The following is a 47185-nucleotide window of genomic DNA, read 5'->3' on the forward strand; positions in this document are numbered from 1 at the left end:
CCGAGGTGATCTTCACGACCACGCGGTCCGACAGCACCTTCGTGCCGCCGGTCACCGCGGAGCGGTCGCCACCGGACTCGCGGATCACGGGCGCGGACTCGCCGGTGATCGCCGACTCGTCCACCGACGCGACACCTTCGACGACGTCGCCGTCACCGGGGATGACCTGGCCGGCCTCCACGATCACGTGGTCGCCGAGACGCAGCTGCGTAGCGGAGACCTCCTCCTCGCGCACCCCCGTCATGCCCGGCGTCCAGTCGCCGACGACGCGGCGCGCCATCGTGTCCGTGCGGGTCTTGCGGAGGGTGTCGGCCTGGGCCTTGCCACGGCCCTCGGCAACGGCCTCGGCCAGGTTGGCGAAGACGACCGTCAGCCAGAGCCAGACGGTGATCACCCAGGCGAACACCGACGGCTTCTCGATCGCCGAGAGCGTGGTCAGCAGCGAGCCGACCTCGACCACGAACATGACCGGGTTCTTGAACATGACGCGCGGGTCGAGCTTCTTGACCGCGTCCGGGAAGGACTTCAGCAGCTGCTTCGGGGCCAGCAGGCCGCCGCCGATTCTGGGCTCGGCAGGGAGCTCGATCTGCGGGGTCTCCGGCGCCTCGGCCGGAGAGTTGAGCGTGGGAGTGGACATCAGTGCAGGCCCTCCGCGAGCGGCCCGAGTGCCAGGGCCGGGAAGTAGGTGAGCCCGACGACGATGAGGATCACGCCGGAGAGCATTCCGACGAAGAGCGGGCTGTGGGTCTTGAGGGTGCCGGTGGACTCCGGCGTGTGCTGCTGCTTGGCCAGCGAACCGGCCAGCGCCAGCACGAACACCATCGGCAGGAACCGGCCGAACAGCATCGCCAGGCCCAGCGCCTCCTGCCAGTGGGTACTGGTCACGGTCAGGCCCGCGAAGGCCGAACCGTTGTTGTTGGCCGCGGAGGTGAAGGCGTAGAGCACCTCGGAGAAGCCGTGAGGGCCGGTGTTGGCCATGCCGCCGCCGTGACCGGCGCTGAGCGACATCGCCAGACCGGTGCCGCAGAGCACGATCGCCGGGGTGGCGAGGATGTACAGGGAGGCGAACTTCATCTCCCGCGCACCGAGCTTCTTGCCCAGGTACTCGGGCGTGCGACCCACCATCAGACCCGCGACGAAGACCGTGACGATGGCCAGGATCAGGATGCCGTACAGGCCCGATCCGGTACCGCCCGGAGCGATCTCGCCGAACATCATGTTCAGGATCGCGGTGCCGCCGCCCAGCGGCGTGAACGAGTCGTGCATCGAGTTGACCGCACCGGTGGACGTCAGCGTCGTGGAGGCCGCGAACAACGACGAGGCGGGGATGCCGAACCGGACTTCCTTGCCCTCCATCGCGGCGCCGGCGATCTTCGCGGCGACACCGGAGTGCTGGTGCTCGAAGAAGGTGATCAGCGCGGCCGAGGCCATCCAGTACAGGCCCATGACCGAGACGATCGCGTAGCCTTGCTTCTGCGACTTCACCAGGGTGCCGAAGGTGCGGCACAGCGCGAACGAGATCACCAGCAGGAGGTAGATCTCCAGCAGGTTGGTGAAGGCGTTCGGATTCTCGAACGGGTGAGCGGAGTTGGCGTTGTAGAAGCCGCCGCCGTTGGTGCCCAGCTCCTTGATCGCCTCCTGCGAGGCCACCGGGCCGCCCGGGATCGACTGGGTCGAGCCGGAGAGCGTGTGCACGATCTGCGCGGCGTGCAGGTTCTCCACCGCACCGCCCGCGACCAGCACCAGCGCGAAGACGACCGAGATCGGCAGCAGCACCCGCAGCGTGATGCGGGTCAGGTCGACCCAGAAGTTGCCGAGGGTGTCGGCCTTGTGGCGGATGAAGCCGCGGATCAGCGCGGTGACCACCGCGATGCCGACGGCCGCGGACAGGAAGTTCTGCACCGCCAGACCCGCCATCTGCACCAGGTGGCCCATCGTCGCCTCACCCGAGTACGACTGCCAGTTGGTGTTGGTGACGAACGAGGCCGCGGTGTTCCACGCCATCGCCGGCGAGACCGCCGGGAAGCCTAGCGAGAGCCACAGGTGGCCCTGCAGTCTCTGGAGGGCGTAGAGGACGAGCACCGATATGAAAGAGAAGGCGAGGACGGACCGCAGATATGCGGACCAGGTTTGCTCCGCGTCGCCGTCGACGCCGATCAGCTGGTAGATGCCCCGCTCGACACGCAGGTGCTTGCGCGTGGAGAGCACGTGGGCCATGTAGTCGCCCAGCGGGCGGTAGGACAGGGCCAGCATCAGGACCAGGGCAAGGGCCTGCAGGAAGCCCGCGAGGGTTGCGTTCACTAGAACTTCTCCGGACGGATCAGAGCCGCGACGAGGTATCCGACCAGGAGGACCGAGACGATCAGCCCGATGATGTTGTCAGCGCTCACAGCCGCTCCACCCCCTTGACGATCAGGGCGAGGACCGCGAACACGACGATCGTCACCCCCACAAAGAACAGGTCCTGCACGGGAATCGCACCCCAGAACGAGAGCTCCGACCCGCCCCGGGAGAGACCGGGTGGGTGCCGCCGACGGCAGCAGAGAACAGGAAAACGCATGTGGGGAGCAGGTCAGAGCGTCCTTAACGCCTCGTATGCGCCCACCACGGGAACCTGAGCGCTGCCTTAGCGCAGCCGATACCGCCCCGAGACCTCCGACACCGGATCGAGACCGCCGCGCGGAACCGCCGATGCCGAGGAACACGGCCGTGACAATCCCGCCGGTGCCGCTCATCGCTCCCCTTCCGCCCATGCCGCCTGGCCTCCACTCTCTGCCCAGCGCGCGGGTCGAACCCGGGACGGCACGCCGGGGTCAGGACGACGTCAAGGACAGGGCCCCGGGCGTACAGGGTGCGTCAAGGAGCGTCGTTCCGGGTCTGTCGAGGGCGTGGAATGGACACGTGGCCCTCTGTTGGACGCCCGATGAGCAGAGCAGTCGGAAAGAAGGGTGTGCCATGGTCCAGACCTCGACGGCTCCGACCGCGACAGACAGGACCCCGCGAGTGATCGTCGGTGTTCGTGACCGCGCCGGGGACCCGGCGCTGCTGCACCGGGCGGCGGCCGAGGCGCGTCGGCGGCATGCCGTGCTGGTGCCGGTGCTCGCCTGGACTCCGGTCGGGGGCGAGGCCCTGCACCGCTCCCACCCGAGCCCCGAGCTGGAGCACGCGTGGGAGCGCAACGCCTGCGCCGAGCTCGACGAGCTGCTGACCGACACCTTCGGCCCCGAGGAGCCGGTGCGGGTCCAGCCCGTCGCAGTCTGCGCGGAGACCTTGCGGGACGCGGTCACCGCAGTCGCGGTGCGGGAAGGCGACGTGGTGTTCGCCGAGACGCCGCGCCCCTCGGTGTGGGCACGGCTCGGCCTGCGCCACCACGGATCGGAACGCCACGGCGTCGCCCGGGCCCGCTGATCAGTTCCGGCGGTCCGAGCGCTTGATCCCCCCAAAATTCTGATGGCCCGTCAAGGCAGCGTTGAGGAACCAGGATCGTCGACCACAGCCCGAGCCTCCGCAACGGCGAGGCGGGCCACCTTTTCGAGCCCGCCATCCCTCCTTCGATGGTGCCCGGCACTCCGCGAACTCCCGCGCCGGCGTCAGTCTGCACCTCGCCCTCGCCCACGGCTTCGCCGCGTGCATGGACGCCACTCTCACCCCGGAGGACACCCCGGGCGGCGGCCTCACGATGGTGCTCGGCCTGCCGGCGTGGAAGGGCTGACGACTGACGTGGCGGTCGGGATCGGTAGCCCCTCAGCGAGCCATCCGGCCGGTCTGCGCCAATGGGCCCATGGCGGCTGCGGCCGCCCGAACCCCGAACAGCTCCGCGAGCACCTGACAGCTGCCCGCAACGCAGGAGACGAGCCATTCCGGCGGGCCGGCCGCACTGGGTACGGAGGGCACCACCGGGTGGCTCGTCGCAGGGGCCGGCGCTGCGGCGTCAGCCGGGGCTCGGTACGGCGTGCGCCGGATGCCTCGCGCGGTCCGGTCTGACCTGGCAGCGCATCAGCCGTGGTGGCGGCAGTGGCGGCCGGGTGCCTTGACCACCTTGGTGATGTGGGTGGTGTGCGGGGCGTGGACCTTGACGAGCGCGGTGGTCTGCTTGACCTTCACGTCCGCCTTCGCCTTGGCGCTGTTGAGGTTCGAGTTGTGCGCACTGCTGGTGTTCTGGTTGATCACGGTGACGTTGACCGGAGGGGTCTTGCCGTGTGACCCGTCGGAGTCCGGGTCGCCCTTGACTCTGGTGGGGTCGAGCACCGTGATCGGAGCCCACAGGTCGTTGCGGTTGCTGCTGGACAACGTGGCCGCGTTGGTGACGAGCGCGGGGGCGTTGTCGGCGACATCGACGAGCAGATAGATCGGCGGGTACTGCGTGTTGGGGGCGAGCGAGCCGGGACGCGTGCAGGTCAACGTGGGCAGCGAACAGAACCATCCCGCGCCGTTGATCGCTGTGGCGGTCAGGCCCGCCGGCAGTGCGTCCGTCACCGTCAGGAAGGCGACCGGCGAGGTGAACCCGGGGCCGTAGTTGGAGACCGTGATCGTGTACAGCGCGTTGTGCTGTCCCCGGTGGAACTCACCGTCGTGCGACTTGGCGATGCTCAGCATCGGCTTGGGCACCGGAAGGCGCGGCTTGCCCTTGTCGGCGTTGATCTGCGCCGGGGCCGGCCGTGAGGCCGCGGGGGTGAGTGGGTGCAGGTGCACCGGGAGGGTGTGGGCTCCGGCCGGCTGAACGCGCCCCGAGGGCTTGAGGGCGACGGCGCCCGCGGAGGGGGCGGTCACGGCGACGACGACGGCGCTCGCCACCAACGCGGCGGCTATACCGGGACAGCGCATGTGGATCTCTCCTGATTCTCAGGCGCGGCAGTAGCCATGCACTCTGCGTGACTGTCAACCACTCCGTGTAATCGCGAGCCTAGGAGGTCCCGCCTTGTGCCGCTCGCCAAATACTCCGGGCGGGGGCGGGCGGGAGTCACGTCCGACCATCGAGCGTGCCGCCGCAGCGGCACACGCCGCCCGCGACACCTGTCCTCTCACACGTGCAACCGCCCCTGACCCGATGATCCGCTCCCTGGGACGGCCGGGTTGCGCAGCCACCAGCGGCCCAGCCGCTCCCCGGGCACGGCAGGGCGCAGGCCTGAAGGGCCTCCTCGTCGACGGTAGGCGCACCTGGGATCGGGCCAGTTCGGGGATGCGGGCCCGCAGGAGAAGGGCTCCAGATCCTTCGACCAGGGGGACTGCCCTACAGGCGCTGGGACGAGCGGATGCGCCGACCGAGGGCGGCCGCCTGCCCAGTCCCCCGGTGCTCGTCGAGATAGCGGGCCAGTTGGGCGAGTTGGACGTTCACCGCAGCGGACTGCATGCCCTGCGCATGGTCCAGGGCGGTCTCGACCGCCCGGCAGGCTTCGCTGATCTCACCCGACCGGAAGTGAGCTGTGGCAAGCAGGCAGAAGGCGAGAACCTGGTCGGTCAGCCGGTCCGGGCTGCGGGATGCGCTGGCCGTCTCGAACTCGCTTCGGGCTCGCTGCAGTTCGCCGAGCTCGAGGAGGCATCGCAGCGTGGTGTCGGCAAGTTCGGCTGCCCCGAAGTAGTCGAGCCAGGCGTCGTTGTCGGAACTGGCCTCGATCAACCCCTTGGCCGATCGCTCCAGGCTCAGCGCGGTGGCCCGGGCGTCCTGGCGGGCAGCCTGAAATCGGGCCTCGGCCGCGTGCAGGGCGGCCCTGGCCCGCCGACCGTGGCCGGCGGTGCCGAGCAGGGCCGCGCGCACCAGGTCGAAGGTATCCGGATGGTCGCCTGCCAGCGGCGCGTGTTCGGCCAGGGCAGCCAGGACGTGCGCGCCCAGCACACGGTCCTCGCCGTGGTGGGCCATGGACAGGGCCAGCAGCAGGTAGCGACGGGCCAGTCCGTGGAGACCTGCGTCGTGGGTGTAGCGGCCGACGGACAGGTGGGCGAGGGCGGCGGAGCGGAAGACGCGGCGCCCGACGGCGCCCGGGTACCGGCCGGTCAGCAGCGGCGTCAGGCTGCTTTGCAGGAACTGGACCGCGGGCAGCCGGGCCGCGAAACCGCCGGTGCGACGGGCGATCAGATCGAAGGCCTGGAAGGTGGTGCTGAAGCGGGCGAGATCGATGGGCGTCACCTCAGCGCCGGGGCCGTGGCCGACCGGCGCCGGCGCAGTGTCGGCAACCAGCCAGTGCAGGGCCGGCCCGCTGAGCGCGGCTGCCGGGATCCCGTAGCGGGTGGAGCTGTGCTGGTCCAGGTCGCTGACCCACAGGGCACGGGCCACGGCGACGAGTTCGACCGGATCGTCCAGGAACTCGGCCGTCCACGGGGAGCGTGCCGAGCCGGCGGGCCCGGCCATGCCGATATCAGCGGTCGTGACGATCCGGCCGAGCCTCAACGCGAGTGTTTCGGCGATGAGTTCGGGCGGCACGGCACGGCTCATCCGGCCGTCGCGCCACCGCTGCACGCTGGTGTGCGTGCACTTGGCGTCCCGGCCGTGTCGAGCCGCCGTGTCCCGCACCGCGCGCGCGAACTGCTTGTTGGACATGGCGGCCTGCTCGATGAGTGAGATGAGCTGCGAGTTCGGCCGCAGTGCGGGCGCCGGTGCGGCGTACATGCCACTGCTCATGCAGGGCACTTTAGGGGCCCGCGCGGGGCGTTCCATTTCGGTTGCGTTAATTCGTGCGCTCTGAGCCCTGTTATGACAAGTGGACCCCCAGTGAGCCCTATTGCCGACAAGTGAAGATCTGATTTTCTACTTCCCTGCGCCCCCTTCACAGGAACCCCGCGTGGCGTGGCGCAATCACCCGGAGTAGTCCGTCCGCGCCTCTGCGCACGGTCTCCATTCGACCAACCGACAGGAGCACTCGTGACACAGTCCCGATCTCCGCTGACAGGCACCTGCCATGGCTAGGGGACACGGCCGCGACTCCGAGTCACTTGAGACGCATCCCGCGCGCGACGACCTGGCGCTGCGCACCGCGTGCGAGGACGCCGCCATGGGCCGCTGGGACGCACCACGCGACGTGATCGCGGCCGGCGGGCGCGACTGGGACCGCAGGGTCTTCCGGCTGCAGATTCTGGCTCGCCACGGGGTACGCCTGCGCTGGGCCGAAACCTGGGCGGCTGCCGAACCCGGCAACCCGGACGCCGTGGTGATGCTCGCGCACGTCCAGGCGCTGCGCGCCATCCTGGCAGGTGAGACCCAGGACCGTGAACTCCTGGACGCAGCCTGGCAGACCTGCCTGCGGGCCGCCGACGCACTGCCGCCGGACCCCTCGCCGTGGCTGGTCCTGATGGCGCTGACCCGTACGCTGGCGCCGGACACCAAACTGATGCAGCAGTTATGGGGCGAAGCCAGCCGCCGCGACCCCTACAGCCGCGAAGGCCACCACGAACTTCTGGCTTACCTGATGCCCCGTCACCAGGGCTCCGCTGCCATGATGTTCGACTGGGCGCACGAGCGGGCCCAACTGGCCCCCCGGGGCACGCCGATCGCGGTGCTGCTCCTCGTCGCACAGGCCGAGCACTACCGTCACCGCACGCAGCAGGATCCGCAGAACCTGCGGTTGGTCATCCACTCGTGGACGGACCGCCCCGACGTCGACCTCGTGCTCGACCACTGGTGGAGCTTCCGTTCACCACGGCGCCATGCCAACTTCATCGACGACGCGCACTATCTGGCGCACGCCCTCTCCTTCGCCGGCCGGCACGCCGAAGCGGCGGAGGTCTTCGAGGAGATCGGCCCCTACATGAGCCAACTCCCCTGGGCCCTGTGCGGTGACGCGGAGCAACTGTTCCGCAGCCACCGGGAGCAGGCGATAAAGCCGGTCCGCGCAGACCGCGGCCGTTGGCGTCGATCGACCTGAACAACCAGACCGGCCTGACGATCCGGCCGGACTGAACGATCCGGCCGGACTGGTCAACTGATCGAGCGTCGACCCCGTTGACGTGCCCTCACACTCCCCCGCCCGTCCGCAGTCCCCCCGAGAGGAAGAGGCACCGTGCCCCTGGAACCCGAGTACCTGTCCGACGAGGAGCGCCTCGCGCAGCTGGGTTACACCCAGGTCCTGGCCCGGCGCATGTCAGGCTTCTCGAACTTCGCCGTCTCCTTCACCATCATCTCCATTCTTTCCGGCTGCCTGACCCTCTACGGCTTCGGCCTCACCACCGGTGGTCCGGCCATGCTGACCTGGGGCTGGGTGCTGGTCGGCGCCATGACCCTGTTCGTGGGCCTGGCGATGGCCGAGGTCTGCTCCTCGTACCCGACCTCGGCGGGACTGTACTTCTGGGCGAAGGAGATGGCACCGCCGGCTTCGGCGGCTGCATGGGCCTGGTTCACCGGATGGTTCAACGTGCTGGGCCAGGTCGCGGTGACCGCCGGTGTCGACTTCGGTGCCGCCACCTTCCTGAACGCCTACCTCGACCTCCAGTGGGGCTTCAGCACGACCGCCCAGCACACGATGGTGCTCTTCGCGTGCATCCTGCTGCTGCACGGTGCGCTGAACACCTTCGGCGTGCGGTTGGTGGCACTCCTCAACAGCGTCAGCGTCTGGTGGCACGTCGGCGGCGTGCTGGTCATCGTCGGGGCGCTGATCGTCGTTCCCTCCCACCACCAGTCGGCCGGATTCGTCTTCGGGCACTTCGTCAACGGCACCGGCTTCCACTCCGGGCTCTACGTCGGCCTGCTGAGCCTGCTCGTCGCTCAGTACACCTTCACCGGCTACGACGCATCGGCCCACATGACCGAGGAGACCAACGACGCCGCGGTGGCGGGCCCGCGCGGAATCGTCCGCTCGATCTGGCTCTCCTGGATCGCCGGATTCGTGCTGATCGTCGGCATCACCTTCGCCATCCAGAACTGGGACAGCACGCTCAACACCGCCACCGGGGTGCCGCCGGCCCAGATCTTCATAGACTCGCTCGGGCTGACCGGTGGCAAACTGCTGCTGCTGGTCGTGATCGGCGCCCAGCTGTTCTGCGGCATGGCCTCGGTCACCGCCAACTCCCGGATGATCTACGCCTTCTCGCGAGACGGAGCGCTGCCCTTCAGCCGGGTCTGGCACCAGATCAACCCCAACACGCGCACACCCACCAAGGCCGTCTGGCTGGCCGTGGGAGCCGCGCTGTCACTCGGCCTGCCCGACCTGATCAATGCCACCGCATACGCCGCGGTGACCTCGATCGCCACCATCGGCCTGTACATCGCCTACGTGATCCCGACCTTTCTGCGGCTCCGTCAAGGGAACCGATTCCAGCGCGGCCCGTGGCATCTGGGCCGGTTCAGCCGCCCGGTCGGCATCGTCGCGGTGGCCTGGGTGCTGATGATCACCGTCTTGTTCATGCTGCCCCAGGTCAACCCGATCACCGCCCGGAACTTCAACTACGCCCCAGTCGCTGTGGCCATCGTGCTCGGCTTCGCCACGCTCTGGTGGTTCGTCTCGGCCCGCACCTGGTTCCTCAACCGGAACCACCCGCACAACAGCAAGCTGACCGCGCCCGACCAGGTCGCCGCGAAGTCGCTGTCCCGGTAGTGGCTTGACCTGTAGGGATGATGACAGTCGAGGTGGATCGCCGAGCTGCACGGCCGGGGCGTCCCGGTCGTGCGGTTCGCGCCACCCCGGACCGATCGCCTCCCACCAGCCACGAGCTGGCACTCGATCAAGCTCCGCACGCCCACGACCAGTCCGACAAGCGCGTCGAGGGTTGGACCAAGGTCCCCCTCCACCCCCGAGCCGCCATGAACTTCGGAGGGGACGAGCACGAAGCAGGCGTCCCCTCCGAAGGTGTGACTCAGTCCAGCATCAGCGAGGATGCTTGATCGTTGAACAAGGCTGGCACGTCCGTGCAGTGGTCGGGCGCGACAGTGAAGGCGACGCCGTGGAAGCTGGGCTGCGAGAAGAGCGTGACCGGGGTGCCGGTGTGGTTGCAGACCGAGCTCACGAGCTTGTCGAAGCGATAGTCGGAGAGCCAACCGATGGGCTCGTCGGCGAGCAGGACCGCACCGTTCGTGGGCCGGTTGAGCCCGTAGTTCTCGTACAGGCAGACGAACCCGTCACGGCAGAGTCCGGCTCCCTGCCCGCTGGGAAAGACGTGCACGCTCGAGGGTGCGGCAGAAGCCGACTGCACGGGCGCCAGGGCGAGGGCGGCAAGCATGGCAGCGCCCAGGACGAGGCGAAGGCGACACTTCAAGGATCTCTCCTCGGATCAGTTGGGGGAGGTTCCCCCGGCTGCCTCGCATGATGAGCAGACGATTCGGGCACGCCTGGTAGGCACAAGCATTTGTACGAACAATCACTGGATCGAGACACTCGCGTACCGTCCGCCAGCCGCGGACATCGCGAGGCCCTAGGGCCGTTCGCGTCGTCGTCCTCGTCCTCGCTCTTGGCCCTCACGTTCTGGGGCGCTCATCACGGTTCCTCCCTCGTCCCCTGATCGTCGTGCCTGCTCGCCGTGGGTCGGGTGTTCTTCCTCGGCCTTCGCCGGTCTCTGTGGAGAGGCCGGTGCCGGGCAAGGACGGTTCGTCGTCTTCGCGCCGCCACTGGTGCGGGATGACACTGGCGGTATGGACGTTCCAGCCGAGCAGGGCGGTGTCGGCACATCGCCGGTGCCGTTGACGCCGATGTGGCCCGTCATCGGGTCCTTGCCCGGGGTGGACCGGGAAGCGGAGTTCGCCTTCGAGCCGCTGTGGAACGGCGCCCGGGTGCTTGTCCACCTGCCCGGCGACGGCACCCTGCTGCTCCGCGGCGGCACCTGCGGTGTCGATGTCACCGGCCTGTACCCGGAGCTGGAACACCTTCCCGAGCTGCTGCCCGACGGTCTGGAAGCGGTCCTGGACGGCGAAGTCGTCGCCCCCGACCCCGACACAGCGCGGCCGACGTCGGTCGCGCGCATCCAGGAGCGGATGAGCCTGCGCCACCCGGGCGCCATCGCCCACGCGCTGGCCGAACTTCCTATCCAGCTGGTTCTCTACGACGTCCTCTACCTCGGCAACGAGCCCACCCTGCTCCAGCCGTACACCGCACGCCGGGCACTGCTGGACGACCTCGACATCACCGGCCCCCACGTACTGGTGCCGCCGTACTGGCCGGCCATGGCCCGCGAGGCGTACGACCACAACCTCCAAGAGGGTTTCGACGGGGTCGTCGCCAAACGACTCACCAGCGTGTACAAGCCAGGCCGGCGCAGCACCGAGTGGATCCGCGTCAAGCACCTCGCCCCCACCTGGAGCCCCGGCACCTGACCGGACAGCTGCCGGACGCGCACGGCCGTGAGCATCCGTCGCCGTGGCGGACAGCCGTGTGAGACTTGCCGGTATGGAATCGAACCCGGTCCTCCCCCGAGGCTTCCATGCCGTGACGCCCCGCATGTTCGTCGACGACGTGGAGGCCGCTGTCGGGTTCCTGCGCGCGGTGTTCGACGCCACGGGCGAGGTCCAGCCGAACCGTCCGGCGCAGGTGCGCATCGGAGACTCCGTGGTCATGGTGTCGGGCGCGGACCAGCGCGAGGCCTTCCCCGCCTTCCTGTACGTCTACGTCGACGATGTCGACACCAGATACCGCCGTGCGCTCGCGACCGGCGCGGAGAGCCTGGAGGAGCCCAGCGACACCCCGTACGGCGATCGCCGCGCGATGGTCCGCGACCCGTTCGGCAACGTGTTCCAGATCGCCACGCACCAACGCTCCTGAACGGTGCCCGCGGGGCGTGCCCAGCAGGCGTTCCGGGCGCTGGCGCGCGCCGTACGCGGGAAGCACATAGGGTCGTCCCACACGAACATTCAGGCCCGACGCCGTGAGACGGCCCGCCGGCCCACCCGAGCCGTGACCTCCGGCCTCCGCGGCCGCAGAGCAGCGCCGCTGGAAGGACTGACGACCGGGCCGCCCGGCGCGTTCGCCATCCCGGCAAGGAGGTCACCGTGGCTGCTCTGACCCCCGGTTTCCGTGCCCGCAGACGGGCGCCCGGCGACCGCCTTCCCCCGGGCCAGTTCACGACCGAGGGCTTCCCGGTCCTGTCCGCCGGCCCGACCCCCGTCGTAGGAACCGACCGCTGGGAGCTCACGCTGACCACGGAGACGGGGGACCGGCGCTCCTGGACGTGGTCCCGGCTGATGGCTCTGCCGCAGGACGACCTCACCACGGACCTGCACTGCGTCACCCGCTGGTCCAAGTTCGACACCCGGTGGGGCGGGGTGAGCCTGGACGTGCTGCTCGAGGGCGTGGACACCCACGCGACGTACGCGTGGATCGAGTCCTACGGGGGCTACACCACCAACCTGCCCCTGGCAGACCTGAGAGACGGCAAGGCGTGGATCGCGCACACCTACGACGGGCGTCCCCTCCCCGCCGAACACGGAGGCCCGGCACGGCTGCTGGTCCCGCACCTGTACCTCTGGAAGTCCGCGAAGTGGATCAGCGGCATCCAGTTGCGCCTCACCGACCAGCAGGGGTTCTGGGAGTCCCTGGGCTACCACGACTACGGCGACCCATGGCGCGAGCAGCGCACCTGGGGCGACTGACCGGGAGGCGCGGATGAGCGGCTGGACGGTGGCGCGGCTGGTGGCGCGGACCAAGGAGTCGGACACGGCCCGCACGCTGCACCTGCAGGTCCCGGGGTGGCCGGGTCATCTGGCCGGCCAGCACATCGACGTCCGGCTCACCGCCGACGACGGCTACCAGGCCGTCCGCAGCTACTCCCTGTCGGCGCCGGCCGACGGCGACCAGGTCGCCATCTCCGTGCAGCCGGCCCCGTACGGCGAGGTGTCCCCCTACCTGGTCGAGGAGTTTCCGGAAGGCGCCGACATCGAGGTCCGCGGGCCGCTCGGCGGCTGGTTCGTGTGGCGCCCGGACCGCACGGAGCCGGTCCTGCTCGTGGCCGGCGGGTCGGGCGTCGCCCCGCTGGTCGCGATGCTGCGGGCTCGCCTCGCCCTGCCCGACGGACCGGCGTTCCGCCTGGTCTACTCCTTGCGCCGTCCGCAGGAGCGCTGGTTCGGCGACAGCCTGGACGCGCTCGACGGCCGCTCGGACGTCGCAGTGGACTACGCGTACACCCGCGAAGCCGCGCCCGGGGCCACCCGCCCGGTCGGCCGGGTCCGCCAGGAGGACCTGCTGATCGACGGCTTCACTCCGGCGCAGCGGCCGCTCTGCTTCGTCTGCGGCCCCACGGCGTTCGTGGAGCACTGCGCCGACATCCTCGTCGCACTCGGGCACCGGCCGGACCGGGTGCGCACCGAACGCTTCGGCTGACAGCCGGCCCGATCCAGGAGGAAGTCATGCCCGTGCAGGACGGGAACGCACTCGCCGGTCCCCTGTCGGAGGTCTTCGCCGTGGAGGTGACCAGCGCGTGGCGCCTGTGTCCCGGGTGCGGGACCGACAGCACGGTCGGCGCCCTGCGCGTCTACACCATGGGAACGGCCGCGGTCGCCCGCTGCCCCCACTGCGGGGAGATCGCCTTCCGCCTGGCGCGGCACGCCGAAACGCTCTGGCTCGACTTCGGAGGCGGCGGCGCCCTGCGCATCCCGGTCACCGGCTGACGGTCCTCCGCCTCGGCCCCGATCTGACGGGCAGACAACAGAGGTGCCAGTTCCCCAGATGCGCGGTCGGGTGACCCGGCGGACGATGAACGAAGGAGCGTATCCGGACGTGCGGGCCACCGTGAGATGTGGCTGATTCCCAAGGCCGGGAGGTGCTTCTGTGAGTCAATCCCATGTCGTGAGGACGGGAGCGCAAGCCTCGTCCACGCAGCCACCCGCGGGCACCGGGGGGCGCGACCTGTTCTGGGCCTTCGCCCCCTGGATCATCTTCGACGTGGTCGCCGGGCCCAGCACCTGGAAGCTGGCCGCCTTCGCGGCCCTGGTCGCCTCCGTCGTGCTGGCCGTCCCTGACGTACGGAAAGGGCGCGGCGCACCCAGACTTCTGGACCTGGTGGGGATCGTCTTCTTCGCTGTCATCAGCCTCCTGGCGCTCGGGCTGGACCGGGGACAGCTGCTCTGGCTGGAGACCTACGCCCAGGTCATCTCCAACGGCGTGCTGGCGGTCACCGCGCTGGGGTCACTGCTGTTCGTCCCGTTCACCGAGGCCTACGCACGCGAGTCGGCGCCGCCCGCGGTCTGGAACACACCGGCGTTCAAGCAGATCAACCGGGTGCTCACTGCGGTGTGGGGGCTGGTCTTCGCCGTGACGGCGGTCCTCGGCCTGATCGCGCTGCACGTGACGTCCGGCGCGGACTGGCTGAACTGGGTCATCCCGGCCATCCTGCTCGTCGTGGCCGTGCGCTTCAGCCGCTGGTACCCGGCCTACGTCCGTGCCCGGAACCACCCTGCGGACACGGCCCCACCGGCAGCCGACGGCCACGCCCCGCACTGACTCCGCCCGCGGACGCCGAACGCGAAGCCTTGGGCGGGCAGCGCGGCGGCGTCATTCGCCCGCGGCGTCCTCGGCCTCCCAGCGCAGCAGGTCCCCCGGCTGGCAGTCGAGCACGTCGCAGAGCGCGGCAAGGGTCGCGAACCGCACCGCCTTGGCTCGGCCGTTCTTGAGGACGGCCAGGTTGGCGGGCGTGATCCCCACGCGCTCGGCGAGCTCGCCCACGGACATCTTCCGCCTGGCCAGCATCACGTCGATGTCGACGGCGATCGGCATCAGATCACCTCGTCCAACTCGGCCTGCATCCGCGCCGCTTCGACATCACGCGCGACGGCCTGGGCGAGCAGCATCCTCAGCACGAGCACGATGAGCGCGACCCCCAGGATGGCGACGCCGACGCCGCCCATGATGAGGGTGACGCCCGGGTCGTCCCGCTGACCGGGCGCATTCAGGGCCGTGACCGCGAACCACAGGAGGGCGGCCGCGACGATCGCCCCGATCACGCCGTCCACGTACCGGAAAGCGGCGAGGGAGAAGACGGTGCCGCGGCGCACCATGGCCACGAGCCGCCACACACAGCCCAGCGCGACCTGGGCCGACACCATCCCCAGGATCGTGATCACGCGGAACCCGGTCAGCGGGACCGATGCGTCCTCCGGGTCGCTCCCGCTGGCCAACACCCACACCATCAACGCCTGCACGAAAACGGTGCCGGCGAGCACCAGCACGATCACGGCACGCAACGCACACACAGCCAGCTTGCCCATCGCCCTCATCCCATCGATTGACGGCAGGAATCTATCGATTGTCGATAGCTACGGCAAGGATGTCGGCGCTTCGGCAACCTCCGCGTGCGGACGGGCCGCCCCGGCGGCGCAGAAATCCCCTACGACAACCCCGGCGCCGGGCTTGTTCTTGAATGGTCGCTCATGTATTTTTCTGCCATGCCCCGACCTCGAGAGTTCGAGCCCGATGCCGTGCTGAACCAGGCCATGCTGCGGTTCTGGTGGCAGGGGTACCGGGCCACGTCCATCGAGGATCTCGTGAAGGCGACCGGAGTGAAGCCCGGCAGTCTCTACAGCGCGTTCCCCGGCGGCAAGCGGACGCTGTTCCTGAAGTCGCTGGAGCGGTATTCCAAACTGGTCGTTCCCCAGAAGCTCGGCGAACTCGCGGCGCCCGGCGCCTCACTGGCCGCACTGCGCGGCTACTTCGACGGGCTGGTGCACGACCTGCTCAGCCCGGAGGGCCGACAGGGGTGCCTGCTGGTGAACACCGCGATCGAGAACGCAGCCGAGGACGACGAGGCTGCCGCCGTCGTGCGCGGTCACCTGGCCCGCCTCGAGGAGTGCATGTCCACGGCCCTGCGCAACGCCCGCGACGACGGAGAGGTACGCCCCTCCGTCGACCCGGCCGGCAACGCCAAGCTGCTGGTGGCGACCTGCCAGGGGCTGATGGTCGTGGGGAAGGCCAACCCCGACGAGACGCTCCTGCGCGCCATCGTCGACAACGCCTTCGCCGCCCTCGTCTGAGTTTTCGTCCAGGGCCACCGCACCCGGTGGCCTCTTTTTCGGCGCACATAGTTGAACAATCGCTCAAGAATGGAGCCTGCTCAATGAAGGCCATCGTCATCTCCGCCTACGGCGCTCCCGAGGTGCTGCGCATCACCGATCTGCCCGACCCCGTGCCCACGCATGGCGAGGTGCTGATCCGGGTCAAGGCCTTCGGCCTCAACCACGCCGAGGCCTACATGCGCTCCGGCGCCTGGGGCGACGTCGCATCCGTGCCGGGGATCGAGTGCGCCGGAGTCATCGAGGCCGACCCTTCCGGTCAACTCGCCCCCGGGGCTCGGGTCGTGGCGATTCTCGGCGGCATGGGGCGCACCCGGAACGGCAGCTACGCCGAGCTGGTCACGGTACCGGCCACCAACGTGGCCGTCGTGAACTCACCCCTGGGATGGGCCGAGTTGGCCGCCGTGCCGGAGGTCTACGCCACGGCGTGGTTGGGACTGTTCGGCAACCTCGGCCTGCGCCCCGGCGAGCGGGTCCTGGTGCGGGGAGCGACCTCGTCCCTCGGCCAGGCCGCGCTCAACCTCGCGGTCGACCACGGCGCGAGAGTGCTCGCCAGCACCCGCAATCCGGCGCACGCGCCACTGCTGAAGGCGCTCGGTGCCGAAGACGTCCTCATCGACGGCGGTCAGCTGGCCGCCCAGGTCAACGGCGGTGGCAGCGCAGTTGACGCAGTGTTCGATCTCGTCGGCAACAACGTGCTGCGCGACTCCCTCGCCGTGGTCCGCCCCCGCGGCCGGGTCTGCCAGCTCGGCTTCCTCGGTGGCTTCGAGCCGGTCCGTGACTTCGACCCGATCGCCGATCTGCCCACCGGCGTACAGCTCAGCTTCTTCGGCAGCGCCTTCGTCGTGGGCAGCCCGGAGTTCCCCCTCAGCGACGTCCCGCTGGATGCGATTCTCGACAAGGTCGCGTCGGGAGCCTTGCCGGCAGGGCCGGCACGGACCTTCCGCTTCGACGAGATCGTCGAAGCCCACCGCGCCATGGAGGCAGGCACGGCGCTGGGCAAGATGGTCGTCAGAGTCGACTGACAGCGGGAGCGGGATCCGGCCGGACCGGCGCGGTGTCGGTTAGGGTGGACGCAGCACGTTGCGCGCTGAGCGGCGGTGGGGCCCGCCGTATCCGAACCGCGGCCCTGGCCGCCAACGGTCCCTACTTGTGACAGCTGCATCCTGCCGTGTCGGGGTGCCCGCGAGTAGGAGAGGTGCCCCCCGTGGACGGACCCGTACCCGAGACCGCGGCCGAAGGTGTCGATCCCGACCTGGATCCCCTCGCGCTCCGTCACTCCTCCTTCTCCGGGCAGCTGCCCGTGGTGGCCGTCGTAGCGGTGGGCGGGGCGGTCGGCGCCTGCGCCCGCTACGGACTGGGCCTGGCCTGGCCGGTCGCGCCGGACGCCTTCCCCTGGTCGACCCTGGTGATCAATACCTCGGGATGCGCGGTGATCGGCGTGTTCATGGTGCTGATCACCGAGGCCTGGACGGCGCACCGCCTGGTGCGTCCGTTCTTCGGCACCGGGGTGCTGGGCGGCTTCACCACGTTCTCCACCTACGCGGTCGACGTCCAGCGCCTGGTCGACGGCGGCCACACGGCGACCGGCCTGGGGTACCTGGTCGGAACGCCGGTGTCAGCGATGCTGTCGGTGTGGGCCGCCGCCGCGGCGACCCGGTGGGCGATCGGGCGGAGGACGCGATGACGAGGCTGACGGGATCGGCGCTGCGGCTGACGGTGTTCATCGGCGAGGGGGACGTGTGGCACCACAAGCCGCTGTACAGCGAGATCGTCCACCGCGCGCACGCCGCCGGGCTGGCCGGCGCGAGTGTCTTCCACGGCGTCGAGGGCTTCGGTGCCTCGTCCCGGGTGCACACCTCCCGGCTGCTCTCGCTCAGCGAGGACCTGCCGGTGGCGATCATCATCGTGGACTCGGCCGAGCGCGTCCGGGCGTTCCTGCCCCAGCTGGACGAGCTGGTGAGCGAGGGCCTGGTGATCCTCGACGACGTCGAGGTGATCCGCTACGTCGGCAGGGGCAGGTACGCCGAGGGAGCGACCGGATGAACTGGCTGATCGTGATCGCGGGAGCCCTGGTCGGGGCCCCGGCACGGTATCTGACGGATCGTGCCGTCCAGTCCCGGCACGACAGCGTCTTCCCGTGGGGCACCCTCGCCGTGAACGTCTGCGGCAGCCTCGTGCTGGGCCTGACTGCGGGAGCCGTTCACGCGGGGGCCGCGTCGACGCAGGTGCAGTTGCTGCTTGGCACCGGGTTCTGCGGGGCCCTGACCACGTACTCGACCTTCTCCTACGAGACGCTCCGCCTGGCCGAGACGGGCGCACGGTTCTTCGCCGTCGCCAACGTGGCCGGCAGCCTGGCGGCCGGCCTCGGGGCAGCCTTCCTGGGCAACGCTCTGGCCCGGGCGATGTGGCACTAGCAGCAGGCTTCCGGGGGTCAGGCGGTGGCCAGCGCGACCTCGGTCGACTTGATCAGGGCGACCACCGAGGAGCCGGCGGCGAGGCCGAGTTCGGTGACGGCGTCCTTGGTGATGGCGGCGGTGAGTTCGCCGCCCTGGACGGAGACCTTGACGGTGGCCATGGCGTTGCCGGTGGCGACGTCGGTGACCGTGCCGGGGATCTGGTTGCGGATGCTCAGCCCGGACACGGAGCCGGTCGCCAGCGAGACCTCGGTGGACTTGACGACGGCGCGGACGGCGCTGCCCTCGTGCAGGCCCAGGTCCTTGACGGCGTCCACGGTGATCGCAGCCGTGATCTCCTGACCTCCGTCCAGTCGCGCCTTGACGGTCGCCATGGCCTCACCGGTGGTGACGGAGGTGACGGTGCCGGGGATCTGGTTGCGAATGCTCAACGTCATTACGGACGACCTCGCATTTAAATAGGGTCAGCTGCTTTTTCTGGATTCATCTCCCACTCTACCGACATTCTTTTCAGCAGGAGTCGGGAACAGCATTCGCGATGGAATGACGGAGTGTCCTCCTGCATTTCGGCACTGATTCCGGCGATCGCCTGGCAGGTGCAAGGCCTCCCCCATGGCCCTCGCAGCTGCGAGGGCCACAGGTCATACGGCTGGGCTAGTGCCAGGCATGTCGGCCGTGGTGCCTGGCATATCGCGTTCTACGGTGGTCGGACGCCCACGTGCCGACTGCCAGGGAGACCATGTGAACCGCTCCACCCGCGCCTGCGTCGCTGCCGCTGCCGTCCTGGCGCTCGGCGCCTGTTCCTCCGGGGGCTCGAAGGAAACGACCGCGGCTTCGACCAGCTCGGCTTCGCCGTCCGTCAGCGGCACGGTGACGGTTTTCGCGGCAGCCTCGCTGCAGAACACCTTCACCCAGCTGGGCAAGATGTTCGAGGCCGCGCATCCCGGCACCCATGTCGTGTTCAATTTCGGCGGCAGCGACACCCTTGCGGCCAGCATCGTCAACGGGGCGCCGGCGGACGTGTTCGCCTCCGCCAGCCCCGCGACCATGAAGACCGTGACGGACAAGGGCGACGCGGCGGGCACTCCGGTCGTGTTCGCCAGCAACGAGCTGGAGATCGCCGTCGAGCCGGGCAACCCCGAGCACGTCACCACCCTGCAGAACCTGTCCAGCCCGTCGCTGAAGGTCGTGCTCTGCGCCAGGACCGTGCCCTGCGGCGCGGCGGCCCAGAAGGCTCTGGCCGCAGGCCATGTGACGGTCACCCCGGTCAGCTACGAGCAGGATGTCACCGCGGTCCTGACCAAGGTGGAGCTCAAGGAGGCCGACGCCGGGCTCGTCTACCAGACGGACGTCAAGGGCGCCGGGAACAAGGTCACCGGCGTCAACTTCCCCGAGGCCGCCTCGGCGATCAACGACTACCCCATCGCCACGCTCACCCACGCTCCCAACGCCGCCGGGGCCCAGCAGTTCGTCGCCCTCGTCGAGTCCCCCGAAGGCCAGAAGGTCCTCAGCGACGCCGGATTCAGGAAGCCCACGGCCGCGTCCTCCTCGCCGAGTCCTTCCGCGTCGTAGCCGTCCGTCGCGGAGCCCGGGAGCCGGAAGCTGCTCCCGGGCTCCGTCGTGCATGGGGACAGGAGTGGCCCTCACGGCCACGCTCCCTCACGACCGGTGCGCGTGGGTGTGCGGGCCGTGTAACGCAGGGCGCGCCCGAGGCGTGACGGCCCGGAAACCCGCTCTTCCTACGGTGATCGTCGTGGGTGCCTCCCACCGTCCGTCATGTTCCCGCGAGACGGGGTGACCGGCGTGATCGTGGGAGGGGAAGCCCGGTGGCGTTGCCGAAGTCGCAGGCCCAGGCTGTTCGGACGGTGTGCTCCTACTGCGGGGTCGGCTGCGGGATCGTGCTCGACACCGTGCGCGACCCGGCGACCGGCCTGCGGCGCGCCGTGAAGGCGTCCGGCGACAAGGCCCACCCGACGAACGCGGGACGGCTGTGCACCAAGGGCGCCACCAGCGTGGACATGATGGCCGCCTCCGGTCGCGCCCACACCGCGCTCGTGCGCACCGAGCGCGGCGCCGAGGCCGTGGAGACCGACGTCGACGCCGCCGTCACCGCCGTGGCCCGACGACTGCGCGCGATCATGGACGAACACGGGCCGGACGCGCTGGCGTTCTACGTCTCCGGGCAGATGTCCCTGGAGGCCCAGTACCTCGCCAACAAGCTGGCCAAGGGATTCGTGCGCACCAACCAGATCGAGTCCAACTCCCGCCTGTGCATGGCCAGTGCGGGCTCGGGCTACAAGCTCTCCCTCGGCGCCGACGGGCCGCCCGGCTCCTACCGGGACTTCGACCGGGCGGACACGTTCCTCGTCATCGGCGCCAACATGGCCGACTGCCACCCGATCCTGTTCCTGCGCATGATGGACCGGGTCAAAGCCGCCGGCGCCAAGCTCATCGTCGTCGACCCGCGCCGCAACGCAACCGCCGACAAGGCCGACCTCTTCCTCCAGATCAAGCCGGGCACCGACCTCGCCCTGCTCAACGGCCTGCTGCAGCTGCTGGTCGCGAACGGCCACACGGACGACGAGTTCATCGCCGAGTTCACCGACGGCTGGGACGGCATGCCCGCCTTCCTCGCCGACTACGCACCCACAAGAGTCGCGGAGATCACCGGCCTCGCCGAGGCCGACATCCGGCAGGCCGCGCAGTGGATCGGCGAGGCGGGCGAGTGGATGAGCTGCTGGACCATGGGCCTCAACCAGTCCACCCACGGCACCTGGAACACCAACGCCCTGGTCAACCTCCACCTGGCCACCGGCGCCGTCTGCCGCCCCGGCTCCGGGCCGTTCTCCCTGACCGGCCAGCCCAACGCCATGGGCGGACGCGAGATGGGCTACATGGGACCGGGGCTGCCCGGCCAGCGGTCCGTGCTCGTCGACGACGACCGCGCCTTCGTCGAGAACCTGTGGAAACTCCCTGCCGGAACGCTGCGCACCGAGGCGGGGCGCGGCACGGTGGAGATGTTCGAGCAGATGGCCGCCGGCGACATCAAGGCCTGCTGGATCATCTGCACCAACCCCGTCGCCTCCGTCGCCAACCGCAAGACCGTCATCGCCGCATTGGAAACCGCCGAACTGGTCATCACCCAGGACGTGTTCGCCGACACCGAGACCAACGCCTACGCCGACGTCGTGCTGCCCGCCACCCTCTGGGCCGAGTCCGACGGCGTCATGGTCAACTCCGAACGCAACCTCACCCTCGTCCAGGGCATCGTCGACCCGCCCGGCCAGGCCCTGCCCGACTGGCAGCTGATCGCCCGCGTCGCCTGCGAGATGGGCTTCGCCGACGCCTTCGGCTACACCTCCTCCGAGGAGGTCTTCGAGGAACTGAGGCAGGCCTGGAATCCGACGACCGGCTGGGACCTGCGCGGCGTCAGCTACGAGCGCCTGCGCGGCACGCCCGTCCAGTGGCCCGCGCCGACGGCGGAGGGCCCGGACCGCAACCCGGTCCGGTACCTCAACGACGGCGTCAGCCAGACGCTGCTCGTGCGCGAGGACGGCAGCAGGCCCCGGCTGGCCTTCCCCACCGCGAGCGGCCGCGGGCAGTTCTTCGCCCGCCCGCATCTGCCCGCGGCGGAACTGCCGGACGACGACTACCCGTTCGTGCTCAACACCGGACGCCTCCAGCACCAGTGGCACACCATGACCAAGACGGGGAAGATCAGCAAGCTCGCCAGGCTCAACCGGGGCCCCTTCGTCGAGATCCACCCCGAGGACGCCGCCCGTCTCGGCGTCGCCGACGGCGACCACCTGGAGATCGCCTCCCGCCGCGGCCGCGCCGTGCTTCCCGCCGTGGTCACCGACCGGGTCCGGCCCGGCGACTGCTTCGCACCGTTCCACTGGAACGACCTGTTCGGCGAGTACCTGAGTGTCAACGCAGTCACCAACGACGCCGTGGACCCCGTCTCCTTCCAGCCCGAGTTCAAGGTCTGCGCCGTCTCGCTCAAGCCGGTCCCCGCACCGTCCACGCCCACCGCGCCGTCGACCGCGCAGGCGACCGCACAGTCGGCCACGCCGACGCACCGGGCGGACCCGCTACCCGCCCCTCGCGGAAGCGAACAGGTCGCCGCACTGGCCGGCCTGCTGGGCGTCGCGGACCTCGCCCCACCGGCCTTCGCCCCCGCCGAGCGGCACTACCTGGCCGGATTCCTCACGGCACTGGAGTCCGCTCCCCCGCCGGGCACCCGGCTTCCCGTGCTGCCCGCCGACGCCCCGATCGCGCCCGAACGGGCAATGTGGGTCAACGGCCTGCTGGCCGGGACGTTCTCCCGAACAGCAGTCGACGCCCAGCCGTCCCCCGCCGCCCCGCCTGCGCCGACTGACGCAGTACTGCGTCCCCAGCCCGAGGTTCAGCCCGAGGTCGTCGTCCTGTGGGCCTCACAGACCGGAAACGCGGAGGAAGCCGCCGCGGCGACGGCCGCCCGCCTGGCCGAAGCGGGCTGGACGCCGCGGCTGCTCAGCATGGACGACACCAACCCGCACGCCCTCTCACCCGACGTGCCGGTGCTTCTGGTCACCAGTACCTTCGGCGACGGAGAAGCGCCGGACAACGGATCCGCCTTCTGGGACTCCCTCACGACGAGCGGCCTGCCGGGAGCCGAACGGCTGCGATTCTCCGTCCTGGCTCTCGGCGACTCCACCTACGACGACTTCTGCGGCCACGGTCGGCGGCTGGACGAACGCCTGGGCGAGCTCGGGGCCACCCGGATCGCGCAGCGCGCCGACTGCGAACCCGACGACGACGAGTCGGCGCGTCACTGGATCGACCGGGTCCTCACCGCCTTGAGCCGACCCGCGGCCACCTCGTCCGGCACCACCCCGACGGTGTCCCCGCAGCCCGGTCCGGCCGAGCCGGCTGCACCCGGGAGCTCGCCGGCGCCGACCGCCGGATCGGGCTACTCCAAGGACTCCCCGTTCGGTGCGCTGCTGGTCGGCAACCGGCTCCTCAGCCTGCCCGGATCCGCCAAGGAGGTACGGCAGTTCGCGTTCGCCACCCGCGGCGGGGCCTCGGCGACCTCGCCTACGAGGCCGGCGACGCCCTCGGCGTGCGTCCCGCCAACAGCCCCGATCTCGTCGCCGAATGGCTGGCCGTCACCGGGCTGGACCCGGAGGAGGCCGTGACCGTCCCCGACGCGGGAGAGCTACCCCTCGCCGAGGCGCTGCGCACCCGGCTCGAGATCGCCAAGATCACCCCGGACCTGCTGCGTTTCGTCGCCGAACGCGCAGGCGACCGCGAACTGCGACAACTGCTGCGTCCTGACAACAAGGACGCCCTCGCCAGGTGGAGTTGGGGCCTCCAGGCGGTGGACCTGGTGGGCGCGTTCCCCGTCCGGGCCCGGGCGACGGAATGGGCCGGGGTCCTGAGGCGCCTCCAGCCCCGGCTGTACTCGATCTCCTCCAGCCCCTTGGCGCACCCCGACGAGGTACGCCTGACCGTCTCCGTCGTCCGCTACGCGAACGACCTCGGGCGCAGCCGAAAAGGCGTCTGCTCCGCCTTCCTGGCCGACAACGCCGACGACGGACCGATCCCCGTCTTCGTCCAGCGCTCACCCCACTTCCGACCGCCCGCCGATCCCGCCACCCCCATGATCATGCTCGGTCCGGGCACGGGAGTCGCGCCGTTCGTGGGCTTCCTGGAGGACCGTCAGGCCCGCGGCCACACCGGACCGAACTGGCTCTTCTTCGGCGAGCAGCGCGAGGCGACCGACTTCTACTACCGCGAGGAGATCGCCGCCTTCCAGGCCTCCGGCCACCTCGACCGCCTCGACCTCGCCTTCTCCCGGGACCAGCGCAACAAGATCTACGTCCAGGACCGGATGCGGGAACACGGCCCGCGCCTGTGGGACTGGCTGCGAAGCGGCGCCCACTTCTACGTCTGCGGCGACGCCGGCCGGATGGCCAAGGACGTCGACGCGGCCCTGCGCGAGATCCTCACCACCCACGGCGGCCTCGCCGAGGACGAGGCCGCCGCGTATCTCAAGCAACTCGTCGCCGAAAAGCGCTACGTCCGGGACGTGTACTGAGGAACCACGCCGATCGGCGCGCGGGTCTGTTCGGTGAGGGCTCGCTGGCGATGCCACGCGGACGTAGTCTGGCAGCACGGGTGTGTCTCTCTCCCCCGCGACCGGCGGTACGTGGTCTGGATGTTCATGAGCCGAAGCCAGAACCTGCTGGAGCCGTTGCGTTACGTGTCGGCCCCCTACCAGGCTGCTGCCGCCCGCACGCTCTCACTGCCGGACACCGCGATCGAACGCGGCACCGAGACACTGCCCGAGCCGGCCGACCTCGGCCTGGCGCCGTCGGCCACGGCCCGCCGGCTGCGGGCGGCGGTGGCGGCCCTGCGCGAGGCTCCTCGCATGGCGTCCGCGCTGCATCACATGCTTGAGGACGCGATGACGCTCATGTCCGCCGAGTTCGCGAACGTCCAGATCGTGGACCCGCGTGACGGCTCCCTGGTCCTGGTCGCACAGAGCGGCTTCGGCCCCGCGTTCCTGGAGCACTTCGCCGTCGTCCGCGACCACGGCTCGGTGTGCGGTCAGGCCGCTGGGCAAGGCACCCAGACCGTCGTGGCGGACGTCCGGGCCGAGCAGTTGTTGGAGCCGCACTGGGAGGTCTTCCGTCTCGCCGGTGTCCGCGCGGTCCAGTCCACGCCCCTGGTCGACGGCGCCGGCCAGCTGATCGGCGTCGTCTCGACGCACTCGCCCTGGCCGGGAGACCCGTCCGAAGAGGACCTGCCGGTCATGCAGCTCTACGGCCGGTTCGCCGGCGACACCGTCGCCCGCCTCCTCGACGGTGCCTCCGCGCCCTAGCCGGGGCCGCTTTGCCGGAGCCCGGAACAGGTGCCGATTGCCCCGGCTCACCTGCGGGATTAGCGTGGCGGGAGAAGGGCGGTGATCGGGTGACGGGGGTCCTGGAGCAGGCCACCGCCGCAGCCGCCGGCGGGGGCTTCACGTTCGTCGGCCGCAAGCGGGAACTCGACCTGCTGCTCGCGGCGATCCGGCATCCGCCGTCCGTGGTGATGATCCAGGGCGAGGCGGGCATCGGGAAGTCCCGACTGGTCCACGAGGCACTCGCCCTGCTCGACGGCGAGGGGCTGCGGGTGCTCAGCGGATCCTGCCATCCCCTGCGCGAACCGTTCCCCTACGGCCCGGTCGTGGGCGCGCTGCGCACGGTGGAGGCATGGCTCCCCGAGCTCGACCGCATCCCGCCGACGGTCGGCGCGCTGGCTCCGCTGCTTCCGGACCTCGCGGCCCGGCTGCCGCAGCCGCCCCCGCTCCCGGACGACCCGCCCGGCCGCCGCCACCAAGTCGTCCAGGCGGTGCGCTCACTGCTGACGCTCATCGGACCCACGGTGCTGATCCTGGAGGACATGCACTGGGCCGACGACGCGACCCGCGACCTGCTCCTGCAGCTGGCCCGGGACCTCCCGGAGCAACTGGGCCTGCTGCTGACCTACCGGGCGGAGGACCTTCCTCCCGGCACCGCGGTCCTGGGCGCCGCCTACCGCCAGCCGCCCGGCACCAGCGGGACCACGATCCGCCTCGGCCCGCTGACCCGGAGCGACATCGACAGGCTCGCGGTCGCCGCTCTCGGCGCGTTCACCCCGCAGGACCTCGGCGCCACCTTGTACGAGCGCAGCGAGGGCCTGCCCCTGGTCGCCGAGGAGGACCTGCTGACCCTCTGCGAGTCCGGGCGCCATCTCGACCACGGCGACCTGGCCGCCGAGCTACGCGGGGCGGAGGTGCCGCGCGGTCTCAGCGAGGCCGTCACCGAACGCCTGGACACCCTCTCCCCGTCCGGTGCCGCCATCGTCGACGCCGCGGCGGTCCTGGCCGTCGCGGCCGAAGAGGCGCTCCTGGCGGCCGTGGCCGGGCTGGACCGCGAGCAGAGCCACGAGGGACTCACCGACGCGCTGAGGGCCTCCGTCCTGCACGAGACGGACTCCGGGGCGTACGTGTTCCGCCACACGCTCGCCCAGCAGGTCGCCTACACCCACATCTCCGGGCCGCGACGCGCGCGCCTGCACCGCCGGGCCGTCGAGGTCCTCTCGGCCACGACGCCCGCTCCGCTGGTGCAGATCGCCCACCACACCCGCGCCGCAGGAGACCGCGAAGCCTGGCTGGGGCGCGCGGAGGAGGCAGCCGACCACGCGACCGCCATGGGCGACACCGGCACCGCCTCCACCCTGCTCCGGCAGATCCTGCAGAGCCCGGGGCTCCCCGCAGAGCCGCGATCACGAGCCGCCCTGGCGCTGGCGAGGGCCGCCGCCTTCGGAGTGGACTTCGAATCCAGCGCGGCCGTCCTCCGCCGCATCCTGGCCGATCCCCAGCTGACCGGACCCACACTCGGAGAGATCCGGCTCGGCCTCGGGCTGCTCATCGTCAACCACGACGGCGACGCGACCGGCTTCAGCGAACTCGAGCGGGCCGCCGACGAACTGTCCGCCCGCCCGGAGCGGGCCGCACGGGCGATGGCGGCGCTGGCCATCAGGGAGAGGGGCCCCGGCTCCGAGCGGGCCGAGGAGTGGCTGGAACGCGCCGAGCAGCTCGTCAGCGACAGCCCGAACGAGGCGGTCCGCGCAGCTGTGCGGGCCACCCGGCTGAGCCTGATGGCCCGCGAGGGCGACCCCGCGGTCTGGCCCCTGTTGGACGCGCTGCCGCGCCGGTCCGAGGACCTGGAGGTGCTGCGCCAGACCGTCCGGGCCCTGCACAACGTGGCCGAGAGCACCATCGATCTCGGGTACGACGCCCGCGCGACCGACCTCCTGCAGGAGAGCCGCGCGCTGGCCGGGCAGGTGGGCAATCCGGGCATCGAACGCTGCTGCATGGTCGACCTGCTGTGGCTGGACGGCGCCGCAGGACGTTGGAGCGGCCTGGAGGAGCAGTTCGCCGCGCTCACGGCGGCCTACCCGGAGTTTCCCCCGAAGGCCGAGAGCGCGATGTGCCTCGCCCGGATCGCCCTGGCCGAGGGCCGCAGCGGGCTCGCCAAGGAGCTGGCCGACTCCGCGGCCGAGCACGCCCTGCGGCACTTCGAGGTGAACATCTCGCTGCGCGCCGCGGCCGTGCAGGCCGAGGTCCTGCTCCGGCAGGGTGACGCGGAGGGCGCCCGCGTGGTCGTCGAACCGGCCGTCGCCGTCCTGCGCGAGGCCGGGGCGTGGGCGCGGCCGAACTCGCTGATCACCCACGCGGTTCTCACCCTGCTCGCCTGCGGCGACCGGATCTCGGCCGAGCGGTTGGCCGACGAGTTCGAGACGAACCTGGCGGGCCGGGACTCGCCTGCGGCCCAGGCCGAGCTCCACTACGCCCGCGGCGCGCTGCTCCAGGACTCCGCTCCACTGCAGGCGGCCGAGCGCTTCCAGGCCGGTCGGCTGCTGCTGACGGAGATGGGCCGCCCGTACGAGGCGGCTCAGGCCACCGAGGCCTACGGCTGCGCTGTGGCCCGGACCGACCCGCAGGCGGCCGAAGCCCCGCTGCGCGAGGCCCTGGACGTCTACACCCGTCTCGGCGCCGGCGCCGCCGTCGCGCGGTGTGAGCGCAGGATGCAGGAACTCGGTCTGGGGCAGCCGACGCGTGGCGGAGGACGCGGCTACGGGAACGAGCTGTCACCGCGCGAGCAGCAGGTCGCCGAGCTCCTCGCGCGCGGCGCCACCAACCACGACATCGCCCAGACCCTCTTCCTGTCGCCGCGCACCGTGGAGAAGCACGTCGCCAGCGTGCTCAAGAAGCTGGGCACGACCCGGAGGAACGTCCCCACGGTCTTCCAGGTCGACACCGGGTGACAGCCCCACCCAGCGGGAATCGACCGGTTTGGGTATACGCCCATCACCCACTCCCCATAGCCGCACCCCATGGACGGACTGCACGGTCGAAGTGCGAGCCCGCGCGCACCTCTCGCGGGACCACCGAGGAGCTGAGCATGGCCCCCGTCCACCATCCCGACACCGCCATCACCGCCATCACCGCCGACACCGCGGTCACCGCGGTCACCGCGGTCACCGTTGCCGACCGGTACCCGGTGCCCCGCCCGGCCGCCACCGCGGCGCTGTGCAGCAGCGCGGCGGTCCGCGCGGCCGTTCCCGCCCTGCGGCACTTCGCCCGCAACGCCGCCCGCCGCTGGGCGGTGCCCGCGGACACCGTCGACGCAGTGTCCCTGGTGGTCACCGAACTCGTCACCAACGTGGTCCTCCACAGTGACAGCCCCCACCTCACGGTGTTGATCACCCACGACGGTGCCGAGGTCCGTGTCGAAGTGAAGGACGCCGGGACGTGGCGGACCCGCACCTCGCCGCGTCTGGTTCCCGAGGACGACGACGCGCCGTGCGGCCGGGGGCTGGACCTCGTCGCGCAGTACTCCACCTGGTGGCTCGCCTCCACCGGGCCGGTCGGCACCCGGGTCGTCGCCAGCATCCCTGTTGCGCCGCCCCCAGCCTGAACACGCGAGCCCTGGGCCCGTCCCTCGCGTCGGATTCAGGCGAGGTGCCGCAGCTTGGCCGGGTCCACGATCAGGTCGAGTGCGGCGATCCGGCCGCCGACCACGGTGAAGCCGAGGACGGACAGGGGCTCCTCCCGGGTGCCGAAGAGCAGGCCGGGGGCTCCGTTCACCAGGACCGGGTGAGCGCGGGCGATGAAGTGTGGTGCCGTGCGCAGGACATGACGGGCCACCGCGTCGGCGCCGACGCGGGTCGGGAACCCGGCAGGTCCGGCCCTGCCGAGGTCGCCGCGCAGGACGACGTCGGGGGCGAGGACGTCCAGCAGCGCCTCGAAGTCGCCCGCTCGGGCCGCGGCCAGAAAGGCGTCCACGACCCGGCGCTGGCGGGACGGATCGGCGTCGGGTCTGGGGGCGGCCTGCACCCGGTGACGGGCGCGGCTCGCCAGCTGACGGGCGGATTCGGGGCTGCGGTCCAGGATCCGGCCGATCTCGTCGAACGGCAGGGCGAAGACGTCGTGGAGCACGAAGGCCAGACGCTCGGACGGCCCCAGGCTCTCGAGGACGACCAGCAGGGCCAGTCCGACGGTGTCGGCGAGGACGGCCTGCTCCTCGGGCCCCGGCTCGGCCGTCTCGACGACCGGTTCCGGCAGCCAGGTACCGGTCTCGTGTTCGCGGCGGCGCCGGCGCGCCCGCAGCATGTCCAGGCTGATGCGCCCGACGACGGTCGTCAGCCAGTAGCCGAGGTTGTCGATGGTGCCGGCGTCGCTGCGGTCGAGGCGCAGCCAGCACTCCTGGACGGCGTCCTCGGCCTCGGCGACGGAGCCCAGCACGGTGTAGGCGACCGCCCGCAGGTGCGGCCGGGCGAGCTCGAACTGCTCCGCCAGCCGTTCCCGGTCCGTCATCGCGGCCTCCTGATGCGGTGGGTTCCCGTCCCTGCCGGTCTTCCTGTAGTAGACGTCCCGGACCCCCCGTTCGTGACAGCCGTCACGTTCGGCAGGCGCCGGACGTCTTCCTGGTCGGGGCAGAGCCAAGGAGGTCCACCATGCCAGTACGCCACATCGCCGCAGGTCCCGCGCCCGCACGACAGGGGTCCGCACCGCCCGGCGCCGAGGGACCGGCCTTGGAGGTCCGGCAGCTGACCAAGGTCTACCCGAACGGTGTCCGCGCCGTGGCCGGCGTCGACTTCACCGTGGACGGCGGCGAGGTCTTCGGACTGCTCGGGCCCAACGGCGCGGGGAAGTCCACCACCATCGGCATGCTCACCACCGCGGTCACCCCGACCTCCGGCACCGCGTACGTGGCCGGCCACGACGTCGTCACCGAGCCGCTCGCCGCACGGGCTGCCAGCAGCGTCGTCTTCCAGGACTCCGTCCTCGACCGCGCGATGACCGGCCGCCGCAACATCCGCCTGCACGCACAGCTGTGGGGCGTGCCGTCGACCTCGGCCGCCCGCCGGACCGCCGAGCTGGCCGACGCCTTCGGCCTGGACGCTCTCCTGGACCGGCCGGTGGACACCTACAGCGGCGGCGAGCGACGTCGCCTGGAGATCGCCCGCGCCCTGGTGTCCGAGCCACGGGTGCTGTTCCTGGACGAGCCCACGGTCGGCCTCGACACCCGGATCCGGTACGAGCTGCTCGACCTCATCGGCCGTCTGCGGTCCCGTTCTGCGATGACCACAGTGCTGACCACCCACTACCTCGACGAGGCGGAGCGGCTGTGCGACCGGATCGCGGTCGTGCACCAGGGCCGGATCGTCGCACTCGACAGCCCGGCGGCGCTGCTCGCCCGGCTCGGCCCCGAGGTGCTGGAACTGCGCGGCAGCCGCGACCACCAGGGCGCGCTGGCGCTGCTGCGAGCTCGCGGCCTGGCCGACGGAGCAGCGTTCTCGGTCGGCACGACGCTGACCGTCCCCCTGGCCGGATCTGCACGCGAGGCCGCCGACACCCTCGCGGCGCTCGGCGACGGCGCCTCGTCCTTCACCACCCGCCGACCCACCCTCGACGACGTCTACCTGCAGCTCACCGGCAGCAGCCTGACCGGTGACTGAGCCACGGAGCCCACCATGACCACGCTCACCCTCCCCCTGGTCCGCCCGGCCCCGACCGTCGGTCCCCGGCCCCTCGCCGCCTGGGCGGCGCTGACCCGCCGCCGGATCGCGCTCAGCGCCCACACCCCGCGCGAAGTCCTCGCGCCCCTGGTGACACCGATCCTGTTCGCCCTGGTGATCGCCCCGGCACTGGCACGGCTCATCCCGACGAGCGGCCCCGGCGGCGTCGACTACAGCTCCTACGTCATCATCGGGACGATCGGTCTGCTCATTCCGCTCAGCTGCACCTTCGCCGGCATCGGGGTGATCGTGGACCGCACGGCCGGTGCCCGTCGCGAGCTGATCGCCGCCCCCGTCCCCCGCTCCCTGATCGTGCTGGGCAACCTGGCGGTGGCCCTGCTGACCAGCCTGCTCCAGGTCGCGGCGCTCCTGCTGGCCGGGTGGGCGCGCGGCGCCCGGCTCGACGTCACCGCCGCCGGCTTCGGCTGGTTCGCCGCCGCCGTCCTGGCCTTCACGGTCTTCATGTACGGCGTGTCCGAGATCCTGGCCAACCGCATCCCCACACAGGAGGAGTACGTCGGCCTGACCCCGGTGGTCGCGATCCTCCCCTGGTTCCTCGCCGGATCCCTCTTCCCCGTCACCGCCATGCCCGCCGGACTGGCCGCCGTCGCCCGCGCCCTGCCCACCACCCATGCCCTCGCCCTGCTGCGCTACGGGCTCCTGGACCCGAACGGCCACGGCCTGCACGACATCTGGGGAGTCGGCGACACCGCCACCGCGGCCGGACTGAGCCTCCTCGTGCTCACCGCCTGGGCCACGGTGCTGACCGCCCTGTCCCTGCGTACCTTCCGCCGCAGCGCCGTCACCTGACGCCGAGCCGGCCTGGGTTCCTGGTCCTCCCTGCTGTTCGGGTGTCCGAGCGGTCAAGGTTCGCGGACGTCCCGGCGGGGCGGGCCGAAGCCGTACGCCCCCGGGGTGACAATGCGGCATGGCTGAGAAGACCGAGGCATCGAACGGCTCGTCCGTGATGACCGGTGCCGCAAGGCTTGTCCTGCTGACGCTCGCCTCGGGACAGTTCCTGATGGCGCTCGACAGCTCGGTGATGAACGTGTCCATCGCGACCGTCGCGAAGGACGTGGGCACCTCCGTGACCGGAATCCAGGGTGCGATCACGGCTTACACCCTGGTGATGGCCGTGCTCATGATCCCCGGCGGCAAGGTCGGCGCCATCATCGGCCGCAAGCGGGCCTTCATGATCGGGTGCGTGGTCTACGCCCTCGGCTCCTTCACCACCGCCATCGCGCCGAACCTGCCGGTGCTCCTGCTGGGCTGGTCGTTCCTGGAGGGCGTCGGCGCGGCGCTGATCCTGCCCGCGATCGTCGCGCTGGTCGCCGGGAACTTCGGGGAGCGGCAGCGGCCGGCCGCCTACGGGCTGGTCGCGGCCGCCGGGGCGATCGCGATCGGGCTCGGGCCGCTCATCGGCGGCATTGCGACCACGTACTTCTCGTGGCGGTGGGTGTTCGCCGGAGAGGTCGTGATGGTCGTCGGCATCCTTGCGCTCGCACGTCGGGTGGCCGACGCCCCACCTGATCGACGTCCGCGGATCGACGTCGTGGGCGCGGTGCTGTCGGCTCTGGGGCTGGGCGGCTTCGTCTACGGTGTGCTGCGGTCGGACGAGTGGGGCTGGTTCAGCCCCAAGCCGGGCAAGCCGTCCTGGTTCGGCTTCTCGCCGGTCGTCTGGCTGATGCTGGCGGGCCTCTTCGTGATCTGGCTGTTCTTCCGCTGGGAGCACCGCCTGGCCAGGCAGGGCAAGGAACCCCTGGTCGACCCCGACCTGCTGCGCAACCGGCAACTCTCGGGCGGCCTGACGATGTTCTTCTTCCAGTACCTCATCCAGATGGGTGTGTTCTTCGTCGTCCCGCTGTTCCTGTCCGTCGCGCTCGGCCTCTCCGCCCTCGAGACGGGGGTCCGCATCCTGCCCCTGTCGCTGACCCTGCTGGCGGCGGCGGTCGGCATCCCGCGCCTGCTCCCGGAGGTGTCCCCGCGGGCCGTCGTCCGGATCGGTCTGCTGGCGATGGTCGCCGGTGCCGTGACGCTGATGGCGGCCCTGGACACCAGCTCCGGAGCGGAGGTCACCACGGTGCCGCTCCTGCTCGTCGGTCTCGGCATGGGGGCGCTGGCTTCCCAGCTCGGGTCGGTGACGGTCTCCGCGGTGCCGGACGAGCTGAGCGCCGATGTCGGCGGTGTGCAGAACACCGTCACCAACCTCGGCGCCTCCATCGGCACCGCCCTCGCCGGATCCGTCATGATCGCCGTGCTCACCTCGTCCTTCCTCAGCAACGTGGAGCAGAGCCCGGCGATCCCGGCCGAGGCCAAGAGCCAGGCCACCGTCCAGCTCTCCGCCGGCGTCCCGTTCGTCTCGGACGCCCAGCTCCAGGCCGCGCTCGACAAGTCCGGCGCGAGCTCGGAGGCCTCCCAGGCCGCGCTCGACGCCAACGCCGACGCCCGGATCGACGGTCTCAAGGTGGCCCTGGCGATCCTGGCCCTCACCGGGCTCGTCGGGCTGTTCTTCGTGCAACGCATCCCCACGACGCAGCCCGGATCCGCGCACCGTCCCGACGACTGACGTCCCGCGCTACGCGTCGCCGCCGACGGCGTCGCTGATCGCGTTCAGCGCGCGGACCAGGGTGGTGTAGTCGCCTGACGCGACCGGTTTGACGAGGTACTCCTGGACGACTTCGGCGTGGACCGCGGCCGCCTGGACGAAGACCTCGCACCCCCGGGCGGTGGCCGTCACCACGGTCACTCGGCGATCCGTGGGTGACGGCCGACGACGGACCAGGCCTACCTCCTCCATGCGGTCGATCAGCCGGGTGACACCACCGCTGGTCAGGACGAGTTCGGCGCCGAGGGCACGTTGGGACAGTCCCTCGCCGGGCTTGCGGCACAGCTCGATCAGGACTTCGAACATGGTGTGGTGGATCCCGCAGCGGGCCCGAAGGGCCGCATCGATCCGCTGCTCCACGCCGCCGGCCGCCTTGACCAGCAGGCCCATCTCGCGCACCAGATCGCTCTCGGCCGCCCGTGCCGCCTCGCGGTCCGCGCCTCGCTGGGAGTCCATCTGCGCCATCCTCCGTCCAATTCCTGACCACTCACTTGCTTACTGCTCAGGTAAATCCTACGGTGAGCCGCATCTCACCCGCCACACGGTAAGGAGCGGCAGTGATGGATCTCGACCGCTGGCTGCACGAAGCGACCCTGACGGTACGTCAGTGGTCCGACGGCTTCGGCCCCTACCAGCCGCATTCCGCGCTCGACGTCGCCGACGAGGACTTCGCGCCCGCGTTCGCCGAGTTCGCCGAACGCCTGCGGGACAACTATCCGTTCTTCCACCCGCGCTACGCGGGCCAGATGCTCAAGCCACCGCACCCCGCCGCCGTGGTCGGCTACCTCACCGCGATGCTGATCAACCCCAACAACCACGCCCTGGACGGCGGCCCCGCCACCGCGGCCATGGAACGCGAGGCCGTCGCCCAACTGGCCGCCATGTTCGGCTTCGACACCCACCTCGGGCACCTCACCACCAGCGGCACCATCGCCAACCTGGAGGCCCTCTTCGTCGCCCGCGAGAGCCATCCCGGCCTCGGCGTCGCCTACAGTGCCGAAGCCCACTACACCCACGGCCGGATGTGCGGCGTCCTCGGCGTCGAGGGACACCCCGTACCCGCCGACGGATCGGGACGCATCGACCTGCAGGCCCTGGAGGCTGTGCTGGCGACCGGCCGGGTCGGCACGGTCGTGCTCACCACCGGCACCACCGGCCTGGGCGCGGTGGACCCGGTGCACGAGGCGCTCCCGCTGTGCCGGCGCTACGGAGCCCGGATCCACCTGGACGCCGCCTACGGCGGCTTCTTCACCCTGCTGGCCGGCGCCGACGGGCCGGAGGGACTCCCGCCGCAGCCCTGGCGGGCCGTCGCCCAGTGCGACTCGGTGGTGGTCGACCCGCACAAGCACGGGCTCCAGCCCTACGGCTGCGGCGCCGTGCTCTTCCGCGACCCCGACGTCGGCCGCTTCTACCTGCACGACTCCCCCTACACCTACTTCACCTCCACCGACCTGCATCTGGGCGAGATCAGCCTGGAGTGCTCCCGCGCCGGAGCGTCGGCCGCCGCGCTGTGGCTCACCTTCCGCCTGCTGCCACCCACCCTGCAGGGACTGGGCCGCGTCCTGGCCGCCGGGCGCCGCGCGGCCCTCACCTGGGCCGAACTCATCGACGGGTCCGATGCGCTGACCCTCTACCAGCAGCCCGAACTCGACATCGTCGGCTACTTCCCCGCCGTCGAACCCGCCGCCCTGTCCGCCATCGACGAGGCCTCGGCGCGCGTCCTCGCCCAGGGGATGACCGCCCCCGACCCGGTCTTCCTCAGCACCCTGCGTGCCTCCGCCGACGCCTTCGCACATCGCCACCCCGCCGTCCGCCGCGACACCGACGGCGCCCGCATCCTGCGCAGCGTCCTGATGAAGCCCGAGAGCGAACAGCACGTCCACCAGCTCCACACCCAGGTGGAGAAGCTCCTGTGACAGCGACCGCTCCCCGGCCCTGGTCGGCGCCCGCCGGGCCGCCCACAGAAACCGTTTGGCGGACCGTCGCGACCACTGCTACGTTTCCGGAGGCCGTGCGAGAGAACGAGGAGGTGGTACCCGTGAACGCAGTATCGACATGGGTGCTCCCCTCCGGGGTCACGGTCGGGCGATAGGTCGTCCGGGAGCGCCGTAGGAGTGCACTCCCGAAAGGCACGACCATGCATTTCACTTCTGAGCAGCGGCTCGACGAGGGTCTCGTCGAGCGCGCATTCACCCTCGGCGAGATCCCCGGCATCCTGTGGACGCCGGAGTCCGCCTCCGCGACCGCACCGGTGCCGTTGATCCTGCTCGGCCACCCGCCGCTCGGCCTGAGCAGGATGTACCCCCGGCTGGTGGGGCGGGCCCGGCAAGCCGCGGCGGACGGCTTCGCCGCAGCCACCATCGAGCTTCCCGGGAGCGGTGACCGGCCCCGTTGGCCCGCCGTCGAGCAGGCCCGCGCCGACCTGCGCCGGGCCATGGAGGCCGGCGAGCCGGTCGGTGACGAGATCATCGACGCCCTTGTCCTGCCGCTCGTCGACAGGGCCGTCCCGGAATGGCAGGAAGCCCTGGACGCCCTCCTGTCGCTGCCCGAGATCGGCGGCCCTGTCGGCTACTCAGGGGGAGTGATCTCCATCGGCGTCCGCCTCGCGGCGGTCGAGCCGCGCATCGTGGCCGCCGGCCTGTTCGCCGGCAGTCTCGTGCCGCGCGCCGTCTTCGAGGAGGCCCGCCGAGTCACCATTCCGCTGCACGTCCTGCTGCAGTGGGACGACGAGGGCAACGACCGGCAGGCCGCCCTGGACCTGTTCGACGCCTTCGGTTCCAGGGAGAAGTCCCTGCACGCCAACATGGGCGGACACACCGGCGTCCCACAGTTCGCGGGGGACGCTGCGGCCCAGTTCTTCGCCCGCCACCTGAAGTGAGACCGCGCCATCGGGCCACCGGCGGACGGTGAGCCGCGCTGGCCGGGACGACGCCTGTCGAGCGAAGGCCTCAGCGCTCGTCCGGCGTCTGCAGCGTGGGCTCTGCCGACTCGGCGGGGCCCACGCTGCACGAGGCACCGCCGCCCGGTCGACGAACCGACACCTACCGCCGCGCGGCCCGCAGCCGGCGTCCGGTCACGAACTTGGCGGGGATCAGCAGCAGCCACACCCCGACCGCCGCATGAGGCGAGACGAAGGCGACGGGAACGGACACGCCGAAGACGATCGCGGTGGCGGAGAGGTCCCGGATCACGCTGCGCCCGAGCTCGTCGGTGATGTGCCGCGCCTGCAGGTGTTCACGTCGCCAGACGGTCGTGGCGATGGAGATGTGGAGCGCGACGGCAATCGTGATCGCGGCCGCGTAGAGGGCGACGGCGAGGGACTGCTCGCGGTACTCGGCCAGCAGTGCCGTGGGGAAGGGCAGCAGCGCGATCGCTCCGAGCGCCGCCAGAGTGAGTCGCAGGACGGTCGTGTCGACGCGGCGCATCCGCAGGAACAGTTTCCGCTGGTCGCGCCAGAAGGCCCCGATGATGTAGAAGCTCCACACGTAGGCTCCCAGCTGCGCCCAGAGGTGGCTGATCGCATGCCGGAACCCTGCGGGGTCCAGTCCGTCGGGGACCTGCACGTCCAGGACGAGCAGGGTCATCGCGATCGCGTAGATTCCGTCCGACAGCGCGATCAGGCGTTCCGGACTGCCCTCGGCATCCCGTTCGGATCCGTGCCCGGACCCCTCCTCGGCCGCACCCGACGCCTGCGCGGACATACCGCTCCCTGCCTTCGCACACCTCGGGGAACGGCTCCTTTGACGGGCAGCCGATCTGCCGGTTCGTGATCCCAGCAGCCTTCCAGAGCGTCCTGCGCTCCCCCGCTCGCAACACGCCGGAGTCGGACGCTCATCGGGGTTCGAAGGTCCTGATCAGGGACTCGTCATGGACGTACCAGCGGACGTGGCCGCCGACCTCGATCTGGCATCGCCACCGCACCGGCTTGCCTTCGCCGTTCCAGGTCCAGGCCCAGACGACGGCCTCCTCCCAGGTTCCGTCGGCCATCGCGACAAGCGCGTCCCGGCGGCGCGTGGAGCAGGGGTCAGCGCCGGTCGGTGCCGCGGCACACCTCAGCCGCACCGGCCACCCGTCCGGCACATCCTGGTTGAGCGACGGATTCGGAGCCGGATGAGTATCGAACATGTATTCGAGTATACGTCGGGTCGATGCCACCGGCGATGTCGGATTCGCTGTGACTGAGCGCTCCAGTTGGCGGATGGGTGCCTGAGTTGGCGGGTTAAGCGGCGCAATTGCCGGGCAAGGACTGGCAACCCCGTCCACCTGCGATTTTGCCCATCCGATCTCCTGGGCGAAGCTGACCGGCATGCACCACTCGCTCACTCACTGGGACAGTCCCTTCATCAACTTCAAGGACTTCGACTTCCCTGATGGTCGCGGCCACGGATACCGATGGGTGCACATCAAGCGATTCCATCTGCCAGCCGACTCGCCAACCGACCGGGACCTACTGGCGGCCCTGATCGCCCACCCGGAGTTCCGAGACACCTACGACGGAGCCGGCGTCTGGCTTGAACCACGCCACGGCCAGTGGTGGTCGGACCGGATCACTCCCCGTACCTACACGGCCGTCGACGAGTCGACTGCGACCAGCATGGTCCACACCTGGGCCACCGATGGCGTCGCGCTTCCCCCGGATCTCGACATGAGGTTGCGCGAGTCGGTCTACGCACCGATCCGCCAAGCGACGAGCTTGTACGCGCTCGGGGCTCTCCCCGAAGACGCGCGCCATGACCACGGCCCCATCCACATCGAGTTTCACGAACTCATCCTTATCGACCGCCGAACAGGCACCCTCGCGCTCTTGGTTGCCGCCGACGACTGACACAGCTGTTTCGACGACCTGGGCCGGGGCCGCCGAGCGTGTCGCATACACAGCCTCAGTTCGCGACGGCGGCAGAGTCCGCGCCCGCGCCTAGCGCTGCCTGTATGCGTGCTCCTTGCGCCCCATGAGATCGTCCACACATCCGTTCACGGCGTCGTGCCAGGGCTGGACGTCCGTGATCATCACGGGGTTGTCGTTCGCGTATTCCCAGAGGAAGCGATCACAGTCGCTCGCCGCTGTGCCCTGGTCGGTGAGGGGCGTCTTGATGTTCAGGAACTTCGCCCGGTCCGGCCCCTGAGCCTCCCCGTAGCCCCAGTGGTAAGCCTGGCTCGCCGACGGGCCGGGATCGTTGGTCCGGGTGACAGCCACCGCGACGCCGAGCGCCACCAGGACTCACCAGCTTGTGGTGCGCGTCCAGGAGGGCATGGACAGCATCGGGCTGTGCCGCGATATCGCAGATAGCCTGTCAGCGAGCGGGCAGCACACCGTGAGCGTGCTGCGCGCCTCCGATGCCGGTACTGCCACGAGGGGGAGTTATGGGGTTCACGGCGGCTGCCGCTCGGGCGGCGGCTGTGGTCGTCGCTACCTGGCTGGGGCTGTTCGTGCTGATGGCACTGCTGGGATCGCTTCTGCCGAGCTCTGGGTCCCACCGCACCCTCTGGCCCACGGTCGTCACGCTGTGGCTGCTTTCGCTGCTCCTCGGGCCGCTGGTCGCCTGCGTCGCGTTGCGCCGGTGGATCGCCGGCAGCCGGGCCGGGAGTCCGGATGAACCGCTTCCTCCCGGACCGTACGCACGAGCCGAGCAGGACACGCCGCAGTCCGACGGGCATACGTGGCGGACGGACGCGCCGCCCCCTCCGCGGTCCGACGAGCAGAGGCACTTCCAGCCCCCGCGCGCCGCGGAGGGCCCGGACGCCGAGGCCCGGCGACAGGCCCATGCGGAAGCCGACCGGAAGCATGCAGAAGCCAAGCGCACAGCCGAACGGGCGCGTCAGGAGGAAGCCCGACGACGGGCGGCGCGCAACCGCCGACTGCGCGAACGGGGGCGGCGGTACTGAAGGACACAGGCCGGTTGGGAAGGGAACCGGCCGGGAAGGGAACCCGCTCGGCCCGGAGCGAAGCCTCGCTGCCCGCGGCAGCATCGCCTCGGACGCGGCCCAGGGTGGGTCTCGACCCCGGAGTGTCGCCTGCCAGGGCATAGCCTGACCGCATGCTGTCGATCGTCGGGTTGATGAAGCGGCTGCTGGTGGGCGTGCCCGTGCCGAACGAGAAGCTCGGTGAGGCGACGCTGCCGAAGAAGATCGCACTGCCGGTCTTCGCCTCGGACGCGCTGTCCTCGGTGGCCTACGCCACCGAGGAGATCCTGCTGGTCCTGTCGGCCGGCGGGGTCGCGTTCTTCCACTTCACCTGGTATGTCGCGGCCGCGGTGGGGCTGCTGATGCTGGTCGTCGTGGCCTCCTACCGGCAGAACGTGCACGCCTACCCGTCCGGCGGCGGTGACTACGAGGTCGCCACGGAGAACCTGGGCCCGAAGGTCGGCCTCACGGTGGCCAGCGCCCTGCTGGTCGACTACACCCTCACCGTGGCGGTCTCGGTCTCCTCGGGAGTGGCGAACCTCGCCTCGGCCTTCCCCGTCCTGAACCACGAAGCAGTGCTGATCGCGGTGCTGGTGATCGCGACGATCATGCTGCTGAACCTCCGGGGCGTGCGCGAGTCCGGGGTCGCCTTCGCGATCCCCACCTACTGCTTCGTCGCCGCCGTCGGCCTGATGATCCTCGCGGGCGTGCTGAAGATCGCGACCGGGCACCAGCTCGTCGCCGAGAGCGCGGGCTACCAGGTCAGGCCGACCGGGACGTTCACCGGCCTGGCCCTGGTCTTCCTGCTGCTGCGGGCCTTCGCCTCGGGCTGCACCGCCCTCACCGGGGTGGAGGCCATCAGCAACGGCGTGCCCTCGTTCAAGCCGCCCAAGAGCAAGAACGCGGCCACCACCCTGGCCCTGCTGGGAACGATCGCGGTGTCGATGTTCGCCGGCGTCACCGCGCTGGCCCTGGCGAGCCACGTGCACGCCGCGGACCCGGCGAACCTGGTCGGGCTCCCCCCGGGGCAGACCCCGCGCACCGTCATCGCCCAGGTGGGCCGTTCGGTGTTCGGCGCCGGCTCACCCCTGTTCTTCATCCTCCAACTGGTCACCGCGCTGATCCTGGTCCTCGCGGCGAACACGGCGTTCAACGGCTTCCCGGTGCTCGGCTCGATCCTCGCCCGGGACGGCTACATGCCCCGGCAACTGCGCACGCGCGGCGACCGCCTCGCCTACTCCAACGGCATCGTGCTGCTCGCCGGTTTCGCCATCCTCCTCGTGATCGCCTTCGACGCCTCCCCGACGCGGCTCATCCAGCTCTACATCGTGGGCGTGTTCGTCTCCTTCGTGTGCAGCCAGACCGGCATGATCCGGCACTGGAACCGGCTCCTGCCGGTCACCACCGACCCCGCAGCCCGCCGGCACATGCTGCGGTCCCGGGTGATCAACGCGATCGGCGCCGCCTTCACCGGCGTCGTGCTGGTGATCGTGCTCGCCACCAAGTTCGCCAAGGGCGCCTGGATCGTCGTGCTCGCCATGCCCGCCATCTGGCTGCTGATGCGGGCCATCCAACGCCACTACGCCGCCGTCGCCACCGAGTTGGCCCCACCACCGGTCCTGCGGGTCACGCCGCCCTCGCGCAACTACGCGGTCGTCCTGGTCTCCAAGCTCCACCTGCCCACACTCCGGGCGCTCGGCTACGCCATGGCCACCCGCCCCAACCGCCTGGAAGCGGTCACCGTGGACCTCGACCCGGCGGAGACCCAGGCGCTCATGGCCCAGTGGGAGGAACGGGACATCCCCGTCCCGCTGACGGTGATCGACTCCCCCTACCGCGAAGTCACCCAGCCGATCGTCGAGCACGTCAAACGCCTGCGCTCCGAGAACCCCAACGACATCGTGACCGTCTACATCCCCGAGTACGTGCTGGGGCACTGGTGGGAACAGCTCCTGCACAACCAGTCCGCCCTGCGGCTCAAGGGCCGACTCTTGTTCGAACGCCGCGTCGTCGTCGCCAGCGTCCCCTACCAGCTGCGATCCGCCACCCACGGCGGCACCGAGCCTCCCCCGCCCGGCGGCCTGAAGCGGCGCTGACGACGAGACGGAGCGGCACCCGGCTCCACGGTGAACCGGGTACGCTCAGCTCATCGGCGGGAGGTCGACGGGGTGGGGGCGACGTGCCGGAGTCGGATCCGTTGGACGGCGACATGACCGCCCCGCGCTGGACGCCGTCCACGGTCGACCCGACCGTGGCCACGCCCGCGCGCATCTACTCGTACCTGCTCGGCGGCAAGGATCACTTCCCGGCCGACCGCGCGGCGGCGGAGAAGGCCCTGGAGTCGCTGCCGGTCCGGGACTTCGCCCGCGTCAACCGCGCCTTCCTGACCCGCGCCGTACGGCACCTGGCCGAGACCGGCCTGGACCAGTTCCTGGACGTCGGCATCGGCCTGCCCGCCCCCGGCAGCACCGCCGAGACCGCGCTGTCGGTGCGCCCCGACGCGCGGATCGTCGGCGTCGACAACGATCCGATCGTCCTGGCACACGCCCGCGCTGACGGCGGGGAGCCCGCGCCGTCCGGCACGACGGTCGTCGCCGGGGACGTCCGCCGTCCGGCGGAGATCCTTGCGCATCCCGAGGTACGCGCCCGCCTGGACTTCGACCGGCCGGTCGCGGTGCTGCTGGTCGCGGTCATGCACTTCGTCACCGACGAGGACGACCCCTACGGCGCGGTGCGCACCCTGATGGACGCCGTCGCCCCGGGCAGTGTGCTGGTGCTGTCGCAGGTGACCGCCGACCTGGACCCGGAAGGGATACACGCGACGGCGAAGGCCTACGCCCGATCGTCGGTCAGGACCGCCGTGCGCAGCCGCAAGGAGATCTCCGCGTTCTTCGACGGCCTGGAGCCGGTCGACCCCGGCCTGGTGATGCTGTCTCAGTGGCGGCCGGACGAGCGCGTCCTCGCCGGGGACGACCGGATCGGGATGTTCGGCGGCGTGGCCCTCAAGCCCTGAGGCAGGGTGGTCAGTGGTTCGTCCCGGGGTGATGGACGGCCCGGCCGCCGAGAAGCGTGTGGGTGGGGTTCAGGTCGCGCAGTTCGTCGGCGGGGCTTCGGCCGGGGTCGCGGTCCCAGATCGTGAGGTCGGCGAGGCGGCCGGGGGTGAGCGTGCCCCGCAGGTGCTCCTCCCCCAGCAGCCGGGCCGCGTTGACGGTGTGCAGGGCGACGGCCTCGTCGTAACTGACAGCGTGCTCCGGGCCCTGGACGCCGATGACGGTCTGACGGGTCGTCATGCCCCACACCGAGCGCATGGCCCCGAACCGGCCGACGGGGAAGTCCGAGCCGGCGGTGATCAGCGCGCCCTGGTCGAGCCAGCCCCGGGCGGGGAAGAGCGCGGCCACGCGCTCTGGGCCCCAGAACTCGCGCTCGACCTCGGCGGTGTCGTGCAGCAGCGGTTGCTGGATCGTCACCGGAATGCCCAACGCGGCGGCGCGGGCACGCTGTTCGACGCCGGCCAGGCCGCCGTGCTCCATGACCAGGGTCCTGGCGGGCAGGCCCGGGTTGCGCTCCAGGACGCGTTCGTAGACATCCAGCAGGACGCGGACGGCACGGTCGCCGTAGGCGTGCGTGCCGACCCGCCAGCCGCGGCGGACCACGGCCTCGACGGCTTCGACGAGGGCGTCGGGTTCCCAGACGAGCGTCCCGGAGAAGGCGTGGTCGCAGGCGTAGGGCTCCTCGGTGGCTCCGGCCTCGAGGCCGCCGTCGAGGCCGAACTTCACTCCCCACACCTGAAGCCACGGATCGGCGCGGTAGCGCCAGTCCTCCATGGCGTCGAGAAGGTCCTCCACCTGCGCCGCGCTGCCCAGGCCGAGGGCCGAGACCAGCGCGCGGACGCGGGTGCGCAGGACGCCGCTCTCGTGGGCGGCGAGCAGGAGGGAGTAGTCGTCCAGGGAGACCGCGCAGTCGCGGACGGTGCCGATGCCGGTGGCGGCGTACTGGCCGCTCGCGACGCGGAGCCCGTCGATACGCCGGGCCCGGTCCGCCGCCGGGACGAACCGTTCCACCAGGCCGAGGGCGTTGTCGATCAGTCGGCCGTTCAGGCGGCCGTCGGCGTCGCGGCCGATCACGCCACCGGGCGGCACCGGCGTGTCCTCGGTGACGCCCGCCAGCCGCAGCGCGTAGGTGTTGACGACGTCGTTGTGGCCGCCGCGCTTGACCAGGACGGGGTGCCGGCCGGTCGCCCGGTCGAGCTCCGCCGCGGTGGGCATGCGGCGCTCGGCGAGGTTGAGCTCCTGCCAGTTGGTGGTGGTGCGGATCCACTCCCCTTCGGGGGTGCGCGCGGCGCGCTCCCGGATCAGGTCCAGGAACTCGGGAATCGTGCGGGCCAGGTGGACGGGCACGTCGTGCGCGCTGTGCCCGGCGAAGATCAGGTGCGTGTGGGTGTCGTCGAAGGCGGGCAGGACCGTCGCCCCGGGCAGGTCCTGGACGACGGTCCTCGCGGTCACCAGGTGGTCGAGGCCGTTCGGGTCCCGGGAAAGCGCGGCGATGCGGTCGCCCCGCACGGCCAGGGCTCGCTGCGGAGCCTGTCCCGGCACCAGGGTGTGCACGGCCTCGGCCCGGATCAGCAGATCGGCACCGTACTCGGTCATGTTCTTCCTCCGCCTCGGTTCACTTCGCAGGTCCTGCGCTGACGAGACCGTTCTAGGGGCGTCGCCGCCGATTCCCGCACTGCGGATGCCTTCGAGCGAGGAAACACGACACCAAGGCCGCCTATAGTGCAGATCATGCGCCAGTCACTGGACGAGACGGACCGCCGGATCGCCGCCGTCCTGCTGGCCTCCCCCAGGGCCGGCTGGCGCGAGATCAGCAGCTGTCTCGGCCTGTCCGAACGAACCGTCGTCCGCCGCGCGGCACCGCTGTACGCCGACGGCACCCTGCGCGCCACCGTGGTCCGCAACCCGATGCACTTCCCCGGGCTGATCCCGCTCGCCCTGCGCATCCGCTGCCGCCCCAACAAGATCCGAACCGTCGCCGCGGCCCTGGCCCGCCGCCCGGACACCGTCTGGGTCGACATTCTCGGCGGCGGCGACGAGATCTCGGCGGTCTTCTTCCTCGACGGCCCGGACGCCCGCAACGCCCTCCTGCTGCGCGACCTGCCCGCCACCGAGGCCGTGAACGCGTGGACCGCCCACACCCTGCTGCGCGTCTTCCCGACCGCGTTCCGCTGGACCGCCGGCCTGCTCACGCCCGAGGAGACAGCCCGGCTGACGTCCCGACCACCGATCGCCACGGCGACCGGCGTCACGTCCCATCCCGCCGACGCGGCTCTGATCACCGCGCTGACCGAGGACGGCCGCGCCACCTACACCGACCTCGCCCGCCGCGCGGACACCACCGCGCTCACCGCCCGCCGACGTCTGGAAGCGCTGGTGCGCGGGCAGGTTCTGCGCCTCGCCACCGAGGTCGACCTGGCCCTGCTCGGCGCGCAGGCCGAGGCACTGCTGTGGCTCTCGGTACAGCCCGGCGCGCTGGACCGGACGGCGCAGGCGCTCAGCGTCCACCCCCAGGTCCGGTTCACCGCCGCCACCACGGGCCCGGCCAACCTCCTGATCGCCGTCGCCGCGACCGATCTTGACGCCCTCTATGCCTTTCTGGTCACCACCGTCGGTCCCGTCGACGGCATCACGACGGTGGAGACCACTCCCCTGCTGGCGACGGTCAAACGCACCGGCCTCACCCGCCTGTGACCGCTGGGGCGAGGCGGTTCACGAAGGGGCGCGCCGCTCCCAGGAGTCCGGGCCGCCACCGCGCCACTCCACGACGCCCGGACTGTGAACCAGCGCCGTGTCCAGGCCCGCACGGTCCATGAACTCCGCCACGTCGGCCGTGGCGTACGCGTGCCCGACAGCCTGCCCGAGAACGTCGACCCGCCGAAAGGGTCTCCCGTCCGTCTCCACCTCGACGGGCTGAACCACCACATGCGGCCGGTGTGCACTCTCAGCATCCATACCGCGCGCCTGCCCCGTTTCCCGCGGGTCACGCCTCGCCCGCGCCATGCGGGCTACGGCCGTCCGGAGCAGCTTTCCGGTCGTGCCGGTCGACCGGACCCGTCGAAGGGAAGCAATCCCGTCGTGCTCGTCCTCGCCGTCGTCTTCGCCGTCCTCGGAGCGGCCAGCAACGCGGCCGGTACCGCCTTCCAGCGCAAGGCGGCCGCCACCGTCACCCGCGGCGGCGGCCTCAGGCTGCTGCTGGCCCTGGCGCACCGGCCGGCCTGGGTCGCCGGCATCGCCGGAGTCATCGGGGCTGCCCTGTTTCAGGCCCTGGCCCTGACGTTCGGCCCACTGGCCCTGGTCCAGCCGATCTTCATCCTGGAACTGCCCTTCGCCCTCCTGATCGCGGCGCCGCTGCTGCACCGACGGCTACCGGCCGCCGGCTGGTACGGCGTGGCGACGGTCGTGCTCGGCCTCGCCCTGCTGCTGGGGAGCGCCGCGCCTTCCGGCAGCACCAGCCAGGCGCCCATGGACCGTTGGATCCCCGCTCTGGCCGTCTGCCTCGGCCTCATCGCAGCAGCCGTCCTGGCGGCGGCGCGCTCCGACTCCGCGCTCTTCCGTGCCACGAGCCTGGGCACCGCCGCCGCCGTCGGCAACGCGCTCACCGCAGCCCTGCTGAAGTCGGCGACCGGGACCTTCTCCGACCACGGCCTGTCGGCCTTCCTCACCACGTGGCAGACCTACGGATTCGCCCTCACCGGCATCGGCGCCGTCCTGCTGCTGGAGAACGCCCTGCAGGCCGGCTCCCTCGCCGCCTCGCAGCCGGCCCTGACCATCGGCGACGCCACCGTCAGCCTGCTGCTCGGCATCACCTTGTTGGGTGAGACCATCCGCACGGGCTGGTGGGTGATCCCCGAAGTCGCAGGCATCGCCATGATCATCGCTGGCGTCCTCACCCTCACGCGCGCCGTTCCGCACATCCGCGCCTCGACCGACTGACGCACGCTCACGACGACGGGGCCCGCGGCTCCGGTGCCCCGCGTGCACAGGGCCTGTCGTGCGGATCAGGCCGGATCAGGCCGCGGCGTCAGGGTGCGCGGATCGCAAGGCGGAGGCGGGGGTACCCCCGGCCGAAGGCTGGGGATCGTGCCCTGCCGTCGCGCGCCCGGCGCGGTCCACACGACAGGCCTAGTCCTGCCGCAGGCCGTCGACTGTGACCTGCTGCTCCTCCAGCCTGGCGCGGAGCTGCTCGGCCCGTCTCCCGGCCGCCGCCAGCTCGTCCTGGGTCCGCGCGGCGTCGTCCTCGGCCGACCGGAGTGCGCCGCGCGCCTGGTCCAGGGCCTGCTCCGCCTGCCGGAGCCGCTCCTGGCTCGCGCGGCGCTGCTCGGTGGCGTGCTCGGCCTGTGTGCGGGCGTGGTCGAGGGCGGTGGCGGCGGCGCGCTCCTCCGCCTCCAGTCGGTGCAGTACCTGCTCGGCCTCGGCGAGCCGCCGCTCCTGCCCGCCCGCCCGGACCGGTTCTTGCCCGAGGGGCGGGGACGGGCGGCCCCGGGCACGTGCGGGCGCGCCCGCGGGCAGGTCCGCGAGCGTACTGCCGGAGGCGAGGCCGTGGGTGAGTCGGCCTGCGGCGAACTGCTCGGCCACGTTGTCGTCGGCGAGGACGGCGCGCAGTGTCTGGTCGAGTTCGTCCGCGGCCTGTCCCCCGACCGGCTGCCCGGCCTCCGCCGCCTCCCGACGCGCCTGCGCGGCGACGGCTTGGACGAGCGCAGTGCGC

45 protein-coding genes and 2 pseudogenes are annotated in these 47185 nt (G+C 71.1%); 29 read left to right on the top strand and 18 right to left on the bottom strand.

All coding sequences use genetic code 11. The annotated features are described in order from the left end of the window. The 4 genes from TR49_RS12815 to TR49_RS43785 form a co-directional block, all read right to left on the bottom strand. On the bottom strand, positions 1 to 637 hold a 637-nt coding region (locus tag TR49_RS12815), incomplete at its 3' end, for a P-type ATPase actuator domain-containing protein (RefSeq protein WP_042381060.1). Then, on the bottom strand, positions 637 to 2301 hold the full coding sequence (kdpA, locus tag TR49_RS12820; RefSeq protein ID WP_042381061.1) for a potassium-transporting ATPase subunit KdpA: 1665 nt from the start codon (positions 2299 to 2301) through the stop codon (positions 637 to 639). The genes TR49_RS12815 and kdpA, both read right to left, overlap by 1 nt. Next, a complete protein-coding gene (gene kdpF / locus TR49_RS42700; protein WP_042381062.1) occupies positions 2301 to 2390 on the bottom strand; it encodes a K(+)-transporting ATPase subunit F in 90 nt (29 codons plus the stop codon). Before kdpF ends, kdpA begins: the two co-directional genes overlap by 1 nt. Then, positions 2387 to 2560 (bottom strand): hypothetical protein, encoded by a 174-nt coding sequence (locus TR49_RS43785; RefSeq protein WP_160311590.1) that lies wholly within the window; start codon positions 2558 to 2560, stop codon positions 2387 to 2389. Before TR49_RS43785 ends, kdpF begins: the two co-directional genes overlap by 4 nt. A gap of 443 nt (positions 2561 to 3003) precedes the next feature. Here TR49_RS43785 and TR49_RS44710 point away from each other — a divergent pair, with 443 nt between their 5' ends. Then, positions 3004 to 3408 carry a hypothetical protein gene (locus TR49_RS44710; RefSeq protein WP_052434249.1) on the top strand — a complete coding sequence of 135 codons (405 nt, stop codon included), beginning with the start codon at positions 3004 to 3006 and terminating at the stop codon, positions 3406 to 3408. 588 nt (positions 3409 to 3996) lie between these two features. Here TR49_RS44710 and TR49_RS12835 read toward each other — a convergent pair. Both TR49_RS12835 and TR49_RS12840 read right to left on the bottom strand, forming a co-directional pair. Beyond that, positions 3997 to 4824 carry a DUF11 domain-containing protein gene (locus TR49_RS12835; protein WP_084724846.1) on the bottom strand — a complete coding sequence of 276 codons (828 nt, stop codon included), beginning with the start codon at positions 4822 to 4824 and terminating at the stop codon, positions 3997 to 3999. A gap of 406 nt (positions 4825 to 5230) precedes the next feature. After that, positions 5231 to 6616 (bottom strand): NsdA family TPR-like regulatory protein, encoded by a 1386-nt coding sequence (locus TR49_RS12840; protein ID WP_152627226.1) that lies wholly within the window; start codon positions 6614 to 6616, stop codon positions 5231 to 5233. 277 nt (positions 6617 to 6893) lie between these two features. Between TR49_RS12840 and TR49_RS12845 the strand changes: the two genes are divergently transcribed. Continuing rightward, the gene (locus TR49_RS12845) at positions 6894 to 7856 is read left to right on the top strand and encodes a hypothetical protein (protein ID WP_236653341.1); all 963 of its coding nucleotides are present in this window, start codon (positions 6894 to 6896) and stop codon (positions 7854 to 7856) included. A gap of 135 nt (positions 7857 to 7991) precedes the next feature. Next, entirely contained in the window at positions 7992 to 9521 is a 1530-nt protein-coding gene (locus tag TR49_RS12850; RefSeq protein ID WP_042381069.1) for an amino acid permease, read from the top strand. Positions 9522 to 9780: 259 nt separating this feature from the next. Here the strand turns inward: TR49_RS12850 and TR49_RS12855 are convergent, their stop codons facing one another. Next, a complete protein-coding gene (locus tag TR49_RS12855) occupies positions 9781 to 10179 on the bottom strand; it encodes a peptidase inhibitor family I36 protein (protein WP_152627228.1) in 399 nt (132 codons plus the stop codon). 373 nt (positions 10180 to 10552) lie between these two features. Here TR49_RS12855 and TR49_RS12860 point away from each other — a divergent pair, with 373 nt between their 5' ends. The 6 genes from TR49_RS12860 (at position 10553) to TR49_RS12885 (ending at position 14348) form a co-directional block, all read left to right on the top strand. Further along, positions 10553 to 11230: an ATP-dependent DNA ligase gene (locus tag TR49_RS12860; RefSeq protein WP_052434250.1), complete on the top strand. Its 678-nt coding sequence runs from the start codon at positions 10553 to 10555 to the stop codon at positions 11228 to 11230. Between the two features lie 73 nt (positions 11231 to 11303). Beyond that, positions 11304 to 11675: a VOC family protein gene (locus TR49_RS12865; RefSeq protein WP_084724848.1), complete on the top strand. Its 372-nt coding sequence runs from the start codon at positions 11304 to 11306 to the stop codon at positions 11673 to 11675. 227 nt (positions 11676 to 11902) lie between these two features. Then, a complete protein-coding gene (locus tag TR49_RS12870; protein ID WP_042381073.1) occupies positions 11903 to 12502 on the top strand; it encodes a molybdopterin-dependent oxidoreductase in 600 nt (199 codons plus the stop codon). Positions 12503 to 12515: 13 nt separating this feature from the next. Continuing rightward, on the top strand, positions 12516 to 13229 hold the full coding sequence (locus TR49_RS12875; protein ID WP_042381075.1) for an FAD-binding oxidoreductase: 714 nt from the start codon (positions 12516 to 12518) through the stop codon (positions 13227 to 13229). A gap of 26 nt (positions 13230 to 13255) precedes the next feature. Further along, the gene (locus TR49_RS12880; protein WP_042381077.1) at positions 13256 to 13516 is read left to right on the top strand and encodes a DUF6510 family protein; all 261 of its coding nucleotides are present in this window, start codon (positions 13256 to 13258) and stop codon (positions 13514 to 13516) included. Between the two features lie 160 nt (positions 13517 to 13676). Continuing rightward, positions 13677 to 14348, top strand: a complete 672-nt coding sequence (locus tag TR49_RS12885; protein WP_236653342.1) for a DUF3159 domain-containing protein — start codon at positions 13677 to 13679, stop codon at positions 14346 to 14348. Positions 14349 to 14399: 51 nt separating this feature from the next. Here the strand turns inward: TR49_RS12885 and TR49_RS12890 are convergent, their stop codons facing one another. Together TR49_RS12890 and TR49_RS12895 are read right to left on the bottom strand one after the other, a co-directional pair. Beyond that, positions 14400 to 14621, bottom strand: a complete 222-nt coding sequence (locus tag TR49_RS12890) for a helix-turn-helix domain-containing protein (protein WP_042381081.1) — start codon at positions 14619 to 14621, stop codon at positions 14400 to 14402. Further along, a complete protein-coding gene (locus tag TR49_RS12895; protein WP_042381264.1) occupies positions 14621 to 15112 on the bottom strand; it encodes a DUF2975 domain-containing protein in 492 nt (163 codons plus the stop codon). Before TR49_RS12895 ends, TR49_RS12890 begins: the two co-directional genes overlap by 1 nt. Before the next feature lie 177 nt (positions 15113 to 15289). On the opposite strand from TR49_RS12895, the gene TR49_RS12900 reads away from it, so the two are divergent. The 5 genes from TR49_RS12900 (at position 15290) to crcB (ending at position 18330) form a co-directional block, all read left to right on the top strand. Beyond that, positions 15290 to 15874 (top strand): TetR/AcrR family transcriptional regulator, encoded by a 585-nt coding sequence (locus tag TR49_RS12900; protein ID WP_042381083.1) that lies wholly within the window; start codon positions 15290 to 15292, stop codon positions 15872 to 15874. An 83-nt stretch (positions 15875 to 15957) separates the two neighbouring features. Next, positions 15958 to 16938 carry a zinc-binding dehydrogenase gene (locus tag TR49_RS12905; RefSeq protein WP_042381084.1) on the top strand — a complete coding sequence of 327 codons (981 nt, stop codon included), beginning with the start codon at positions 15958 to 15960 and terminating at the stop codon, positions 16936 to 16938. A gap of 182 nt (positions 16939 to 17120) precedes the next feature. Next, positions 17121 to 17600: a fluoride efflux transporter FluC gene (locus tag TR49_RS12910; RefSeq protein ID WP_042381085.1), complete on the top strand. Its 480-nt coding sequence runs from the start codon at positions 17121 to 17123 to the stop codon at positions 17598 to 17600. Beyond that, positions 17597 to 17959 carry a DUF190 domain-containing protein gene (locus TR49_RS12915; protein ID WP_042381265.1) on the top strand — a complete coding sequence of 121 codons (363 nt, stop codon included), beginning with the start codon at positions 17597 to 17599 and terminating at the stop codon, positions 17957 to 17959. Before TR49_RS12910 ends, TR49_RS12915 begins: the two co-directional genes overlap by 4 nt. Next, positions 17956 to 18330 (top strand): fluoride efflux transporter CrcB, encoded by a 375-nt coding sequence (crcB, locus tag TR49_RS12920; protein WP_042381087.1) that lies wholly within the window; start codon positions 17956 to 17958, stop codon positions 18328 to 18330. Before TR49_RS12915 ends, crcB begins: the two co-directional genes overlap by 4 nt. A 17-nt stretch (positions 18331 to 18347) precedes the next feature. Here crcB and TR49_RS12925 read toward each other — a convergent pair whose 3' ends face one another. Beyond that, on the bottom strand, positions 18348 to 18767 hold the full coding sequence (locus TR49_RS12925) for a TOBE domain-containing protein (protein ID WP_042381088.1): 420 nt from the start codon (positions 18765 to 18767) through the stop codon (positions 18348 to 18350). A gap of 304 nt (positions 18768 to 19071) precedes the next feature. On the opposite strand from TR49_RS12925, the gene modA reads away from it, so the two are divergent. The 5 genes and pseudogenes from modA to TR49_RS12950 all read left to right on the top strand — a co-directional run bounded on the left by modA (position 19072) and on the right by TR49_RS12950 (position 28817). Further along, positions 19072 to 19902 (top strand): molybdate ABC transporter substrate-binding protein, encoded by an 831-nt coding sequence (modA, locus tag TR49_RS12930; RefSeq protein ID WP_042381090.1) that lies wholly within the window; start codon positions 19072 to 19074, stop codon positions 19900 to 19902. A 254-nt stretch (positions 19903 to 20156) separates the two neighbouring features. Continuing rightward, positions 20157 to 24409 (top strand): annotated as a pseudogene (locus tag TR49_RS12935) (bifunctional nitrate reductase/sulfite reductase flavoprotein subunit alpha). A 126-nt stretch (positions 24410 to 24535) separates the two neighbouring features. Then, entirely contained in the window at positions 24536 to 25195 is a 660-nt protein-coding gene (locus TR49_RS12940; protein WP_160311591.1) for a GAF domain-containing protein, read from the top strand. Between the two features lie 89 nt (positions 25196 to 25284). Beyond that, on the top strand, positions 25285 to 28164 hold the full coding sequence (locus TR49_RS12945) for a helix-turn-helix transcriptional regulator (RefSeq protein ID WP_236653343.1): 2880 nt from the start codon (positions 25285 to 25287) through the stop codon (positions 28162 to 28164). 137 nt (positions 28165 to 28301) lie between these two features. Then, positions 28302 to 28817, top strand: a complete 516-nt coding sequence (locus TR49_RS12950) for an ATP-binding protein (protein WP_084724850.1) — start codon at positions 28302 to 28304, stop codon at positions 28815 to 28817. Positions 28818 to 28852: 35 nt separating this feature from the next. Here the strand turns inward: TR49_RS12950 and sigJ are convergent, their stop codons facing one another. After that, complete coding sequence (gene sigJ, locus TR49_RS12955; RefSeq protein ID WP_042381093.1) at positions 28853 to 29716, bottom strand: RNA polymerase sigma factor SigJ; 864 nt, start codon at positions 29714 to 29716, stop codon at positions 28853 to 28855. Between the two features lie 140 nt (positions 29717 to 29856). On the opposite strand from sigJ, the gene TR49_RS12960 reads away from it, so the two are divergent. The 3 genes from TR49_RS12960 (at position 29857) to TR49_RS12970 (ending at position 33487) form a co-directional block, all read left to right on the top strand. Further along, on the top strand, positions 29857 to 30861 hold the full coding sequence (locus TR49_RS12960) for an ABC transporter ATP-binding protein (RefSeq protein ID WP_052434252.1): 1005 nt from the start codon (positions 29857 to 29859) through the stop codon (positions 30859 to 30861). Between the two features lie 15 nt (positions 30862 to 30876). After that, complete coding sequence (locus tag TR49_RS12965) at positions 30877 to 31731, top strand: ABC transporter permease (protein ID WP_042381097.1); 855 nt, start codon at positions 30877 to 30879, stop codon at positions 31729 to 31731. Positions 31732 to 31849: 118 nt separating this feature from the next. Beyond that, positions 31850 to 33487: an MFS transporter gene (locus tag TR49_RS12970; RefSeq protein ID WP_042381099.1), complete on the top strand. Its 1638-nt coding sequence runs from the start codon at positions 31850 to 31852 to the stop codon at positions 33485 to 33487. Between the two features lie 9 nt (positions 33488 to 33496). On the opposite strand, the gene TR49_RS12975 is transcribed toward TR49_RS12970, so the two are convergent. Then, positions 33497 to 33982 carry a MarR family winged helix-turn-helix transcriptional regulator gene (locus TR49_RS12975; protein WP_042381270.1) on the bottom strand — a complete coding sequence of 162 codons (486 nt, stop codon included), beginning with the start codon at positions 33980 to 33982 and terminating at the stop codon, positions 33497 to 33499. A 104-nt stretch (positions 33983 to 34086) separates the two neighbouring features. Between TR49_RS12975 and TR49_RS12980 the strand changes: the two genes are divergently transcribed. Together TR49_RS12980 and TR49_RS12985 are read left to right on the top strand one after the other, a co-directional pair. Beyond that, a complete protein-coding gene (locus TR49_RS12980) occupies positions 34087 to 35442 on the top strand; it encodes a pyridoxal phosphate-dependent decarboxylase family protein (RefSeq protein ID WP_042381100.1) in 1356 nt (451 codons plus the stop codon). Between the two features lie 221 nt (positions 35443 to 35663). After that, complete coding sequence (locus TR49_RS12985; protein ID WP_042381102.1) at positions 35664 to 36404, top strand: dienelactone hydrolase family protein; 741 nt, start codon at positions 35664 to 35666, stop codon at positions 36402 to 36404. Positions 36405 to 36567: 163 nt separating this feature from the next. On the opposite strand, the gene TR49_RS12990 is transcribed toward TR49_RS12985, so the two are convergent. Together TR49_RS12990 and TR49_RS42715 are read right to left on the bottom strand one after the other, a co-directional pair. Beyond that, positions 36568 to 37227, bottom strand: a complete 660-nt coding sequence (locus TR49_RS12990; RefSeq protein ID WP_042381103.1) for a TMEM175 family protein — start codon at positions 37225 to 37227, stop codon at positions 36568 to 36570. Positions 37228 to 37357: 130 nt separating this feature from the next. After that, positions 37358 to 37834: a hypothetical protein gene (locus TR49_RS42715; protein ID WP_152627230.1), complete on the bottom strand. Its 477-nt coding sequence runs from the start codon at positions 37832 to 37834 to the stop codon at positions 37358 to 37360. Between TR49_RS42715 and TR49_RS12995 the strand changes: the two genes are divergently transcribed. Next, complete coding sequence (locus tag TR49_RS12995; protein ID WP_042381105.1) at positions 37833 to 38351, top strand: hypothetical protein; 519 nt, start codon at positions 37833 to 37835, stop codon at positions 38349 to 38351. The genes TR49_RS42715 and TR49_RS12995 overlap by 2 nt on opposite strands. Positions 38352 to 38441: 90 nt before the next feature. Here TR49_RS12995 and TR49_RS13000 read toward each other — a convergent pair whose 3' ends face one another. Next, entirely contained in the window at positions 38442 to 38738 is a 297-nt protein-coding gene (locus TR49_RS13000) for a hypothetical protein (protein ID WP_042381107.1), read from the bottom strand. Positions 38739 to 39561: 823 nt separating this feature from the next. Between TR49_RS13000 and TR49_RS13010 the strand changes: the two genes are divergently transcribed. Next, positions 39562 to 41523, top strand: a complete 1962-nt coding sequence (locus TR49_RS13010) for an APC family permease (RefSeq protein ID WP_084724852.1) — start codon at positions 39562 to 39564, stop codon at positions 41521 to 41523. A gap of 83 nt (positions 41524 to 41606) precedes the next feature. After that, the gene (locus TR49_RS13015; RefSeq protein WP_201776179.1) at positions 41607 to 42440 is read left to right on the top strand and encodes an SAM-dependent methyltransferase; all 834 of its coding nucleotides are present in this window, start codon (positions 41607 to 41609) and stop codon (positions 42438 to 42440) included. Between the two features lie 10 nt (positions 42441 to 42450). Here TR49_RS13015 and TR49_RS13020 read toward each other — a convergent pair whose 3' ends face one another. After that, on the bottom strand, positions 42451 to 44073 hold the full coding sequence (locus TR49_RS13020) for an amidohydrolase (protein ID WP_042381112.1): 1623 nt from the start codon (positions 44071 to 44073) through the stop codon (positions 42451 to 42453). A gap of 135 nt (positions 44074 to 44208) precedes the next feature. Here TR49_RS13020 and TR49_RS13025 point away from each other — a divergent pair, with 135 nt between their 5' ends. After that, entirely contained in the window at positions 44209 to 45171 is a 963-nt protein-coding gene (locus TR49_RS13025) for an Lrp/AsnC family transcriptional regulator (protein ID WP_042381276.1), read from the top strand. 18 nt (positions 45172 to 45189) lie between these two features. On the opposite strand, the gene TR49_RS13030 is transcribed toward TR49_RS13025, so the two are convergent. After that, positions 45190 to 45402, bottom strand: coding sequence for a hypothetical protein (locus TR49_RS13030; RefSeq protein ID WP_174501571.1), 213 nt, complete (start codon positions 45400 to 45402; stop codon positions 45190 to 45192). A gap of 153 nt (positions 45403 to 45555) precedes the next feature. On the opposite strand from TR49_RS13030, the gene TR49_RS13035 reads away from it, so the two are divergent. Next, a complete protein-coding gene (locus TR49_RS13035; RefSeq protein ID WP_042381113.1) occupies positions 45556 to 46413 on the top strand; it encodes a DMT family transporter in 858 nt (285 codons plus the stop codon). A 189-nt stretch (positions 46414 to 46602) separates the two neighbouring features. Here the strand turns inward: TR49_RS13035 and TR49_RS13040 are convergent. Then, positions 46603 to 47185 (bottom strand): annotated as a pseudogene (locus tag TR49_RS13040) (hypothetical protein); the annotation flags it as partial.

The sequence above is a fragment of the Streptacidiphilus melanogenes genome (genome assembly GCF_000787835.1).
Classification (GTDB): Bacteria; Actinomycetota; Actinomycetes; order Streptomycetales; family Streptomycetaceae; genus Streptacidiphilus; species Streptacidiphilus melanogenes.

Coding starts and splice junctions, on each gene's coding strand:
- TR49_RS12840 (WP_152627226.1), bottom strand. CDS start 6,616: ATGAGCAGTGGCATGTACGCCGCACCGGCGCCCGCACTGCGGCCGAAC.
- TR49_RS12975 (WP_042381270.1), bottom strand. CDS start 33,982: ATGGACTCCCAGCGAGGCGCGGACCGCGAGGCGGCACGGGCGGCCGAG.
- TR49_RS13025 (WP_042381276.1), top strand. CDS start 44,209: ATGCGCCAGTCACTGGACGAGACGGACCGCCGGATCGCCGCCGTCCTG.
- TR49_RS12965 (WP_042381097.1), top strand. CDS start 30,877: ATGACCACGCTCACCCTCCCCCTGGTCCGCCCGGCCCCGACCGTCGGT.
- TR49_RS42715 (WP_152627230.1), bottom strand. CDS start 37,834: ATGCCGGTCAGCTTCGCCCAGGAGATCGGATGGGCAAAATCGCAGGTG.
- crcB (WP_042381087.1), top strand. CDS start 17,956: ATGAACTGGCTGATCGTGATCGCGGGAGCCCTGGTCGGGGCCCCGGCA.
- TR49_RS12845 (WP_236653341.1), top strand. CDS start 6,894: ATGGCTAGGGGACACGGCCGCGACTCCGAGTCACTTGAGACGCATCCC.
- TR49_RS12915 (WP_042381265.1), top strand. CDS start 17,597: ATGACGAGGCTGACGGGATCGGCGCTGCGGCTGACGGTGTTCATCGGC.
- TR49_RS12990 (WP_042381103.1), bottom strand. CDS start 37,227: ATGTCCGCGCAGGCGTCGGGTGCGGCCGAGGAGGGGTCCGGGCACGGA.
- TR49_RS12865 (WP_084724848.1), top strand. CDS start 11,304: ATGGAATCGAACCCGGTCCTCCCCCGAGGCTTCCATGCCGTGACGCCC.
- TR49_RS12835 (WP_084724846.1), bottom strand. CDS start 4,824: ATGCGCTGTCCCGGTATAGCCGCCGCGTTGGTGGCGAGCGCCGTCGTC.
- TR49_RS12950 (WP_084724850.1), top strand. CDS start 28,302: ATGGCCCCCGTCCACCATCCCGACACCGCCATCACCGCCATCACCGCC.
- TR49_RS12940 (WP_160311591.1), top strand. CDS start 24,536: ATGAGCCGAAGCCAGAACCTGCTGGAGCCGTTGCGTTACGTGTCGGCC.
- sigJ (WP_042381093.1), bottom strand. CDS start 29,716: ATGACGGACCGGGAACGGCTGGCGGAGCAGTTCGAGCTCGCCCGGCCG.
- TR49_RS12985 (WP_042381102.1), top strand. CDS start 35,664: ATGCATTTCACTTCTGAGCAGCGGCTCGACGAGGGTCTCGTCGAGCGC.
- TR49_RS12980 (WP_042381100.1), top strand. CDS start 34,087: ATGGATCTCGACCGCTGGCTGCACGAAGCGACCCTGACGGTACGTCAG.
- TR49_RS12880 (WP_042381077.1), top strand. CDS start 13,256: ATGCCCGTGCAGGACGGGAACGCACTCGCCGGTCCCCTGTCGGAGGTC.
- TR49_RS13020 (WP_042381112.1), bottom strand. CDS start 44,073: ATGACCGAGTACGGTGCCGATCTGCTGATCCGGGCCGAGGCCGTGCAC.
- TR49_RS12995 (WP_042381105.1), top strand. CDS start 37,833: ATGCACCACTCGCTCACTCACTGGGACAGTCCCTTCATCAACTTCAAG.
- TR49_RS13010 (WP_084724852.1), top strand. CDS start 39,562: ATGCTGTCGATCGTCGGGTTGATGAAGCGGCTGCTGGTGGGCGTGCCC.
- TR49_RS12960 (WP_052434252.1), top strand. CDS start 29,857: ATGCCAGTACGCCACATCGCCGCAGGTCCCGCGCCCGCACGACAGGGG.
- TR49_RS12970 (WP_042381099.1), top strand. CDS start 31,850: ATGGCTGAGAAGACCGAGGCATCGAACGGCTCGTCCGTGATGACCGGT.
- TR49_RS12860 (WP_052434250.1), top strand. CDS start 10,553: ATGGACGTTCCAGCCGAGCAGGGCGGTGTCGGCACATCGCCGGTGCCG.
- TR49_RS12900 (WP_042381083.1), top strand. CDS start 15,290: ATGCCCCGACCTCGAGAGTTCGAGCCCGATGCCGTGCTGAACCAGGCC.
- TR49_RS43785 (WP_160311590.1), bottom strand. CDS start 2,560: ATGCGTTTTCCTGTTCTCTGCTGCCGTCGGCGGCACCCACCCGGTCTC.
- TR49_RS12925 (WP_042381088.1), bottom strand. CDS start 18,767: ATGACGTTGAGCATTCGCAACCAGATCCCCGGCACCGTCACCTCCGTC.
- TR49_RS12905 (WP_042381084.1), top strand. CDS start 15,958: ATGAAGGCCATCGTCATCTCCGCCTACGGCGCTCCCGAGGTGCTGCGC.
- TR49_RS12895 (WP_042381264.1), bottom strand. CDS start 15,112: ATGGGCAAGCTGGCTGTGTGTGCGTTGCGTGCCGTGATCGTGCTGGTG.
- TR49_RS12875 (WP_042381075.1), top strand. CDS start 12,516: ATGAGCGGCTGGACGGTGGCGCGGCTGGTGGCGCGGACCAAGGAGTCG.
- TR49_RS12890 (WP_042381081.1), bottom strand. CDS start 14,621: ATGCCGATCGCCGTCGACATCGACGTGATGCTGGCCAGGCGGAAGATG.